The 57671-nt window shown below is 56.2% G+C and carries 46 protein-coding genes and 3 pseudogenes (2 of these 49 running past the window's edge); 29 read left to right on the top strand and 20 right to left on the bottom strand.

Annotated elements, in window-relative coordinates:
• From C1N56_RS20615 to C1N56_RS20600, 4 genes are all read left to right on the top strand, one after another.
• Positions 1-390 carry the 3' end of a carbohydrate porin gene (locus tag C1N56_RS20615; protein ID WP_390958169.1) on the top strand. 1167 nt of this gene lie to the left of the window's left edge, so 390 of the gene's 1557 nt are visible here — the last part of the coding sequence; its start codon lies beyond the left edge, outside the window; its stop codon occupies positions 388-390.
• A gap of 64 nt (positions 391-454) precedes the next feature.
• Entirely contained in the window at positions 455-1825 is a 1371-nt protein-coding gene (locus C1N56_RS20610) for a sucrose-specific PTS transporter subunit IIBC (protein ID WP_394517690.1), read from the top strand.
• Positions 1825-3234, top strand: a complete 1410-nt coding sequence (locus C1N56_RS20605) for a sucrose-6-phosphate hydrolase (protein ID WP_394517689.1) — start codon at positions 1825-1827, stop codon at positions 3232-3234. The genes C1N56_RS20610 and C1N56_RS20605 overlap by 1 nt, the downstream gene beginning before the upstream one ends.
• Positions 3235-3263: 29 nt before the next feature.
• Complete coding sequence (locus tag C1N56_RS20600; protein ID WP_394517688.1) at positions 3264-4274, top strand: substrate-binding domain-containing protein; 1011 nt, start codon at positions 3264-3266, stop codon at positions 4272-4274.
• A gap of 24 nt (positions 4275-4298) precedes the next feature.
• Here the strand turns inward: C1N56_RS20600 and C1N56_RS20595 are convergent, their stop codons facing one another.
• Complete coding sequence (locus C1N56_RS20595) at positions 4299-5003, bottom strand: MgtC/SapB family protein (protein ID WP_021509440.1); 705 nt, start codon at positions 5001-5003, stop codon at positions 4299-4301.
• Between the two features lie 386 nt (positions 5004-5389).
• Here C1N56_RS20595 and C1N56_RS20590 point away from each other — a divergent pair, with 386 nt between their 5' ends.
• Positions 5390-6082, top strand: a complete 693-nt coding sequence (locus C1N56_RS20590; RefSeq protein ID WP_394517687.1) for a hypothetical protein — start codon at positions 5390-5392, stop codon at positions 6080-6082.
• Between the two features lie 551 nt (positions 6083-6633).
• On the opposite strand, the gene C1N56_RS20585 is transcribed toward C1N56_RS20590, so the two are convergent.
• The 3 genes from C1N56_RS20585 to C1N56_RS20575 all read right to left on the bottom strand — a co-directional run bounded on the left by C1N56_RS20585 (position 6634) and on the right by C1N56_RS20575 (position 9078).
• Entirely contained in the window at positions 6634-7272 is a 639-nt protein-coding gene (locus C1N56_RS20585; protein WP_058770158.1) for an SMI1/KNR4 family protein, read from the bottom strand.
• 70 nt (positions 7273-7342) lie between these two features.
• Complete coding sequence (locus C1N56_RS20580) at positions 7343-7804, bottom strand: hypothetical protein (protein ID WP_058770159.1); 462 nt, start codon at positions 7802-7804, stop codon at positions 7343-7345.
• Between the two features lie 197 nt (positions 7805-8001).
• Positions 8002-9078 carry a LacI family DNA-binding transcriptional regulator gene (locus C1N56_RS20575; RefSeq protein WP_394517686.1) on the bottom strand — a complete coding sequence of 359 codons (1077 nt, stop codon included), beginning with the start codon at positions 9076-9078 and terminating at the stop codon, positions 8002-8004.
• Between the two features lie 195 nt (positions 9079-9273).
• On the opposite strand from C1N56_RS20575, the gene C1N56_RS20570 reads away from it, so the two are divergent.
• The 7 genes from C1N56_RS20570 to C1N56_RS20540 all read left to right on the top strand — a co-directional run bounded on the left by C1N56_RS20570 (position 9274) and on the right by C1N56_RS20540 (position 17040).
• Positions 9274-10095, top strand: coding sequence for an ABC transporter substrate-binding protein (locus C1N56_RS20570; RefSeq protein ID WP_394517685.1), 822 nt, complete (start codon positions 9274-9276; stop codon positions 10093-10095).
• Positions 10096-10168: 73 nt separating this feature from the next.
• Positions 10169-10975 (top strand): amino acid ABC transporter permease, encoded by an 807-nt coding sequence (locus tag C1N56_RS20565; protein WP_021509434.1) that lies wholly within the window; start codon positions 10169-10171, stop codon positions 10973-10975.
• A 1-nt stretch (position 10976) separates the two neighbouring features.
• Positions 10977-11723 (top strand): amino acid ABC transporter ATP-binding protein, encoded by a 747-nt coding sequence (locus C1N56_RS20560; protein ID WP_021509433.1) that lies wholly within the window; start codon positions 10977-10979, stop codon positions 11721-11723.
• The gene (locus C1N56_RS20555; RefSeq protein WP_394517684.1) at positions 11723-12838 is read left to right on the top strand and encodes a Gfo/Idh/MocA family protein; all 1116 of its coding nucleotides are present in this window, start codon (positions 11723-11725) and stop codon (positions 12836-12838) included. Before C1N56_RS20560 ends, C1N56_RS20555 begins: the two co-directional genes overlap by 1 nt.
• Positions 12831-13949, top strand: a complete 1119-nt coding sequence (locus tag C1N56_RS20550) for an NAD(P)/FAD-dependent oxidoreductase (protein WP_394517727.1) — start codon at positions 12831-12833, stop codon at positions 13947-13949. Before C1N56_RS20555 ends, C1N56_RS20550 begins: the two co-directional genes overlap by 8 nt.
• 271 nt (positions 13950-14220) lie before the next feature.
• Positions 14221-15231 carry a GlxA family transcriptional regulator gene (locus tag C1N56_RS20545; RefSeq protein ID WP_072208995.1) on the top strand — a complete coding sequence of 337 codons (1011 nt, stop codon included), beginning with the start codon at positions 14221-14223 and terminating at the stop codon, positions 15229-15231.
• Between the two features lie 159 nt (positions 15232-15390).
• Positions 15391-17040 carry a methyl-accepting chemotaxis protein gene (locus tag C1N56_RS20540; RefSeq protein WP_394517726.1) on the top strand — a complete coding sequence of 550 codons (1650 nt, stop codon included), beginning with the start codon at positions 15391-15393 and terminating at the stop codon, positions 17038-17040.
• Between the two features lie 91 nt (positions 17041-17131).
• Here C1N56_RS20540 and alsS read toward each other — a convergent pair whose 3' ends face one another.
• Together alsS and budA are read right to left on the bottom strand one after the other, a co-directional pair.
• Entirely contained in the window at positions 17132-18811 is a 1680-nt protein-coding gene (gene alsS / locus C1N56_RS20535) for an acetolactate synthase AlsS (RefSeq protein WP_021509428.1), read from the bottom strand.
• 14 nt (positions 18812-18825) lie between these two features.
• On the bottom strand, positions 18826-19608 hold the full coding sequence (gene budA, locus C1N56_RS20530; RefSeq protein ID WP_031280091.1) for an acetolactate decarboxylase: 783 nt from the start codon (positions 19606-19608) through the stop codon (positions 18826-18828).
• Positions 19609-19712: 104 nt separating this feature from the next.
• Between budA and C1N56_RS20525 the strand changes: the two genes are divergently transcribed.
• Positions 19713-20594, top strand: coding sequence for a LysR family transcriptional regulator (locus C1N56_RS20525; protein WP_282954383.1), 882 nt, complete (start codon positions 19713-19715; stop codon positions 20592-20594).
• Between the two features lie 498 nt (positions 20595-21092).
• Entirely contained in the window at positions 21093-22874 is a 1782-nt protein-coding gene (locus C1N56_RS20520; protein ID WP_394517683.1) for an EAL domain-containing protein, read from the top strand.
• Positions 22875-22992: 118 nt separating this feature from the next.
• Here C1N56_RS20520 and C1N56_RS20515 read toward each other — a convergent pair.
• From C1N56_RS20515 to malT, 3 genes and pseudogenes are all read right to left on the bottom strand, one after another.
• Positions 22993-23281 (bottom strand): annotated as a pseudogene (locus tag C1N56_RS20515) (type II toxin-antitoxin system RelE/ParE family toxin).
• Complete coding sequence (relB, locus tag C1N56_RS20510) at positions 23281-23520, bottom strand: type II toxin-antitoxin system antitoxin RelB (RefSeq protein ID WP_058759167.1); 240 nt, start codon at positions 23518-23520, stop codon at positions 23281-23283. The pseudogene C1N56_RS20515 and the gene relB overlap by 1 nt, the downstream one beginning before the upstream one ends.
• Positions 23521-23647: 127 nt before the next feature.
• Positions 23648-26350 (bottom strand): HTH-type transcriptional regulator MalT, encoded by a 2703-nt coding sequence (gene malT / locus C1N56_RS20505; RefSeq protein ID WP_394517682.1) that lies wholly within the window; start codon positions 26348-26350, stop codon positions 23648-23650.
• A 276-nt stretch (positions 26351-26626) separates the two neighbouring features.
• Between malT and malP the strand changes: the two genes are divergently transcribed.
• A complete protein-coding gene (gene malP, locus C1N56_RS20500; RefSeq protein ID WP_394517681.1) occupies positions 26627-29029 on the top strand; it encodes a maltodextrin phosphorylase in 2403 nt (800 codons plus the stop codon).
• Between the two features lie 8 nt (positions 29030-29037).
• Positions 29038-31107 (top strand): 4-alpha-glucanotransferase, encoded by a 2070-nt coding sequence (gene malQ, locus C1N56_RS20495; RefSeq protein ID WP_394517680.1) that lies wholly within the window; start codon positions 29038-29040, stop codon positions 31105-31107.
• Between the two features lie 95 nt (positions 31108-31202).
• Here the strand turns inward: malQ and malM are convergent, their stop codons facing one another.
• The 3 genes from malM to malK all read right to left on the bottom strand — a co-directional run bounded on the left by malM (position 31203) and on the right by malK (position 34681).
• Entirely contained in the window at positions 31203-32114 is a 912-nt protein-coding gene (gene malM, locus C1N56_RS20490; RefSeq protein WP_394517679.1) for a maltose operon protein MalM, read from the bottom strand.
• A gap of 114 nt (positions 32115-32228) precedes the next feature.
• Positions 32229-33530, bottom strand: a complete 1302-nt coding sequence (locus C1N56_RS20485; protein ID WP_058759162.1) for a maltoporin — start codon at positions 33528-33530, stop codon at positions 32229-32231.
• 41 nt (positions 33531-33571) lie between these two features.
• Complete coding sequence (malK, locus tag C1N56_RS20480) at positions 33572-34681, bottom strand: maltose/maltodextrin ABC transporter ATP-binding protein MalK (protein WP_394517678.1); 1110 nt, start codon at positions 34679-34681, stop codon at positions 33572-33574.
• 361 nt (positions 34682-35042) lie between these two features.
• On the opposite strand from malK, the gene malE reads away from it, so the two are divergent.
• From malE to malG, 3 genes are read left to right on the top strand one after another with little or no spacing between them, the layout of a single operon-like run.
• Entirely contained in the window at positions 35043-36233 is a 1191-nt protein-coding gene (gene malE / locus C1N56_RS20475) for a maltose/maltodextrin ABC transporter substrate-binding protein MalE (RefSeq protein WP_031280090.1), read from the top strand.
• A 58-nt stretch (positions 36234-36291) separates the two neighbouring features.
• On the top strand, positions 36292-37824 hold the full coding sequence (gene malF, locus C1N56_RS20470; RefSeq protein ID WP_394517677.1) for a maltose ABC transporter permease MalF: 1533 nt from the start codon (positions 36292-36294) through the stop codon (positions 37822-37824).
• A 9-nt stretch (positions 37825-37833) separates the two neighbouring features.
• On the top strand, positions 37834-38724 hold the full coding sequence (gene malG / locus C1N56_RS20465; RefSeq protein ID WP_058759158.1) for a maltose ABC transporter permease MalG: 891 nt from the start codon (positions 37834-37836) through the stop codon (positions 38722-38724).
• A 134-nt stretch (positions 38725-38858) separates the two neighbouring features.
• Here malG and C1N56_RS20460 read toward each other — a convergent pair whose 3' ends face one another.
• The 4 genes from C1N56_RS20460 to C1N56_RS20445 form a co-directional block, all read right to left on the bottom strand.
• Positions 38859-40916, bottom strand: coding sequence for a pyrroloquinoline quinone-dependent dehydrogenase (locus C1N56_RS20460; protein WP_394517725.1), 2058 nt, complete (start codon positions 40914-40916; stop codon positions 38859-38861).
• Between the two features lie 31 nt (positions 40917-40947).
• The gene (locus tag C1N56_RS20455) at positions 40948-41331 is read right to left on the bottom strand and encodes a hypothetical protein (RefSeq protein WP_104187319.1); all 384 of its coding nucleotides are present in this window, start codon (positions 41329-41331) and stop codon (positions 40948-40950) included.
• A gap of 349 nt (positions 41332-41680) precedes the next feature.
• The gene (locus tag C1N56_RS20450) at positions 41681-42709 is read right to left on the bottom strand and encodes a methionine synthase (protein ID WP_021509410.1); all 1029 of its coding nucleotides are present in this window, start codon (positions 42707-42709) and stop codon (positions 41681-41683) included.
• 27 nt (positions 42710-42736) lie between these two features.
• A complete protein-coding gene (locus C1N56_RS20445; RefSeq protein WP_021509409.1) occupies positions 42737-43720 on the bottom strand; it encodes a DUF1852 domain-containing protein in 984 nt (327 codons plus the stop codon).
• A 576-nt stretch (positions 43721-44296) separates the two neighbouring features.
• On the opposite strand from C1N56_RS20445, the gene C1N56_RS20440 reads away from it, so the two are divergent.
• Positions 44297-45337 carry a tyrosine-type recombinase/integrase gene (locus tag C1N56_RS20440; RefSeq protein WP_394517676.1) on the top strand — a complete coding sequence of 347 codons (1041 nt, stop codon included), beginning with the start codon at positions 44297-44299 and terminating at the stop codon, positions 45335-45337.
• Between the two features lie 154 nt (positions 45338-45491).
• Here C1N56_RS20440 and C1N56_RS20435 read toward each other — a convergent pair.
• Positions 45492-45791 (bottom strand): annotated as a pseudogene (locus C1N56_RS20435) (Tn3 family transposase); the annotation flags it as partial.
• Between C1N56_RS20435 and C1N56_RS20430 the strand changes: the two are divergent.
• The 6 genes and pseudogenes from C1N56_RS20430 to C1N56_RS20405 form a co-directional block, all read left to right on the top strand.
• Positions 45789-46121, top strand: a pseudogene (locus tag C1N56_RS20430) (recombinase family protein); the annotation flags it as partial. The pseudogenes C1N56_RS20435 and C1N56_RS20430 sit on opposite strands and share 3 nt — an antisense overlap.
• Positions 46122-46581: 460 nt before the next feature.
• Positions 46582-47331, top strand: coding sequence for a hypothetical protein (locus C1N56_RS20425; protein WP_394517675.1), 750 nt, complete (start codon positions 46582-46584; stop codon positions 47329-47331).
• Positions 47332-47342: 11 nt separating this feature from the next.
• Positions 47343-47597 (top strand): hypothetical protein, encoded by a 255-nt coding sequence (locus tag C1N56_RS20420; protein ID WP_141097320.1) that lies wholly within the window; start codon positions 47343-47345, stop codon positions 47595-47597.
• Positions 47598-47678: 81 nt separating this feature from the next.
• Positions 47679-48965 carry an HlyD family secretion protein gene (locus C1N56_RS20415; RefSeq protein ID WP_211727149.1) on the top strand — a complete coding sequence of 429 codons (1287 nt, stop codon included), beginning with the start codon at positions 47679-47681 and terminating at the stop codon, positions 48963-48965.
• Positions 48955-51069, top strand: coding sequence for a peptidase domain-containing ABC transporter (locus C1N56_RS20410; protein WP_394517674.1), 2115 nt, complete (start codon positions 48955-48957; stop codon positions 51067-51069). The genes C1N56_RS20415 and C1N56_RS20410 overlap by 11 nt, the downstream gene beginning before the upstream one ends.
• 12 nt (positions 51070-51081) lie before the next feature.
• A complete protein-coding gene (locus C1N56_RS20405) occupies positions 51082-51267 on the top strand; it encodes a hypothetical protein (RefSeq protein WP_088516916.1) in 186 nt (61 codons plus the stop codon).
• Between the two features lie 439 nt (positions 51268-51706).
• Here the strand turns inward: C1N56_RS20405 and C1N56_RS20400 are convergent, their stop codons facing one another.
• A complete protein-coding gene (locus tag C1N56_RS20400) occupies positions 51707-52378 on the bottom strand; it encodes an FAD-dependent monooxygenase (protein ID WP_394517673.1) in 672 nt (223 codons plus the stop codon).
• A 92-nt stretch (positions 52379-52470) separates the two neighbouring features.
• Between C1N56_RS20400 and C1N56_RS20395 the strand changes: the two genes are divergently transcribed.
• Positions 52471-53049: a TetR family transcriptional regulator gene (locus tag C1N56_RS20395; protein ID WP_394517672.1), complete on the top strand. Its 579-nt coding sequence runs from the start codon at positions 52471-52473 to the stop codon at positions 53047-53049.
• Between the two features lie 425 nt (positions 53050-53474).
• A complete protein-coding gene (locus C1N56_RS20390; protein WP_394517671.1) occupies positions 53475-55169 on the top strand; it encodes a thiamine pyrophosphate-binding protein in 1695 nt (564 codons plus the stop codon).
• On the opposite strand, the gene C1N56_RS20385 is transcribed toward C1N56_RS20390, so the two are convergent.
• Positions 55159-56079: a LysR family transcriptional regulator gene (locus C1N56_RS20385; protein WP_104093280.1), complete on the bottom strand. Its 921-nt coding sequence runs from the start codon at positions 56077-56079 to the stop codon at positions 55159-55161. The genes C1N56_RS20390 and C1N56_RS20385 overlap by 11 nt on opposite strands.
• A 123-nt stretch (positions 56080-56202) precedes the next feature.
• A complete protein-coding gene (locus C1N56_RS20380) occupies positions 56203-57105 on the bottom strand; it encodes a LysR family transcriptional regulator (RefSeq protein WP_394517670.1) in 903 nt (300 codons plus the stop codon).
• Positions 57106-57242: 137 nt separating this feature from the next.
• Here C1N56_RS20380 and C1N56_RS20375 point away from each other — a divergent pair, with 137 nt between their 5' ends.
• A protein-coding gene (locus tag C1N56_RS20375) for a UbiX family flavin prenyltransferase (protein ID WP_394517669.1) crosses the window boundary here: on the top strand, positions 57243-57671 show its 5' portion. The gene runs 165 nt beyond the window's last position; only the first 429 of its 594 coding nucleotides appear in the window; the start codon lies at positions 57243-57245; the stop codon falls past the right edge of the window.

Genomic DNA, 57671 nt, shown 5'->3' with positions numbered 1-57671 from the left:
CCGGCGCTGCTGGCGCAGAGCAGCAAAGACCGCTATGTCAAAGGCGACAGCTATGAGTGGGCCACCGTGAACCTGCGCCTGATTCAGGAATTTACCCAGAACTTTGAGATGCAGTATGAAGGCTCATATCAGTACATGGATCTGCGGCCTGAAGGCTATAACAATCGTCAGGCCGTCAGCGGCAACTTCTACAAGCTCACCGTCGCCCCCACGCTCAAAGCCAGCGACGTGGGCGAATTCCTCAAGCGTCCGGAAATCCGCCTGTTTGCCAGCTGGATGGACTGGGATCATCGTCTGGATAACTACGCCAGCGATGACGCCTTTGGCAGCACCGGCTTTAAGTCCGGCGGCGAGTGGAACTTTGGCGTGCAAATGGAAACCTGGTTCTGATGAAACGGCCCGCGTGCGGGCCGCTTAGCGCATGATGGCATAACAACCAAAAACAGAGGTTACTATGGATTTTGTTACTCTTTCCCGGTCGCTGCTGCCGCTGCTGGGAGGCCGGGAAAATATCGCCAGTGCGGCGCACTGTGCCACACGTTTGCGCCTGGTGCTGGTGGATGACGCCAAAGCCGACACCGCCGCGATTGGCAAACTGGAGGGCGTGAAGGGCTGTTTTCGCAATGCCGGACAGCTGCAGGTGATTTTTGGCACTGGCGTGGTGAATAAAGTGTATGCCGCGTTTATCCGCGAAGCTGGCATCAGTGAAACCAGCAAGTCGGAAGCGGCGGATATCGCCGCGCGCAAGCTCAATCCGTTCCAGCGTATTGCGCGTCTGCTGTCGAACATTTTTGTACCGATCATCCCGGCGATTGTGGCCTCTGGCCTGCTGATGGGACTGCTCGGCATGGTTAAAACCTACGGCTGGGTTAACCCCGACAACGCGCTGTATATCATGCTGGATATGTGCAGCTCGGCGGCCTTTATTATCCTGCCGATCCTGATTGGCTTCACCGCGGCGCGTGAGTTTGGCGGAAACCCGTTCCTCGGCGCCACACTCGGCGGCATCCTGACGCATCCGGCGCTCACCAACGCCTGGGGCGTGGCGGCCGGCTTCCATACCATGAACTTTTTCGGTATCGAAGTGGCGATGATCGGCTACCAGGGCACGGTGTTTCCGGTGCTGCTGGCGGTGTGGTTTATGAGCAAGCTGGAGAAACAGCTGCGCCGGGTGATTCCGGATGCGCTGGATCTGATCCTGACGCCGTTCCTGACGGTGATCATCGCCGGCTTCGTCGCGCTGCTGGTGATTGGTCCGGCGGGAAGGATGCTCGGCGACGGTATATCGTTTGTGCTCAGCACGCTGATTGCGCATGCCGGCTGGCTGGCCGGGCTGGTTTTTGGCGGGCTTTACTCGGTGATTGTCATTACCGGCGTGCACCACAGCTTCCATGCAATTGAAGCCGGGCTGCTGGGCAATCCGGCGATTGGCGTCAACTTCCTGCTGCCGATTTGGGCGATGGCTAACGTGGCGCAGGGCGGTGCCTGTCTGGCGGTGTGGTTTAAAACCAAAGATGTGAAAATCAAAGCCATTTCGCTGCCGTCCGGCTTTTCAGCGCTGCTGGGTATTACCGAGGCGGCGATTTTCGGTATCAACCTGCGCTTTATGAAACCCTTTATCGCCGGCCTGATTGGCGGCGCGCTGGGCGGTGCCTGGGTAGTGTCGGTGCATGTGTATATGACGGCTGTCGGTCTCACCGGGCTGCCGGGCATGGCGATTGTGCAGGCCAGCTCGTTGCTTAATTATGCCATTGGCATGGTGATTGCGTTCAGCAGCGCATTTATGATCTCTTATCTGCTCAAATACAAAACGGACGCGGAATAATGGCGGCTTCTACATTGTTACCCGATATTTTACAGGCGGTGATGCGCGGTCAGCCGCGCGCGCTGAGCGACCCGCATTATCCGGGCTGGCATCTGGCACCCGTCACCGGATTGCTTAACGATCCGAACGGCTTTATCCACTTCGCCGGGCGTTACCATCTGTTCTATCAGTGGAATGCGCTGGGCTGTCAGCATCAGCATAAATGCTGGGGCCACTGGAGTTCCGCCGATCTGCTGCAATGGCAGCATGAACCCATAGCGCTAATGCCGGATGAAGAGTATGACCGCAGCGGCTGCTATTCGGGCAGCGCCGTTGATGACAATGGCGCGCTGACGTTGATCTATACCGGCAACGTGAAGTTTGCCGATGGCGCGCGTACCGCCTGGCAGTGTCTGGCGGTGCAGAATGCGCAGGGCGGCTTTGACAAACTCGGGCCGGTGATCGCGCTGCCCGACGGCTATACCGGACACGTGCGCGACCCGAAAGTGTGGCGGCATGGCGAGCACTGGTTCATGGTGCTGGGCGCGCAGGATTTGCAAAAGCAGGGCAAAGTATTGCTGCTGCGCTCGGCGGACCTGCGGCAGTGGCACAATCTGGGCGAGATTGCCGGCAGCGGCCTGAACGGGCTGGCGGCAGCCAGTTATATGTGGGAATGCCCGGACATGTTTATCCTCGGCGATACCACCTTCCTAATTTGCTGCCCGCAGGGGCTTGCGCAGGAACAGCATCGTTTTCTCAATGCACATCCCAGCGCGTGGCTCTCCGGCGATCTTGATTATGCTAACGCCCGCTTTAGCCATGGCGAATTACATGAGCTTGACGCCGGTTTCGAATTTTACGCGCCGCAAACCACGCTAACCGCCGACGGACGCCGGCTGCTGGTGGGCTGGATGGGCGTGCCGGATGGCGAGGAGATGCTGCAGCCCACGGTGGCCAATGGCTGGATCCATCAGATGACCTGCGTGCGCGAACTGGGCACGCGTGATGGCCGGCTGTTCCAGCGGCCGGTCACTGAACTGCAGGCGCTGCGCAGCGCTGAACAGCACTATCAGGGCCCTGCAGGCGATGCGCCGGTCATTGATGCGCAGCGGCTGGAATTACTGCTGAGCGGGCAGGGCGACATCACCCTGAATTTCGCCGACCAGCTACGGCTGGAGTGGCGCGCCGACGGGCTGCGGCTCGCGCGGCGCAGTCTGGCAAACGGCGAGTGGCAGTTCCGTTACTGGCGCGGCGCGGTGAGTCAGCTCCAGTTACTGTGCGATCACTCCAGCGTCGAGATTTTCATTAATGAAGGGGAAGGGGTGATGAGCAGCCGCTACTTCCCGGCGCATCCGGCGCAATTAACCCTGACCGGACACGCAGAAGTGACGGCGCGCTACTGGTCGTTGCGGCCGTGCATGGTAGAATAAGTCATTGTTTCCCTAACCGATGCACTGACGTGAGAAAAACCAAACGCGTTACCATAGCGGATATCGCCGCGCTGGCGGGGGTGTCCAAAGCCACCGCCAGCCTGGTGCTGAATGGCCGTGGCAAAGAGTTGCGCGTGGCGAAAGAGACGCGTGAACGGGTATTGACGCTGGCGCGCGAACATCACTATCAGGCCAGTATTCACGCGCGCTCGCTGCGCGATAATCGCAGCCATACGCTGGGTTTAGTGGTGCCGGAGATCACCAACCATGGTTTTGCCGTGTTCTCGCACGCGCTGGAAAATCTGTGTCGCGAGGCGGGCTTACAGCTGCTGATCTCCTGCACTGAAGAGAACGCCGGGCAGGAGCGGGTGGTGGTGGATAATCTGGTGGCGCGTCAGGTGGATGGGCTGATCGTGGCGTCCAGCATGTTAAGCGACAGTGACTACGTCAAACTGAGCGATCAACTGCCGATTGTGCTGTTTGACCGCTACGTTAATGATACGCAGTTGCCGCTGGTGATGACCGATTCGGTCACGCCGACTGCCGAGCTGGTGGAACGGCTGGCGCGCGCCAATCCGGATGAAATTTATTTCCTCGGCGGTCAGCCGCGTCTGTCACCCACCAAAGATCGTCTGGCCGGTTTCATGCAGGGTCTCGAACGGGCAGGTGTGACGCCGCGGCCGGAGTGGATCATTCACGGCAACTATCACCCGAGCAGCGGTTATGAAATGTTTGCCGCACTGTGCGCCCGGCTGGGGCGTCCGCCCAAAGCGATTTTTACCGCCGCCTGCGGTCTGCTGGAAGGGGTGTTGCGCTACATGAGCCAGCATCACCTGCTGCACAGCGACATCCGCGTGGCCAGCTTTGACGACCACTATCTGTATGACTCACTGACACTGCCGATCGATACCGTCGAGCAGGATGTGCCGCGCCTGGCGCAGGAGTGTTTTACGCTGCTCACTACCATGATTAACGGCGATGACCCCATCAGCCAGCATACCGTGCTGCCGGCAACGCTGCGGCTGCGCTTTGGCAGGTAGCGCAGCCGCATTGCGTTTGATGAATTAATCGGTTTCTGGCTCACACACCTGCCATCTGACCGAGCTGACGCCTTTTTCCAGGCTGATGCGGCTGACCAGATTTTCCAGCTGATCGGTCAGGCTGGGTTTACCCAGCACTTCCGCATTTACCGCCATGCGGTGTGAGGGTTCCAGATCCTCACTGTGCAGGGATTGCAGCCGCAGACCGCTGCCGCCAAGGCTATGCAGCATCAGGCTGCGCACCTGTACCTCATCGGCCGCCAGACAGATGATCTGCACTTTGTAATACTGGCTGGCGTCCTCCGCAGTAATGATGCTCTGCCGATTGATGCCTTGCGCCAGTTCGCGCAGCAGGATGTTGGCGCACAGAATAACCACGCAACCGATGCCTGCCTCCAGCAACAAGCCCATGCTGCAAAGAACGCCAATCGCCGCGGTACACCACAGCGTGGCGGCGGTGTTAAGGCCGCGCACATTCAGGCCATCGCGCATGATGACGCCACCGCCAAGAAAGCCAATGCCGGAAACCACATAGGCAGCGACGCGTGAGGCATCTGCGGCAATTCCCGGTACGCTTTGCGTCATCAGCACAAACAAACAGGCACCGGTGCTGACCAGCGCATTGGTGCGCAGCCCGGTCAGGCGCTGGCGCAGCTGGCGCTCGCTGCCAATTAGCGCGCCCAGAATCAGCGCGACCGTGACGCGCAATAAAAAGATTTTCCAGTCCATGTCAGACCTCACTCCATCACCGCCGGGCAATGAATATGCAGAGTTATAAGAATGGATTACAGCGGGCCAGACAGAACGCAGGAAAAAGGGGGAGGGAAATCCACCGTCTTAACGCAGGGCTAAGACAGCGATGAGGCTATCTCAGCATCGGCACCGATTGTAATCGTGTGGGACAGGTGTCCAATTGTGTATCCTCATCAGTAAAAATTTCGCCGGCATTGTAGACGCTTTGATCCGCCAGAGCGAAGACAAATCGCGCATCGTTTAAGCGGTGTTGAACAGGCATGAGATAATCACGCGTTTTCATTACAATCAGGCTGGGGTATCTGCTAAAAAACGTTTCATAATTAATTATCTGCGCTCATCCAAATACCTTAAGGTCTGACATGCAACCAATCAGTCTGCAAACCCGGTACCGTTCTGCGAACGAAAACACCATTGCGCTGTGGGCGAAAAATGCAGGCATCGGGAACATCCGTGAAGAGAACTATTACGATCCGGTAAAACTGGCGCTTGCCGCAGGGATAAAGCCGTCAGTTTCCTTACCGGTGTTACGTCTGATTGATGAATTGCAACGACTCACACAGGCTGATCCGCTTGCCGATACCTTGCCAGCGCAAGGTCTTCATTTTACTTTTTTGCCTCTGACCTTGCCGCTTTACAACATCAATGAGCGTTTACCAGCGAAAGTGGCGCAACTGACCACAATCTGGCAGGAATTTGCTGCGAAAAAAATCGTTATCCGGGGTCTGCGTTTAGTGGCGTTGCCCGGCCAGTTATTGCTTGCGGGCATACCTGACAAGCCTGCGATTGCCATGCGCCAGTCATTCTGTGAAAAGGTTCTGGATTCAGACTGGAAAAATGAATTGCTGATGCGGCATGGCAACAGCCCGTTGCCGGCACCCTTCTGGCACAGCACATTACTGCGCTACAGCGCTGAGTTTTTACCTGCAGTTTTGCGTCAATTCTTTTATGAACGTCAGGATATCAATTTTGCTGAGGTGGAGGGAGAACTGATTCTAGCGAAGACTAACTACAACTGGACGAAGTGTTATCCATTATTGCCAGCGAGGATTTGAATATGGTGAATGCGCCATAACTGGCAGCCTCAGACTAATGGAGTTGTGTGTGGATACTACTGATTTACCTTTCGGGCTAAAATGCGCATAATCATGATTATGTTAAATAAGGTATCTGATCACGTATCTCAATCCTTCAGTTTCGCCCTTCACGCCTCTTAACAGGCCCACAACTCATTCCACCACGGCGATACTATGTGAAAACTTATCCCACCGGTCCGTTTGATGGACACCACGGCGATATCCTGGTGCGCATCAATGCGCACCCTACAACAGACTGTCCGCTGCCCCCTCGCGCTGTCGTTAGGTTTCGCCCTTCACGCCTCTTACAAGGACCACAACTCATTCCACCACGGCTACACTATGTGAAAACTTATCCCACCGGTCCGTTTGTCACCACGGTGTTATATTTATACTGACGATGTGCGTTGCTGTCATCTGCTCAACAATGCTTGCATCTATCGCTTACGGCATTGAATAAAAAATAGCATCGCTTAGGGAAATTCTTCTTTCCACTACACAGAATTCATTAAGAAGCATCTAAGCGTTTCTCAGTCATCAACATTCAGTTTTATAGTTCCACTATCTGGCATATCTCTAAACTGAACTGCAATACTTCCCCTTGCTCGCATTGCTGTTACAGATTGCTGAGCACGCAAATTCTTAACTGAAAACTCACCACCCAAAACAAAAGGAATAACAGGCACTAACCGCTGATTCTGCTTAATTTTTCCGTGCGCGATCTGCCATTGATGCATCAACGAATGACCTGTTAGAAAGTCATAATCATTTAGAATAGCATCGCACCACTGAGATAAATTTTCACACATTTTTTGGCTTTCACCGGTCTCGGGATCAAATGAGTATATTCCATCCTCCTTTAAAGAAAATTGCCCACCAAATGCATCTTCTGCAAAAAAGAAATGACCATCTGTCATACCACCATAGCTTTCGCGCCATAATTTTTCTTCATTCCAGGAAAAGACATTAAAATCATCGTGTTCGTGTGTTCCTGGAAAGACATGTAGCGCTGATTCAAAACCATAAAACCCATTGCGCATTCTCAACAGAGCAACATAATCAGGAAACTTTGATGAAAGTTCGAGCTTAAGAATGCCAGAAATATTATCGAAAGGCTTTGTTAACTCATTGCTGCAAATTGACAATAGCTTTGAGATTGGGTCTTTCATGTTACTCCTTTTATGGATCTTTGTTATTACTGTATAAGGTGGCAGTTGCGGTCATATTCTTAATCGTTATTTAATGGCTAATGAATATTATTAACCATGTCATATACGCAAGTCTTGATAGCCAAAGAAAAATTGCACCAAAAGACAGGTCTGATTTTGTCAGGAAAACCCTGATAAAGAAAAATGGCTTTTTATCTTCAATTAACCCCTGGTAAAAATACTTCCCATAGAGTGCGAAAAGAAGAAATGACATTCCTCCAGATAAGTTAGATATTAAAGATAAATCATCAAACCCTCTTCGATATTCAGCTATCGCCGCCGCCACATACCCAAGAACAAGAAAAATCAATGCACTGTTTGATAAAACACCACGTTTAAAAAACATATAATTGAAAAAAAGAAAAGAATCCTTACCTACCTTAGCGCCACCAAGATTTTTATAAACAAAGATAAAAAAACAGACTCCCAACAGTAACAAAAACAATAGCAACATGAAGGATGATGCATTAAGAACATTATCATTTGAAATCATAATGGTATTTTTTCCTTAGTAGAGTCACCTTCAGATCTATTTTTTCATCATGAGAAGCAGTGGTGTAACCAGTAAAACCAATGCTTCACTGGTGCGTATGAAGGGACAAAACCGCGCGGTTTTCCGTAGGGGCGCCATTTATGGCGACCAAAAAAACAGCAGGCAGTAATTAGCACAAACCCGCCACGCACATTGTATCACCGGGCCGACGGGTTTTCCCCCACCGAGCCGCGCACCACCATCCAGCTGTCAAACGCGGGTAAAGCGCCGGCGGATTGCTGGCGGATATGGCAAATCAACCGGCGCGCGGCTTCGCGCCCCATTTCATACACCGGCTGGGCGACCACGGTTAGCGGCGGTGACATCAGCTCGGTCCAGGGAAAATCGTCGTACATCACAAAAGAGATATCTTCGGGTACGCGCAGGCCGCGTTTGGCCAGGCCGCGCAGGATGCCCATTGCAATCAGGTTATCTGAGGCAATCAGCGCGCTGGGTGGTTCGGCGAGCGCCAGCAGTTCAGTCAGGATCTGCTCAATGATGGCTTCGCTGAGCGCATTAAGCCGAATCAGCGCTGGATCCAGTTCCTTACCTGCGGCCCGGTAGGCATCAATCATTCCGCTAACACGTTGCGCCACCGGCGTGGGGCCCAACGTGATTGCCGGCGAATACGGTGCAGCGCTGCGCATGCTGGAGAGATAAGCAATTCGCTGATGCCCGGCCGCCAGTAACAGCTCCGTCGCCTGTTTGGCCACTGCGACAAAGTTCGCCTGGATAGTCTCCACCTCCATCCCCTGCACTGCCCGGTCGAACATCATTAATGAACGCCCTTCTGCCAGCACCTGGCGAAGATGCTCGTTATCCTCAAACAATGAGCTGCACGGCGCGACGATGATGCCATCGACGCGCTTATCCAGCATTACGCGCACGGCTTCCCGTTCCTGGTCCAGCGTTTCATCGCTGTTACTCAGCAGCAGGTGAAAGCCCGCCTGGCGCGCAACATCCGCCATACCGCGCAGCGCCAGGCCAAAGTGCGGGTTTTCAATGTCGCCGACAATCACCCCGATAGTATTGGAGCGGCCAGTGTTCATGCTGCGCGCCAGCTCGTTCGGTCGGTATCCCAGCGCTTCAGCAGCCTGATTCACCCGCGTCTGCACGTCTTCACTGACGGAACCATACCCGCCCAGCGCGCGTGCCGCCTGAGCTTTGGAAACATTGGCGGCGCGGGCGACGTCGGCAACGGTCGGACCGCGTGAACGAGCATTTTCATTGGTCATAATTATTTCGAATCACAAGTTGATAACAACATAATTGACGCTGCTGATAGCGTGTGCTTAATATCAGTATATCCGAATGAGACCGGTCTCACAACCAGAGCCGGTTTCATTTTGCCCCGTGTTGAGACCGGTCTCAATAACAATAAACCGGCTCGGCGAACTCTGAAGTTTCACCTGCACAGACGGAAGAGCCTTATGACATCGCACAAACGTTTCAATCACCTGACCGCCGCCCTGTTCGGCACGGCAATGCTGGTTTCCGCCAGCTGGAGCGCCCATGCCGCCAGCGACAGTAATCCCTGGGGTTTGATCGAACCCGGTCATCTCCGCGTTGCCAGCCTTGGCGACGCGAAGCCCTACACCTTCACCGATAAAAACGGCAACTTCACCGGCTTTGACGTCGAATTCTTCAAAAATGTGGCGCATCGCATGGGCATCGATCAGGTGGATTTTATCGGTCAGGACTTCTCCGCCATTCTGCCGGCGGTGGCAAATGGCCAGTATGATGCCGGCGTCGCCGCGATTGGCATCACGCCGCTGCGCGAAAAAACCGTCGATTTCTCCACCGGCTATCTTGTAGGCTATCTGACAGTGCTGACCCGCAGTGATTCCGGGGTGAAAAACGTAGAAACCCTGGCGCATAAACGGCTCGGAGTGATTCAGGGCACGCTGCAGGAGAACTATGCGCTGCAGCACTTCAAACAGACCGATCTGGTGCGTTTCCCCGATAACAACGCAGCGGTGTCCGCGCTGAATAACGGCACGCTGGATGCCATGTTCCTCGACTACGAAGCCGCCAAAGATTATGCCACACGCTTTAAGCTGGTCACGGCGGCGAACATCCCTTCATTTGACGCGCCTGCGGGTGTCGCCATCGCCAAAGGCAAGCCCGAGTTCAAAGCAGCGCTGGATAAAGCCATCAAAGCGGCGATGCAGGATGGGACCTGGAAACAGCTCTACCAGAAGTGGTTCCCGGGTTCGCCAATGCCGCAACAGTATCTGCCCGGCGGCCAATAACCCTGCGCATCGTTATGCGTGAGACTGCATCCGGTGACGGCGCATGTCCGTCACCCGCAACCGAGAATCGGCTATGGATCTGATCACTATTCTTTCCCGTACGTTTTTTGATATTCCATCAATGATGGACGTCCTGCCACAGCTGCTGGCAACCGGACTGGTCAACACCATCATTATCTCCGTGGCGGCCACCGTGCTGGGCACGTTATTCGGCCTGATACTGGCGCTGATGGGCATCTCGCCCTCGCGCTGGCTGCGCGTGCCCGCGCGGCTGTATACCGATCTGTTTCGCGGCTTGCCTTCCATCCTCACCATTCTGTTGATTGGTCAGGGTCTGGCGCGTTTCAGCTATCAGCTGTTTGGCCCGACGCCGTATCCGCTCGGCATTTTTGCCCTGAGCCTGATTGCCAGCGCTTACATGGGCGAGATTTTCCGCTCCGGTATCCAGAGCGTGGAACAGGGGCAGATGGAAGCCTGCCGGGCGCTGGGAATGAGCTATGGCCGGGCGATGCGCCTGGTAATCATTCCGCAGGGCATCCGCCGCGTGTTGCCTGCGATAGTCAATCAGTTCATCGCCATCATCAAAGACTCGTCGCTGGTTTATCTGCTGGGTCTGATGACCGGTCAGCGTGAGCTGTTCCGCGTCGGTCAGGATGCCGCCGTGCTGAGCGGCAACCTGTCACCCCTGATGCTGGCCGGGCTGTTCTATCTGGTGATCACCGTGCCGCTCACCCACGCCGTGAACTATATCGACGTCCGCTACCGTACCGGACGTCGCCGCGCCACCGCGCCACAAAGCGGCCTGAAGGAGCTCGATGAAGTGCAGCAAAAGCGCAACGTGGTTCCGGCGGTCTCCCTTACCAGCGAGCGAGGACACTAATATGGCCATGCCATCTGCATTTCACGGCGCCAGTCTCGAGCTGCGCAATCTGACTCTGGCGTACGGCCCAATTGAGGTGCTGCGTAATGTGTCGCTGAGCATCGAACCGGGCACCACCACCTGCATCATCGGTCCCTCGGGATCGGGAAAATCCACCTTACTGCGCGGCATCAATCGCCTGCATGAGCCGAAGAATGGCGATGTCTTACTGGCCGGGCGTTCTGTCCTGAAGGACAAGCCCGATGCGCTGCGGCTGAGAATTGGCATGGTTTTTCAGCATTTCAACCTGTTTCCCGATCACAGCGCGCTGGAAAACGTGGCGCTGGCACCGTGGAAAGTGAAAGGCCGCCCGAAAGCCGAAGCGCTGGAGATTGCCCGTCAGCGGCTGGCTGAAGTGGGACTTGCTCAGCGAGCCGATCACCGGCCGCGCGATCTCTCCGGTGGCCAGCAGCAGCGGGTGGCAATAGCGCGCGCGCTGGCAATGGAGCCGGAAGTGATGCTGTTCGATGAAGCCACCTCGGCACTCGATCCTGAGCTGGTGAAAGGCGTTCTGACGCTAATGGCCGATTTGTGCCAGCGCGGCATGACCATGGTGGTCGTGACCCATGAGATGGGCTTCGCCCGGCGCGTGGCCGACCAGGTGGTGTTTATGGATGAAGGCGAAATCGTGGAAGCCGGCACGCCGGAACAAATCTTTGACCGTCCGCAGTCCGCGCGCCTACAGCGTTTTCTGTCGGAGGTGCTGTAATGACACATCTTCAGGTTAGCGGCCCAGTCCGCACGGCGCTGGTGGGATTTGGCGTCGCTGGCAGCGTGTTTCATGCACCGTTGCTTGCCCATAACGCTGACTATCGTCTCGACGTTATCGTCACTGGCGATGCCCAACGCGTAGCGACCGCGCAGCAACGTTACCCCCAGGCGCGCGTGCTGCCGGACTGGCCTGCGCTGCTTAAGGCCATTGATGGCGGCGAGATCGGCATCGATCTCATCGTGCTGGCCACGCCGCCGGCGCAACACGCGGAGCAGGCTGTGCAGGCCAGCCAGCGCGCGATCCATCTGGTGGTGGATAAACCGTTCGCACCAGACGTGCAGGCGGCAGAAATGATGATCGCTGCCGCGCAGCAGGCCAATACCTTGCTCACCGTGTTTCATAACCGACGCTGGGACGGTGACTTTCTGACATTACAGCGCCTGGTGCACAAGGAAGCCTTCGGCACCGTAAGGAGTTTTGAGTCGCGTTTCGAATGGTGGCGACCGCAGGGATTCGGCAATTGGCGTGACAGCGTCACGCTGGCGCAGGGCGGTGGTTTGCTGCTGGATCTCGGCAGCCATCTGATTGACCAGGCCATCCAGCTCTTTGGCCCGGTCGCCCATGCCACGGCAGAGCTGGCGCGCCATTCCGGCCCGCAATCGGACAGCGACGAGGACTGTTTTGTCTCATTGCTGCACCACAACGGCGTGCGCTCGCGGTTGTGGATGAATGGCCAGGCGGCACTGAATGCGCCGCGCTTTCACCTGCTGGGCAGTAAAGGCGCCTTCACCCACTGGGGGCTGGACAATCAGGAGCCGCAGCTGGCGGCTGGCATGTCGCCCGGCGACAGCCAGTACGGCGTGACGCCAGCAGAAAACGTTGCCCGGGCCGGCACGGTCGGGGCAACCACAACGGTGCCGATTGAACGTGGTCATTACCCCGCTTTCTATCAGCTGTTAGCCAACGCCCTGATACATGGCGGGCCGCCGCCGGTTGATGCGCGTGAAGCGCTCGGCGTTTTACAGCTTATTGAGCAGCTCCATCGGCAGCATCGCGTACGTATTGCCTCAAGGGCGAACATTTTTTTAACAGAAGGAATGAATGATGTCTGACAAAACCGTGGCAAAAACCGTCATCGTGCTGGGTGGCGGCATCCTCGGCGTCTCAACCGCCTGGCAGCTGGCGCAGGCGGGCGCGCAGGTCACGCTGGTGACGGAAGCGGCACTCTGCTCCGGCGCCACCGGCCGCTCCCTCTCCTGGCTCAACTCCGCGGGCGAGCGTTCGCAGCCTTACCATGCGCTGCGCATGGCGGGCATTGACCGCTATCGCACGCTGTTTGCCCGTCATCCGCAGCTCGACTGGCTGCGCTTCGACGGCGCGATTTACTGGGCCGCAGACGATGACGCGGGTACTAAAGCGCGCCATCACTATGAAAAAGCGCAGGGCTACGACTCAAAGCTGATCAATCGCGCCACGGTCGGTGATGTCGATGCACAGGTGAATCCGGCCAGCCTGAGTCAGGTGGCGATTGCCAACCCCGGTGAAGGCTGGGTCAGCCTGCCGCATCTGGTTGAGCATCTGGTTCAGGCATTGCGCGCGCTGGGCGGAGAGATCGTTGAGCACGCCGGTAAAGCCAGCGTGATCACCAAAGACGGCCGGGCCAGCGGCATTCGCAGCGAAAAACGCGGTGATCTGCTGGCCGATCGGGTACTGGTGGCGTGTGGCCCGTGGACGCCGGAAGTGGTGGCACCGCTCGGCGTGCACATCCCCAACGGTTCTCCGGTCTCGATGCTGGTAACCAGCCAGCCCGGCGATCACCGGCTGCAGGTGGTAATGAATACGCCGCGCGCGGCGGTCCGGCCTAATCCCGGCAACACCATCGCCATCGATCATGACTGGTATGAAGAGCACATCGTCGCGCAGGCCGACGGGCAGTACAGCATTGATACCGCAGTCATTAACCAGCTGATGGCGGAAGCGGGTAACCTGATCGCTGACGGCGCGCCGCTGAAAGCCAGCAGCTGGAAAATCGGTCTCAAGCCGATTCCCGGCGATGGCGAACCGGTGGTCGGTGAGTTGCAGCAGGTTCCCGGCTGTTTTGTTGTCTTCACCCATTCCGGCGCCACGCTGGCGTTGATCCTCGGTGAGATACTGACGCAGGAGATGCTCACCGGCGTCAAACACCCGATGCTGGCGACCTTCCGCCCGGAAAGATTCAGCTAACGTCAGGACCAGCGCCACGATGGTGGTGGCGCTGGCTATGCGCCCTGTTGCCTGTCACACACCGCGACTTTGCCCAATCCCATCGCCTCATCCCTGCGCCCTTTTCGCCTCCCTGCTGGTCTGATATCCGCACATTGCCGGTTTCTTTTCCGATGACAACCGCCAGGGCCAGATAAACTAAGAGTCCGCTATTGAGGCCACAAAGCTTCAGCGGCGGAAAATGTCACATTTTTCACGCAAATCACGACAATCTGAACACAGGAAAAACCTTATGCGTATCGCCATACTCGCCCTGGAAGGCAGCGTACTGTCCGCCGTTGCCGGAATGACCGACCTTTTCTGGATAACCAATAAAGCGATTGCCTCTTCCCCCGTGCACGCCGCACGCTTTCCCGATAAAGCTTTTGAAACGCTGATTGTCAGCGCCAACGGGGATCCGGTGTGGGATACGGAAGGCCGCCTGATTCACATCGACAGCTCATTTCAGGGGGCCGGTGCGGTTGATGTGGTGATTGCGCCCGGCATGTTGCTGGGGCCCGACCTGCAACCGATCAACCTCGACAGTATCCGTCAGGCTGCTGGCTGGTTTAACAAACTCTATCAGCAGGGTGTCTGGGTGGCTGCTGCGGGCACCGGTGGCGTGATCCTCGGCGAGGCGGGTTTGCTGAATGACCGTTCCTTTACCACCACCTGGTGGGTCAGCCATATGCTGCAGGCGCGCTATCCACAGGCGCGACTGGCGAAAGGCAAGACGCTGGAGGAAGACGATCGCGTCATTACCAGCGGTGGCTGTTTTTCGTGGATATCGCTGGCCCTGTATATCATTGAAAAAAGCGCCGGCAAGGCGGTGGCGGACCTTACCCGGGAGATGTCGCTGGCCGATAACCCTGTGCTGCACACCCACCTTCCCGGCTCGCCGGGTACGGGGAAAAGCAGCACGCCGTTTCTGGTGCGGGCGCAGGAGATCATCCGCCTGGAAAATCCCGCCATCAATGCCGCGCAGCTGGCAGTCGCACTGAACGTTACCGGGCGCACCCTGCAGCGCAGAATGAAAGCCCTGTCGCAGGAAACGCCAAAAGAGTTTATTACCCGCATCCGCATTGAACTGGCCTGTACCATCCTGGCCAGCACCGACGTCAGCGTGCGTCAGACCGCCTTGCAGTGCGGTTACAGCGAAGACACCGCCTTTCGTAAAGCCTTCCATCAGGTGATGGCGATGACGCCGGCCCAGTATCGTGAGTGGATAGCCCACCGTAAGAAGCAGGTAATTAGCGCAAAATAATACGCAACGCATTTTGAAAGTTATTTAATTACTTCAAAATTAATGATCCTGAGAAGTTAATTTATTCATAATTTTTGAAATAACCTTTTGTGATGTGATGCCGATTAACGCTGAGTTGTTGTGTTCTTCCTTTTAAACTTTTTTCCAGGTAAACAGATGATGAATATTACTCAAAGACTTACCCTGGCTTTCATTTTGCTCTCAGCTTCACTGGTGGTGACGGGTATTATTTCTGTGCGACTGCTGGGCGGTTTTCAGGACCGTTTTGAATACGTACAGGCTAACGCAATTCCTTCTATTCGCGATTTATCCGAGCTGATCGATCGCAGCAATAAACTCTCTCTGTCGCTGTATAAGCATCAAAGCCAGACTGACAATGCGCGCATGCCGCCGGTCGAGAAAGAGATCGCCCAGCGCCTGGCCGATATTAAAACGCTGGCAGAATATTATTTAGCCAATGATATCTCCAGCGACGAAGACAAGCAGATCACCATTAAAGGCCTGGCGACGCTGCGGCTGGTGGAGTCGCGGTTGCCGGCGTTTCTTGCTGCTTCACATGCTCATCAGGATGACGTCACGCTCGGCATGCTGGAAGCCGAAAGCGGTATTGGCGGCGCCATCAGTCAGTTAAAAAATGATTATCGCCAGCAGATGGCGCTTAATTTGTCGCTGGGTGACGGCTTGCGCGTGGTGAACCAGGAGATCTATCACCGCACATTCTGGGGATTGAGTGCCGGGGTCACGCTGACACTGCTGTTACTGGGTACGCTCACCGCGTTAACCCTGATGCGCATTCGTCACAGCCTGAAAGCAATTGGGCAGGTGATGGATCACGTTGGCAGCAGCCTTGACCTGAGCGTCACCGCCGATGACAGCAAAAAAGACGAAGTCGGCAACATGGCCCGCGCCTTTAACCAGCTGCTTGACCGGGTTGGCAGCGCGCTGGCGCAGGTCAGTACCGCTTCTCACGCCGTCAGTTCGGCGTCGGCACAAATCGCCGCGGGTAATGAAGATCTCTCTTCCCGAACCGAGCAGCAGGCCGCCTCGCTGGAACAGACGGCGGCCAGTATGGCGGAACTGAGCGAAACCGTGCGTCAGACGGCGGATAATACCCGGCAGGCCAACCGTCTGGCCGGTAACGCGACAGAACTTTCAGACGCCAGCGCGGTGTCGCTGGGCAATATGCTCAACACCATGGCGGAGATCCGCTCCAGCTCGAAAAAAATCACCGAAATTGTCACGCTGATCGAAGGCATTGCCTTCCAGACCAATATTCTGGCACTGAATGCTGCCGTCGAAGCGGCGCGCGCCGGCGAACACGGAAAGGGCTTTGCGGTGGTCGCGGGTGAAGTGCGCAATCTCTCGCAGCGTTCGACCCAGGCGGCCAGGGAGATCAAACAGCTGATTGATACCTCCTACAGCCTGGTGGAATCGGGTGCGGTACAGGCCGAAGCGGTGGAAGAGAACATGACAGGACTGAAAACCGCGTTCCGTCAGGTGAATGACCTTGTAAGCGAAATTGCTGCCGCAGCCGAAGAGCAAAACACCGGCATCTCGCAGGTGCACCTGGCGATTAATCAGATGGATGATGTCACGCAGCAGAATGCGGCGCTGGTAGAGGAGGCCTCTGCCGCATCCGCGTCATTGCAGGATCAGGCGCAAACCCTGTCCGGCCTGGTGAATCAGTTTTCACTGGCCGGGTCCGCGCGACCTGCTGAGCGCCCGAAAACGGTCTCCGCGCAGAAACGTCCGGCTGCCGTGCCGGTGGCCGCCGGGCATGGCATGGATGCGGACTGGCAGAGCTTTTAACCCAATACGGCCAGCCAGGCGCTAAATAGCGCATTACTCCGGACCGCCGTGACGTTGACGGCCGGTCCGGACTGACTCAGGTGACAGCCGATCAAAGCAGCTGGCTGAGGTGCAGCTGCCCCATCAGCAGCGGGTTATCGCTGTAATCTACCGGGATGGCCACCACGGCCGGTCCTTCCACCTCCATCGCCCGCCGCAACGTGGGTTCCAGCTCAGCTGCGCTGTTCACCGAAAATCCAGCGGCACCAAACGCCTGCGCGTAAGCTTTGAAATCCACCGGCCCGAAGTTCACACCGGAGACGCGCTGGTATTTCTTCTCTTCCTGAATCGCCACCATGTTATAGCCATTGTCGACCCAGATGATGTGCAGAATATTGGCCTTTAACCTGACGGCGGTTTCCAGCTCCATGCTGGATTGCAGAAAGCCGCCGTCGCCCGACACTGAAACCACTTTACGGGACGGATCGACCAGCCAGGCGCCAATCGCCCACGGCAACGCCACGCCCATGGTTTGCTGCCCGTTGGAAATCATGATTTGCCGTGCCCGGAAGCTGTAAAGATAACGGGCAATCCAAATATGAAAACTGCCCATGTCGACCGTCAGGCTGACGTCACTGTTAATGATGTCCTGCATCGCCCGGACGATACGCAGTGGATGCAGGGCGAACTGATCGAGGCTGGCACCCTGCATCGCCAGCAGCTGACGCTGTTGCTGACGATCCTGCAGAATGGTGGCGGCAGCGTCGCTGAGCTGCAGCGGTGACGTGATTTGCGCGGCGATTTTGCGCACTGTCCCGGCGATATCACCTACCAGCTCAGCGTCGGGTTGATAGTGGTTATCGGTTTCGGCGGGCAGCACGTCGATGTGCACCAGCAAGGCGTTGCTGCTGTTCCACATGGCCGGTTCATACTCCACCGGGCTGTAACCAATGGTGATAATCAAATCCGCCTGCTGGAGCAAGCGGTCACCGGCCTGATTGTTAAACAGGCCTACCCGCCCGGCAAAGCGTGAGAAGTGCTCCTGCCGCACCGCGCCCGCCGCCTGATAGGTGCTGGTCACCGGAATACGGCTTTTGCTCAGCAGTTCATGAATCGCCGCGCTATTCTCCGGCTGGCTGGCCATCAGGCCCAGCAGAATCACCGGATTTTTCGCCCGCGCAATCTCGCGGCTGACGGCATTCACCAGCGCGTCGGGCGCAGCGCCCAGCGTGATGTGTCCTGAACGCTGTAACAGGCTGCCTGACACCGGCTGGTCAACAATGTCCTGCGGCAGACTGAGGAACGATGCGCCGCCGCGCCCGTTTTCGGCATGGCGAAACGCGTTCGATACGCACTCCGCGAGCGCCGAAGCATCAGTGACTTCTACGGCAAATTTGGTCACCGGGCGAAACATCGCCACCGTGTCCATGCTTTGATGCACCTGTTTGGCACTGTCGGAGCGCTTAACCGCCCCGCCGATCGCCACCACCGGATCGCCTTCGCTGGTGGCGGTGGCCATGCCGGTCACCAGGTTTGAGCAGCCGGGCCCGGAAGTCACCAGCGCTACGCCGGCGTGGCCGGTCAGGCGGCCCATTGCCGCGGCCATAAACGCCGCGTTAGCCTCATGACGCACCGGAATCAGCTGAATGGAAGAATCCACCAGCGAATCAAACACCTTGTCGATTTTGGCACCGGGAATGCCAAAAATATGGTTTACGCCCTGCGCTTCCAGCTGAGCGACAACCAGGTCTGCACCACTGTTCCACAGCGTCTGGGTTTTAAGCTGTTTCATGATCACCTCTGCGATTAACTTTCGACGGAACGGATCGCGGCATCCAGATCCTGCGGATTGAGATCGGCCTGTAAAAACTCTCGATCCTGCGGCAGGTCGACCACCAGCTTGCTGATGGCACCAAACGTCAGCGTGCCCTGCTCCAGCACATAGTCGAGGATATGCCCGCCGCCCTGACGATCGTCGGTGATGAAGTGCTCGTGATAGCCGGCGACGTTAATACCCTGCATATATTGCGGCGTGCGGAATCCAATCAGCTCACCGTCGCGCTGGCGAAAATCAAAGGTGGGCTGATTGCCGAGCACTTCCGGCATAGAGCGATACGGACGGCACTGGCAGGGCACGGTGCGCGTCTGTACCGAGGCAAAGCGGCCGCTCAGGCGCAGCGCGCAGAAATGGTTATCGGAGGTGATGATGCGATCAATCACCTGATGGACGTCATCGCGCGTAGCGGTATGCGCAAAGCGGTGCTGATGTTCCGGTTTGAAGAAGGTCATCACGGCGAACGGGGTTTGTTGTTCAGGCCGGGCCGGGCTGGCGCTGCCATCGGCGCGCAGCTGATAAACCTGCCGGTCAAATGCCACCAGTTCACCATCCAGCTGATTAAACGTGCCGAGGCCAAAATCGCCCTTCTGCAACAGCTGCGCGACGGTGGTTGAACCGTCATAGACGCCATTGAGCAGCGCACTCATCAGGGAGGTCTGATAGATAACCTTTTCTGGTGATTGCTGTCCCAGTTGAGTGACGGATGCCTTTAGCTGATCTTCGCATGAACAATCAGATACAAAGTTACACATTTGCTGCCTCACAATCAGATAGTTAAGCCGTGTTAATATCATGGTGGGCTACATAGCTCACAGAATCCAATAGTGAAAACTGCCAACTTCGAGACGTTTTTGATATGGAACTTCGCCACCTGCGTTATTTCGTTGCCGTTGCTGAAACGCAGCACTTTACCCGCGCCGCCGAGTTGCTGGGCATGTCGCAGCCACCGCTCAGCCAGCAAATCCAGCGGCTGGAGCACGAGATCGGCACGCCGCTGCTGAAGCGCCTGACGCGCGGCGTGGAACTGACCGATGCGGGCCGCGCGTTTCTGCCCGATGCGATAGCGATTGTGCAGCTGGCCGATATGGCGCTGGAAAAGGCGCGCGGCGTGGCGCGCGGCATGAGCGGCCAGATGTCACTGGGTTTTGCCAGCTCGGTGGCGTTTGGCGCGCCGGTGTTTGATCTGATTCGCGCCTTCAAAACGCGCTACCCGGCGATGGAGCTCATCACCCGGGAAGAGAACATGGCGCTGCTGATGCAGGACTTAGGGGAAGGTTTGCTGGATGCGGCGTTCATTCGTCTGCCGTGTGAGAGCAGTAAGGCGTTTAACCTGAAAGTGATCGCTACCGAGGAGATGAAAGTGGCGCTGCCGGCCAGCCATGCGCTGAGCCAGCAGCAAAGTGTTGCGCTAACGCAGCTGGCCGAAGAATCACTGATTATTTTCCCGCGCGAGGTGGCGCCCAGCCTGTACGAATTAATCGTCAGTGCCTGTCTGCGCGCCGGCTTTGATGCAACACGCTTTCAGCAGGCTCCGCAGATTACCTCCTCGCTCGGCATGGTGGGCGCAGGCTGCGGGATTGCGCTGGTGCCGGCTTCGCTGTGCTGCGTCAACAATCCACAGCTGGTATTTCGTGACATTGAAAACAATACGCTGTTCACCGACATTGCCTTTGCCTGGCGGCGTAATCATCCGGCCAAAACGGTGTTACACCTGCTGAGTTTGATTAACGGGGAATAATTTGAGGGGGAAATCTGATGTCTGTGGTGACAGAGCGGAATGAACAATACGCTTATATAACATTAGCCGGGATAATAAATATACCGGCAGGTGCGTTTTTTATCAGGATAATAATACGCAGCGATACTATTATTTTGCTCATCAATCACTAAAAACCAGCATTATTACCCGACTCATCCCTGCCAGAAATTAATAACGTCTTCATTGGCAATGTCTAATACCTGCACCTTCTACTTAATTAGAGTTAGCAGTAAGGACGCGTAACCTGTTATCAATCAGACTGATGAAAATATTACGATAAATTATCAGAATCGTCGCTGCTTAAAAATTTCGTTAAAGAAAATAAAAATGACAGATGCCGGTGTTAAGCCTACCATGAGAAAGACCATTATAATATTTACACTTATTAACCACGCCAGCGGCAGGGTGTTGCAGGCCGCATACTGTACTTTTTGCTGTTAAATTTCGCACCGGAACCAGGCCGGCGCGGAGGAAATTATGCTGATGAATTTCAACGGTGACGACGATCGCCGCGCACGGGCATTGAAGGCGCTGCGCAGTCGCGACGAAAGCCGTGACGACGTATTACAAAACTTTGTCCGGCTGACCAGTCAGGCACTGGGTATTCCAGGTAGCTTTGTCTCCGTTCTGGATGATGAACATCAGTATATCTGCGCCGCCCATAATTTTGCGCTGAAGCACTCGTCCCGTGACGACTCGCTGTGCCGCCACGCCGTGGACAGTGACGGCGCGGTAGTTATCTCCGACACCCTGCTGGATGCGCGTTTTGCCCGCCATCCGCTGATCATCGGTGCCCCTTTTATCCGCTTTTACGCCGGTGTGCCGCTCAGGCATCGTGATGGCTATGTGCTGGGCACGCTGTGCGTCACGGACGTGGCGCCACACGCGTTCAGCGCTGATCAGGTGAAGATATTACAGCTGCTGGCCGATCTGGTGATGTCCTTCCTCGAAGCGTGGCACTGCGCCGGCTTCACCGATCCGGTCACGGCACTGCCTAACCGCCAGCGCCTGATTCGCGACCTGCAGCGGCTGGCCTCCATCGGGGACCGGACGCCGCAGCGGCTGATCCTGATCGACTGCATTGATATGCCGCGCGCCTACGAGCTGGCGCGCTCCATGGGCATGGGGCCGGTGGAAAGCCTGCTGAAGCACGTCACCACGTTACTGCCTTTGCGCCTGCAGCCCGGTGCGGACGACATCATTTATACCGTCGCCACCGGGCGTTTTGCGATTCTCACCATGGATAACAGCCCGCTGACCGCCGCATCGGTGGCGGAAAACCTGGCAGGGATCAGCGCGGATTTGGACGCGGGCATCTCTGTCGCCCTCACCTGCTTTACCGGCGAGGTCATTTTCATTCCAGCAGAACTCCGCGCACAGGAAGTGCTGCGCCGTGCGGTAAGTGCCCTGCATGAGGCGATTGGCAACCGGGTGCCTGCCATGAGCTTCAGCCTGGTAGCCGATCAGCGCCGCACTCAGGACTTTCTGCTGATGAACGATCTGGCTGCGGCACTGCAACAGGATCAGGGCCTGTGGCTGGCGTTCCAGCCGAAGATCTGCCTGAACAGTGGCCGGCCCGTTGGCCTGGAGGCACTGGTGCGCTGGCGGCATCCGCAGCGCGGCGAACTCGCTCCCGATCTGTTTATCCCGCTGGCGGAACAGACCGAGCTGCTCAGTGCCTTAACCAGCTGGGTGACCGACAAGGCGATCGCCAGGCTAAAACGCCTGCAGCACAGCCCTCTCCAGCTGCCGGTGACTATCAATATCAGCAGCCGCGACTTCTCTGATCCCGGCTTTGCCGATGCGCTGGAAACGAAGATGCTGCAGGCCCGCCTGCCGACCTCGCTGCTGGGCATTGAATGTCTGGAGACCGAGCAGATTATTAACAGTCCCGCCGCGCTACAGGGGCTGGAGATGCTCAAGCTGCGTGGGTTTGGCATCTCGCTGGATGACTTTGGCACCGGCTACAGCAATATCGGCTACCTGCGACGGATGCCGCTGGATGTGATCAAGCTTGATCGCGCGCTGATCAGCGAAATCGCCTCAGATACCGCGTCGCGGATTATCGCGCGCAGCATCATTACCATGCTGAAACAGCTGGATTACACCGTACTGGCTGAAGGCGTAGAGAATGTCGACACCGTTGCTGCGCTGGCGGAGTACGGCTGCGATCAGGCGCAGGGTTACTTTTATGCGCGCCCGCTGCCGGAAAGCGAGCTGGATGCGTGGCTGACGCGCCAGCTCGCGGCACAAAGCTGAGGTATGGTTCAGTGTACGCCGGGGAGCGTCTGGAGCAGAGTCCGTGGCAATACGATGACTCTGTTAGCTTAAAGCAGAATGATACTTTAAAGGTGAAACAGAAATACCCGGCTTAGTTTTAGAGAATGCGCTTCACGGCCTCGTTATAAACCTCCGCGCGTTCTCTTTTACCAACCGAAATCACGAAAACCACCACCTTCTCGTCTATCACCTGATAGACAAGGCGATAACCTGAAGACCTGAGTTTTATTTTGTAGCAGTCAGGCATACCGCGAAGCTTGTTCGCTTCAATACGGGGTGCCTCAAGTACTTCAGCCAGCTTTTTTTTTTAATTGTTCACGTACCGTCGAGCCCAGCTTTCGCCATTCCTTTAGTGCCCGCTCGTCAAAATCCAGAAAATAGGCCATCAAAGGTCATCCAGCGTCACACGAACTGGCTTAGGATTGCGAAGCCGCTCTTTCACTATTTCGACCAGCTCAGCATCTTCGTCGCTCAGCAGTGTCTGTTTGAACGGTAAACGTTCATTTTCGGCGATATACTCAAGCATGAGACGAAGCGCTTCAGAGGGAGTCACCCCCATTTTTTCAAGCGCAGCGTAAGAACGTGCTTTGAGTTCATCATCAATACGCAGGTTGATGCTGCCCATGTCCTACACCTCTTGTACATACAAATGTCATTACAAGTATTTCACTCCCTCATGCATATATCAAGTCATGCCCAGCGTTATACGCGCTCTGCGAGGTAATGAGATCCACCGCCACACGACTTCTGCCTTAAACGTAGCCCATCAGTTTCAGCATTGACTGCGCCTGGTGCATCGCTTCGGCGCGATGGGTGACGCCCAGCTTCTGGTACAGATTACGGATATGGGTTTTGATGGTGGTCGCCGCGACGTCCAGCTCGCCGGCGATCTGATCGTTGCTGTAGCCGGAATAGATCAGCCCCAGCACCTGCCATTCTCGTTGCGTCAGCGGGCTGGTGCGAATCAGCTCCGGCACATCCGGGTGGTTCAACAGCCGGCTGACGAAGCCCTCATCGAAATGGGCAAACTTATGCCGGTGATACTTGTTGATCTCACTGAGAATGCGCCGGGCCCGATGCTGATCGAGTTCGCTCAGCGTATTGAGCTGAATTAACTGGCGCAGCTGCTGCGCCATCATTTCGCCCTCAATCACGAAGTGGCTGACGAAGCCGGTGCTTCGTGCCAGCTTCAGCGCTTCGATCAGCGCCTGCTGCGCCTCCGCTTTGCGCGCGGTTTGCCAGTAGATTTGATTTAGCAGCAGCAGGTTACGGTTTAAATCACTCATCAGCCGCAGCGCGTGCGCATTCTCATTCAGCTCATCGAGGATCACTTCGGCCTGGCTGAGGTTGCCCAGCAGGATCTGCGCCCGCGCCACGTTGCGCCACTGGCCCTGCAAAAAATGATTGTTGGCAAAGGCGGGTTTAGCGGTATGGCGCATCCAGTGGCTGGCACTCTGCGCATCGCCCGTCATCTGCCAGTAGATCAGCCGCACTTTGTCGGCGTTGGCAATCCAGTCGCTGTGCAGCACGCCGTTATTCATCAGGTTTTCCAGCCGGCTGAGATAGCTGCGCGCATTATCCAGATTGCCGCGTGCCAGCGAGCACTGAATCAATAGCCCAAGGCACTGGATTTGCTGCTGGGGCGGATAGCCTTTCAGGACTTTGATGCCCGCGCGCGCGGCGTGTTCGGCCTCATCCAGCCGGCCCCACGCCCACATCAGCTGCGCACGAATGCGCAGTAAAAACTCGTGCAGCGGGATGTTCGCCAGATGCTGTTCACTCACCAGCACAAACGCTTTTTCCTGAATCTCCCACGCTGACTGTAAAAAACCCTGTGCGAACAGGATTTCGCTCTGCTGAATCAAACTCCACAGCGCGTAGTGCCAGGCTTCATCGCGGCGCGCCATCTGTTCGGTTTGCCGCATCAGCGCCAGCGAGTTGGTCAGGTCACCTTTGCAATGCATCACTTCGCCGTGCACTGAGGTGGCCACAATGCGGCTGTAGCGACGCGTTTCCGGCAGCGTTTCCAGCGCCAGCCGTGCCAGTCGCTCTGCTTCGTCGGCGTTGCCGTGATTGATGGCCACCTGTGCGCGCACCGCATTGAATTCGCCCTGCAGCGCGGCGTCGATTTCGCAGTCGCAGCCTTCCTCAAAGCGCGCCAGCAGCCGGTTAACTTCAGAAAAGCGATGCTGGCTCTGCATCAGCCAGGCCTGCAGCAGTACCAGTTTCGGACTGGCCAGCAGCGTGCGCCACGGCAGCGCATTCAGCGACTGCTCCAGCAGTGCCAGTTCGCTGCGGTTGAACAGCGTCCACGCATGCTGCAGCAGCACGTCGCGCAGCATATCGGTATCGCCGGACGCCAGCGCATGATGAATCGCTTCGCCGGGAAAACCCTGCGCCATCCAGCTTTGCGCAGCCGCGCGGTGAATGGCCGGTAGCTCGCTGGCCAGCTCCCATTCGCAGCGCTGACGCAAAAAGCTGCCGAACAGCGGGTGATAGCTGAACCACTGCCCTGAATCATCCATGCGCTGAATAAACAGCCCCTGACGTTCAATTTCTTCCAGCCGCATGCGCCCGTTGTCTTCACCGGTCACGCAGGCGACCAGCGCATCATTCATCGACTGCAATAACGCGCTCTTCAGCAAAAAATGGCGCGTGGCGGCATCGACGTTATCCAGCACTTCCTCGACCAGATAATCAGAAAGGTGGCTGGCATTAATACCGGAGAGCCGGCGAGCGGAGTCCTGCGCCGACGCCGCGCCCTGACGGGTGGAGAGTGCGATCAGCTGTAACGCGGTCGCCCAGCCTGCTACATCATCACACAGACGGTTGCTCTCATCCGGCGCGAGCGGCGCACTCAGGCGGCAGTCGAAGAACTGTTTCGCCTCCTGATGGGTGAAGGCCAGCTGCTGGCTGCCCAGCTCCAGCAGTTGTTCACGCACGCGCAGATTAGCAATACCCAACTGCGGCAGATTGCGGGACAGCACCACCAGCGTCAGGTTATCCGGCTGATGGCGCAGGAAAAAGCGCATCGCTTCATGCACGGCAGGATTGGTGATGTGATGATAATCATCGATGATCAGCCACAGCGGCTGCTGCCACGCGGCCAGCTCATTGAACAGCTGGGCGAACAGCGCATTGAGGTTCACGTACTGACGCTTTTGCGCCAGCGTCTCGCTGCGGCTGCATGCGCCGCGGGTAGCCTGCTGCAGCGCGGCGATCAGGTAATCGGCGAAGCGCTCCGGCTGATTGTCGCCCTCGTCTAATGAATACCAGCCCAGCTCGGTTTTATCAGCCGCCCACTGCGATACCAGCGTGGTTTTGCCGTAGCCCGCCGGGCTGGCAATCAGCACCAGCCGGTAATTCGCCGCTGCGCTGAGCTTTTGCAGCAGACGATCGCGGGTAACCGTGCTTTCAGGACGAACGGGACGACTCAGTTTTGAGGGTATCAACATGGGCGCACGCTTCTCCGTTAACGTTCAGCGCATCATTTTTTTACGCTTCGTAATTAATAGTCATACACGTTCGGAGATTCGGTTACTGAATGCAAGCGAACTGATTAGTTACGCTTTACAAAAGCGAGTGTTATCACACTCCTGCCGCGCTTTCAGATTTACCTCAGCCTCTCCACCCTCCCTGTCCTCCCCGTGGAATTTTTTACAGGAGGAGGTAGCCGCCTGGCGGCAGCGTCACACTGCCTGTAACCCTATTTATTCGACTGGAGTTTCCCTATGGCACTGCCCACATTTGACCCTGACCGTTTTTCTGCCGCGCTGGTGCGCCAGAGGCAACGTTTTGGCCTGCCGGATGCGCAGGAAATGAGCCCCGACCAGTGGTGGCACGCGCTGAGCGGCGCGCTGGCCGAACTGCTGGCGGATATACCGGCGCAGCCGGCCGCTGGCGGACAGCGCCACGTTAATTATCTGTCGATGGAGTTTCTGCTGGGCAGGCTGACCGGCAACAATCTGCTGAATCTCGGCTGGTACGACGGCGTCAAAGCGACGCTTGCCGCAGCTGGAGTGACGCTGAGTGACGTGCTGGAGCGTGAAACCGATCCGGCACTGGGCAACGGCGGTCTGGGACGGCTGGCCGCCTGTTTTCTCGATGCGATGGCGACCACCGGCCAGCCTGCGATCGGCTATGGCCTGAACTACCAGTACGGCCTGTTTCGCCAGCATTTTGTCGGGGGCGCGCAGCACGAACAGCCGGATGACTGGCAGCGCGATCGTTATCCCTGGTTTCGCCACAACGCGGCGCTTGACGTGCAGGTCGGACTGGGCGGCAGTGTGACCACCATTGACGGCGTGACGCACTGGCAGCCTGCTTTTGTTGTGCAGGGTGAAGCCTGGGATCTGCCGGTGGTCGGTTTCCGCAACGGCATCACGCAGCCCTTGCGTCTGTGGCAGGCAAAGCATGCCCGTCCGTTTGATCTCCAGCGTTTCAACAACGGCGATTTTCTGCGTGCGGAACAACAAGGCATTGAGGCGGAAAAACTGACCAAAGTGCTTTATCCGAATGACAACCATCAGGCCGGCAAAAAGCTGCGTCTGATGCAGCAGTATTTCCAGTGTGCCTGTACGCTGGCGGATATTCTGCGCCGTCATCAGGCTGCGGGACGATCCATCGAAACGTTAGCGGATTATGAAGTGATCCAGCTGAACGATACGCATCCGACGCTGGCCATCCCGGAGCTGTTGCGGCTGCTGCTGGATGAGCACCAGCTTAGCTGGCAGGACGCATGGCGCATCACCCAGCGCACCTTCGCCTACACCAACCACACGCTGATGCCGGAAGCGCTGGAGTGCTGGAACCTGCGCCTGGTGCGTAGCCTGCTGCCGCGCCATGTGATGATCATCAATACGCTCAATGCGCAGCTGAAACAGCAGGTTGAGGCGCGCTGGCCGGGCAATCAGGCGATCTGGTCAAAACTGGCGCTGGTGCACGATCAGCAATTGCGTATGGCGAACCTGTGCGTGGTCGGCAGCTTTGCGGTCAACGGCGTGGCGGCGCTGCACTCGCGGCTGGTAGTACAGGACCTGTTCCCCGAGTATCACGCGCTGTGGCCGGAGAAGTTCCACAATGTCACCAACGGCATCACGCCGCGTCGCTGGATCAACCAGTGCAATCCGGCGCTGGCGGCGCTGATCAACAAAACGCTGCAGCGTCCGTGGCTTAACGATCTTGATGCACTGCAGGATCTGACGCCGTTCGCCGATGATGCCGCCTTCCGCGCCGAATATCGCGCCATTAAGCAGCACAACAAGCAGGCGCTGACGCAGTGGATCGCCGACCGAACCGGCATTGCGGTTCAACCTGATGCGCTGTTTGACGTCCAGATTAAGCGGCTGCACGAATACAAACGGCAGCACCTGATGCTGCTACACATGATAGCGCTGTGGCAAACGCTGGTCAGCGATCCGCAGGCCAATCTGGCTCCGCGCGTGATGCTGTTTGGTGCCAAAGCGGCGCCGGGCTATGCGCTGGCGAAAAACATCATCTACGCCATCAATAAAGTGGCGGAAACTATCAACCACGATGCGCGCGTCGGCGACCGGCTGAAAATTGTCTTTATCCCTGATTACAACGTGTCGGTTGCCGAGCGCCTGATCCCGGCCGCCGATCTCTCGGAACAGATTTCTACTGCGGGCAAAGAAGCATCCGGTACCGGCAATATGAAGCTGGCGCTGAACGGCGCACTCACCATCGGTACGCTGGATGGGGCCAACGTTGAAATCGCGCAGCAGGTCGGTGAAGAGAATATCTTTATCTTTGGCCATACCGTAGAGCAGGTCAGCGCGCTGAAACAGGCCGGTTACTCGCCATTGAACTGGCGCAATAAGGACGCGCAGCTGGATCGCGCGCTGACCGCGCTGGAAGATGGCACCTTCAGTAACGGCGACCGCACGGCGTTTAGCGATCTGGTCAACAGCCTGGGCGCGCAAGGCGGCGATCCTTATCTGGTGCTGGCTGATTTTCGCCACTATCTCAACGCGCAGCAGCAGGTTGAAGCGCTGTGGGCCGATCCTGAGGCCTGGACGCGCGCCGCAATCCTCAATACCGCGCGTTGCGGCATGTTCAGTGCCGATCGCGCCATTCGTGACTATCAGCAACGTATCTGGCAGGCCAGCCGCTAAGGAACGCCATGAAACCCAAAGATGCTCTTGATCGCCGTGCTGACGCGCTTATTGCTGCGGAATATATTGATGCGCACGGAAAACCGCGGCAGATTTCTGCTCTTACTCATCAGCGTCTCGCTGCGCTGATGCAGGCGCCTGTGAACGGCTCCGCACCGCTGCCGCCAGTGGTAATTTTTTATGTCGGACAGTCACTGAGTCTGGCACCGGTGCTCAGCGCCGATGCGGAATGGCAGCTGACGAGCGAAAGCGGTGAAAGCTGGTCCGGGCGCTGCCAGCCGGGTGAAGCGTTGGTGTTGCCCACGTTGCCCGCCGGTTATCACCAGCTGACATTGACCCACGAGTTACAGTGTCACCGTTGCCCGGTTATTGTGGCACCCCGCCGCTGCTACGAACCTGCGGAACTGCTGGCGGGCGAATCGCTGTGGGGCAGCTGTATTCAGCTGTATACGCTGCGCTCTGCGGCTAACTGGGGCATCGGGGATTTCGGCGATCTGCGGCAGATGATCGCTGAAACCGCGCGGCGCGGCGGCGCGTTTGTCGGGCTCAATCCGCTGCACGCGCTGTTTCCTGCCGCACCGGAAAGCGCCAGCCCTTACAGTCCCTCGTCCCGGCGCTGGCTCAACATCCTCTATATCGACGTGAGCGCCGTGGCCGATTTTGGCCTCAGCGACGCGGCGCAGGCCTGGTGGCAAGCTGAGGAGACGCAGCAGGCGATTAGGGCAGCGCGTGACGCCGCGTGGGTGGATTACACTGCCGTCACCCGGCTTAAGTTGCAGGGACTACGGCTTGCCTGGCAGCAGTTTCGCCGGCGCACGGCAGATGATGGACAGGCGCAGGCGTTTGCGGAGTTTGTGCGTGCCGGGGGCGACAGCCTGCTGCATCAGGGACTGTTTGATGCGCTGCACGCGGCGCGCGGCGCCCAGGATGGCACGGGCTATGGCTGGCAACACTGGCCGGCCGAATGGCAGCAGGCGAACAGTGCGACAGTGCTGGCGTTTCGCATTGAGCACAGCGACGAGGTGCGTTTCTACATGTGGCTGCAGTGGCTGGCGGCAGAGCAATTTGCCTCCTGCTGGCAGCTGTGTCAGCAGCAGCAGATGGCGATCGGGCTGTATCGCGACCTGGCGGTGGGCGTGGCGGCGGATGGCGCGGAAACCTGGCGCGATCGGCAGCTTTACTGCCTGGACGCCAGCGTTGGCGCGCCGCCGGATATCCTCGGTCCGCTCGGTCAGAACTGGGGATTGCCGCCGATGGACCCGCAGGTGATGGCCGCGCGTGGCTACGAACCGTGGATCGCCCTGCTGCGCGCCAGCATGCGCGACTGCGGCGCGCTGCGCATTGACCATGTGATGGCGCTGCTGCGTTTATGGTGGATACCGAAGGACGAAAGCGCGGCGCACGGTGCCTATGTGCACTATCCGGTGGATGATTTGCTGGCGATTCTGGCACTGGAGAGCCAGCGCCATCGTTGCATGGTGATTGGCGAGGATCTGGGCACCGTGCCGGAAGCCATCGTCGATAAACTGCGCGACGCCGGTGTGTACTCCTACAAAGTGCTCTACTTTGAGCAGGAATCGCAGCGCCACTTCCGCGCGCCCGCGGCGTGGCCGCGTCAGGCGATGGCAGTTACCACCACCCATGATATGCCGACGCTGCGCGGCTGGTGGCAAAGTGACGATTTGCGGCTGGGCAGTGCGCTGGGGCTTTACCCCGATCGGGCGATTCTCGCTGGCCTGTATCGCGATCGGCGCCTGGCCAAACAGGCGTTGCTGCGCACGCTGCTGCGCAGCGGTGATCTGCCGCCGCGCCGCCGCTTCCAGCGGGCCAGCGTCCGCATGAGTCATCAGCTTAGTCAGGCGATCCATCGCTATCTGGCCCGCAGCCAGTGTGCGCTGCTCGGTTTGCAGCCGGAAGAGTGGCTGGATATGGCACTGCCGGTCAACGTGCCGGGCACCGTCGATCAGTATCCCAACTGGCGACGTAAACTCAGCGTAACGCTGGAAGCGATGGCGGAAGATGACAGAATCGATGCGTTGCTCACGGCGGTACAATCACGTCAGCGTCAGCGTAAGTAGCACGAAACCGACCTGCTGCGTGCAGGTCGGAGTGCCATAAAAAAAGGTGCGCCGAAGCGCACCAGGTGGGGCAACTCAGCACTGTCGGGGCAGTTTCACCCCTTGCCTTTAACACTGCTGATAAAGGTTTGCCGCGCCGATGTCGATCCCAGACGCTCTGCTTCATCCAGCAGCTTCAGCGCTTTATCGATATTGCCCTGTTGCACCGCCTGACGAATGCTCTGATTGAAATAGCTTTCCGTCTCATTCACCAGCGGTGCCGGTTCAGGCGCTGGCGCGTGCGCCGTCGTGGCGGCCATGGCCGGCCGGGTGCTGCCAACGGTGACAGCGGCAGGCGCGGCTGAGCCAAACAGCGGGCCGACCAGAATCGAGGAGCCGGAACTGGTTGCCACTTTCAGTTTGATTTTGCCGTCGCGACTGTGACGCGCCACCGGATCGGAAATATCCGGTACCGCATGGCCAGTGCCTTTGGCATAAGCTTTGGCCGGATCCAGCAGCGTGGTGGTCTGGGTTAAATCCTGGTCGGTGGTGAACACCAGCAAATAGATCTTCTGCTGGCCCGGCACCGGCGTCAGCTTCATCACCCCTTCCAGCCGATCGGCGCTCATCACGCCGGGCTGCTGATAGCTAAAGAAGCGGCTCGGAAACCACGCGGCCGGCTGCAGGTTTTCATCCAGTACCAGCACATTTGGCGCAAAGACCTGATTGTGTACCACCTCGCTGCTTAGCGTAACCGTCAGCTCGCCCTGATTGGCAGGAAGGCTGTAAGCCGCAATGGCCCCCGTGACGCCACGTACATCCAGCGGCGTTGCGCTTTGTGTCAGCGTGGTGGTTTGTGCACGCGTTGCATCTACCGGCTGCCAGCTGAGCTGCTGCAGCCGCGCGGTGGGAATGGACGGCGCCGCGGAAAGATCCTGTGGCACCAGATTGATGTCGGCCTGAACTGGCATAATGACGCCGGTCAGCAGCGCGCTGCTCAGGCAGAAGGCGATAAGATGTTTTTTCATTGTGATATCCCAACAAGCTGTCAGGCAGCGGCGTGGGCCAGGCAATGGCTGCCGCTGTCCGAAAACGCCGTGCGTCTGATGCACGGCGGATGTTTGCTTAACCTGCGCAGCGACTTACCACCAGATTTCCATCTGTGCGCCGAAGGTCCACTCATCGTTGTCGCCACGGCTGTTGGTGAACAGACCGTTGCCGCTGCTGTCCGCCGCGGCCAGCGACGTGATATCGCCGGAGGCGTCTTTGCTGTAGCCCCACTTCTCATCCCATTTGGCATAGGTAGCGAACAGGCGCAGCGCCGGACGTGACCAGATGCTGTCGCCAGCCTGCCACTGCTGCGCCAGGGTAATTTTGTACTGGCCGTTGCGTTCGCTGACCTGCTGTGACTTAACGTTGTCATAGCCTACTTCCAGCAGGGTGCTCATGATCGGCGTCCATTTGTACATAGGACGTACGCCGACGGTGTACCACTCAGTTCCGCGGTTGTTATCCAGATCGACGTTCTGGTACATCGCCACGTACATCAGATCCCAGCGATCGGCCAGCGAGATCGCACCGTGATCGAGGATGCGGTACATATTGCCATTGTTATTGATGTTGCTGCCCTGCGGCAGGCCTTTGCCCTGCGAGGTCAGCGCATCGGTGGCGTACTGCAGCACAAACTTGTTGTAGCCTTTCAGCATGCTCTGCGTGTGTTCCGCGGTGAACATCCAGCCATCTTTCGACGCGCCGTCGTCTAAGCGATAGCCGTCACGCGCGTTGGCGCGGCCATAGTCGACACCCAGTTCCAGCACGCCGTTAGGGTTAGTTTCCAGCCCGGCGAGACGCACATCAAAAACGTCATTGGCGGTACTGGTGGCGTAATCACGAATCTGGTCACTGGAGAAAGTGTAAGAGCCGCCCGCTTCGGAAGAGCGCGTCGCAGCGAACGAGAGCTTACCAAACCCGAGATCGACATCTTCAAGACCGGCGCCCGGACCGGAGATATCCCAGTAGTAGAAGTCGATCATGTGAACATCGTGACGCTGATAAAAGCGTTTACCGGCCCAGATGGTGGAACCCGGCAGCGCATCGATCAGGTTTTTTCCTTTCACGTTGGCTTCACGGAAGGCCGGTGAAGTCGCTTCCCAGTCATTCTGCTGGGAAACGGAATAGGCGACGTTGGTATCGAAATAGAAACTTTTATCGCCCTCTTTCCACACTTCCTGGCCCAGTTTCAGTTCAGCATAGGTTTCACATTCGTTGCCCAGACGGTATTTGCTTTGCGCGCCGGTAGCCTGAAAGCACTGTTGCTCGCCGCCGCTGCCGGTCCAGCCGATACCCGAACGGGCGTAACCCGTAAAATCGACCGCCATGGCTTGAGCGGAGAGCGTACCCGCTGCGATGGCAATCGCGACGGGAAGTTTGCGCAGAGTTAACATTTTCTATCTCCTGAGGTCATTGCTTTTATTGTTTTGCAGGGCTAAACACCGGGTTCCTGATGCAGCCTGCGGCAGGCGCTCCCGTCCTCGCGGAACAGGTGACAACGCTCCGGCGGCAGGCCAATACCCATCAGGGCGCCCTCTTCTACCAGCACCACGTCCTCCTGGCGATACACCAGGTTCTGACGAATGGCGGGGATCTGGATATGGATTTGCGTCTCGTGGCCGAGCTGCTCAACCACCTGCACTTCGCCCTCCAGCGTGACATCGGCGATGTCGCTGGAGAGCAGATGTTCCGGACGAATACCCAGCGACATGTTGCTGCCGACCTGGACGCCGGCGCTCTCCACCGGCAGCCATACAAGCTGATCGTTGGGCAAACGCACCTGCACCTGATCGATGGCGGTGGCGGTCACTTTGACGGGCAGAAAATTCATGCGCGGCGAGCCGATAAAGCCGGCAACGAAGCGGTTAGCGGGATAGTGATAGAGTTCGAGCGGCTTACCGACTTGGGCGATGCGACCGGCGTCCAGAACCACGATCTTGTCGGCCAGCGTCATCGCTTCGATTTGATCGTGCGTAACGTAAATCATGGTGCGCTTCAGGCGCTTATGCAGGCGTGAGATTTCAATGCGCATCTGTACGCGCAGCGCGGCATCAAGATTGGACAATGGCTCGTCGAGCAGAAACACACGCGGTTCGGCCACCAGCGTGCGCCCGATGGCCACGCGCTGCCGCTGTCCGCCCGATAGCGCTTTGGGTCGCCGTTCCAGCAGGTGCGCCAGCTGTAACACCTCCGCCACCTGATTGACGCGCTGCTGGATCTCAGCACGCTTTACGCCGGCCAGCTTCAGGCCAAACGACATGTTTTCGGCCACTGAAAGGTGGGGATAAAGGGCGTAAGACTGAAACACCATGCCGATACCGCGCTCAGCGGGCGGAACATCGTTCATACGCAGACCGCCAATCAACAGATCGCCGCGGGTGATGGTTTCCAGACCGGCGATCATGCGCAGCAGCGTTGATTTGCCGCAGCCGGAGGGACCGACGAACACCACAAATTCCCCTTCGCCGATCTCCAGATTGATGTCTTTTGATACCTCGGTATCGCCCCAGGCCTTGGTGACATGGTGTAACGCAACGCTCGCCATGATGCTTTCCTCTTCGCAGGCTCATGCTTGCCTGCAGCACCGCAGGCAGACTCCGGCGACCACTATGGGCAGGGGCAGACGGCGCAACATCCTCCACCGTGCAGGTTTTTACTGGGGGATGAGGCGGGAGGAGGAGAACGCGCACGCCAGTCGCGCCGCCGCGACGTTCACGGCAATTTTGTGAGCTGTCACGCAGAGCTGACGCGTCAATAGTGTGCGCCAGCGCGTATTAAGGCGCGGTTTTGCAAGCGCGATCACGGCTTAGTGCCGTTGGGCGTAGAGCGCAGGAGGATGAGGAAACGCCATAACGCCGCACAATGATGCCACTGATGATTTCCGCTTCCGCTAACAGGATGGAGTTATGACAATGAAAACCGGCGCACGCGTTCTGGCCCTTTCCGCCCTTACGGCCGTACTGTTTTCGGCTTCGGCCGTGGCCAAAATTGAAGAAGGTAAACTGGTCATCTGGATCAACGGTGATAAGGGCTATAACGGCCTCGCCGAGGTAGGCAAAAAATTCGAGCAGGACACCGGTATCAGCGTGACGGTCGAACACCCGGACAAAATGGAAGAGAAATACCCGCAGGTCGCCGCGACCGGGGACGGTCCGGACATCATCTTCTGGGCGCACGATCGCTTTGGCGGCTATGCCCAGTCAGGGCTGCTGGCCGAAGTCACGCCGGATCAAAACTTCCAGCAAAAACTGTTTCCGTTTACCTGGGATGCAGTGCGCTTCAACGGCAAGTTGATTGGCTATCCGGTTTCTGTGGAGTCGCTGTCGCTGATTTATAACAAAGATCTGCTGCCCACCCCGCCAAAAAGCTGGGAAGAGATGGCGGCGCTGGATAAGCAGCTGCGCGCCAAAGGCAAGAGCGCCATCATGTTTAACCTGCAGGAACCCTATTTCACCTGGCCGCTGCTGGCCGCCGGTGGCGCCTATGCTTTCAAAAAGACCGATAGCGGCTATGACGTGAAAGATACCGGCGTCGACAACGCCGGCGCGAAAGCAGGCATGCAGTTCCTCGTCGATCAGGTGAAAGCCAAAATCCTTAATGCCGATACTGACTATTCGATTGCCGAAGCGGCCTTCAATAAAGGCCAAACCGCGATGACCATTAACGGTCCGTGGGCGTGGAGCAATATCGACAAAAGCGGCATCAACTACGGCGTCACGCTGTTGCCGACGCTGAACGGCAAGCCGACCAAAACTTTTGTCGGCGTACTGAGCGCGGGCATCAACGCGGCCAGTCCCAATAAGGAACTGGCCAAAGAGTTTCTGGAAAATTACCTGCTGACCGACGCCGGTCTCAACGCGGTTAACAAGGATAAGCCGCTGGGCGCGGTCACCCTGAAGTCATTCCAGCAAACGCTGGAGAAAGACGCGCGCATCGCCGCCACCATGAGCAATGCGCGTAATGGCGACATCATGCCTAACATCCCGCAGATGGCTGCCTTCTGGTATGCGATGCGCACCGCGACGCTGAATGCGCTGAGTGGTCGTCAAAACGTCGATGCGGCGCTGAAGGATGCGCAGGCGCGTCTCAATAAGTAATGCTGTTACGGAGCCGACGGCTGTCGGCTCGCCACTGGCTGTTAAGGAACACCGTATCATGTCAGGAATACCGCAAAAGAGACGGCACAGCCTGGTGCTGCGCAGCCTGCTGGTCGGGATCGGCTGTCTGCTGGTCGGCTACCTTCTGGTGCTGATGTATGCTCAGGGTGAATACCTGTTTGCGCTGGTCACGCTGGTAGTCAGCGCCGCAGGCCTGTGGATTTACACCAACCGGCGCGCCTATGCCTGGCGCTATGTGTATCCGGGACTGGCCGGCATGGCGCTATTCGTCCTGTTTCCACTGGCCTGTACCGTCGCCATTGCCTTCACCAACTACAGCAGCACCAATCAGCTCAGTGAGGCGCGCGCGCAGCAGGTGCTGCTGAGTCGCCAGTATCAGGCCGGGGACGCGATGAACTTCGCGCTCTATTCGCAGGGCGATCGCTGGCAGCTGGCGCTCAGCACAGGCGAAAACAGCTTTCTGTCTGCGCCGTTTACGCTGGGTGGTGAACAGCAGCTCAGCCTCACGCCAGCCGCGCTGCCCGCCACCGCGCGCGCCAGCTTAAAAACCATCACCCAAAACCGTCAGGCGCTGAGTCAGTTAACTGCCCGGCTGCCGGACGGTCGCGAGCTGGTGATGAGTTCGCTGCGCCAGTTTTCCGGCACGCGGCCGCTGTATGTGCTGGACGCAGCGGGACAGCTGAGAAATCAGCAAAACGGCGTCCGCTATCAGGCCAACCGAGACACGGGGTTCTATCAGCAGATCAATGCCGATGGCAGCTGGGCCAGCGAACAGCTCAGCCCCGGCTTTACCGTTGGCGCGGGCTGGAAAAACTTTGCCCGCGTGTTCACCGACGAAGGCATTCAGAAACCGTTCCTGGCGATATTTGGCTGGACGCTGCTGTTTTCGCTGTTGACCGTGCTGTTGACGGTCGCGGTGGGCATGGTGCTGGCGTGTCTGGTGCAGTGGGAAGCGCTGCGGGGCAAGGCCATCTATCGCGTGATGCTGATTCTTCCCTACGCGGTACCGGCATTCATTTCGATACTGATTTTCAAGGGGCTGTTTAACCAGAGTTTTGGCGAAATCAACGTCATGCTCAATGCGCTGTTTGGCTTCAAGCCAGCGTGGTTCAGCGATCCGACGCTGGCGCGCGCCATGCTGGTGATCGTCAATACCTGGCTGGGTTATCCCTACATGATGATCCTGTGCATGGGCTTGCTCAAGGCGATCCCGGACGATCTCTATGAGGCGTCCGCGATGGATGGTGCCGGGCCGCTGCAGAATTTCTTTTTGATTACGCTGCCGCTGATGCTCAAACCGCTATTGCCGCTGATGATCGCCAGCTTTGCTTTTAACTTCAATAACTTCGTGCTGGTGCAGCTGCTGACCAATGGTGGCCCCGATCGACTCGGCACCACTACGCCGGCGGGCTACACCGATCTGCTGGTCAACTACACCTGGCGTATCGCCTTTGAGGGCGGCGGCGGTCAGGACTTCGGCCTGGCGGCAGCCATCGCCACGCTGATCTTCCTGCTGGTGGGTGCGCTGGCAGTGATTAACCTGAAAGCGCTACGCATGAAGTTTGATTAAGGAGGCGTTATGGCCATGGTACAACCTAAATCGCAGAAGCTGCGTCTGCTGCTGACGCATCTGCTGCTGCTGCTGTTTATCGCGGCAATTCTGTTCCCGCTGCTGATGGTGATTGCCATCTCGTTGCGCAGCGGCAATTTCGCCACCGGCAGTCTGATCCCGGAACAGATTTCCTGGGAACACTGGCGGCTGGCGCTCGGGTTCAGCGTTACCCATGCCGATGGTCGCGTGACGCCGCCGCCCTTCCCGGTGCTGCTGTGGCTGTGGAATTCAGTGAAGATCGCCGCCATCAGCGCGCTGGGGATTGTGGCGCTCTCGACCACCTGCGCCTACGCGTTTGCCCGCATGCGCTTCGCCGGTCGCGCCAGTTTGCTAAAGGGCATGCTGATTTTTCAGATGTTCCCGGCGGTGCTGTCGCTGGTGGCGCTTTATGCGCTGTTTGACCGGCTGGGGCAATATCTGCCGTTTCTCGGCCTCAATACCCACGGCGGCGTAATTTTCGCCTATCTGGGCGGTATCGCACTGCACGTCTGGACCATTAAGGGCTATTTCGAAACCATCGATGGTTCGCTGGAGGAAGCGGCGGCGCTGGATGGTGCCACGCCTTGGCAGGCGTTTCGTCTGGTATTGCTGCCGCTTTCGGTGCCAATCCTCGCGGTGGTGTTTATCCTGGCGTTTATCGCTGCGGTCACCGAAGTACCGGTCGCCTCGCTGCTGCTGCGCGACGTCAACAGCTATACCCTCGCGGTCGGGATGCAGCAGTATCTTAATCCGCAGAACTATCTGTGGGGCGATTTCGCCGCGGCGGCCGTGCTGTCCGCCATTCCCATCACGCTGGTGTTTTTACTGGCGCAGCGCTGGCTGGTGAGCGGGCTGACGGCGGGCGGTGTAAAAGGTTAAAGATTCATCAGTACCACTGCTTCCTCAACGGCAACCACCTGTTGAGGTTTTGGCGGCCAATGGCCGCCGTTTTTATTGCAGGCATAAAAAAAGTGGAGCACCGTGGCCCCACTTTGTTGGTTTACTGCGCTGGGTTATTCCGGCAGTGCGTAAACCACCACCTGATCGCCCACCTGATCCTTCAGGATGGTGTTACCACCGGCGACAAAGGCAACATACTGCCGGCCTTTGTATTCATACACCGAGGGGTTGGCAACCGCGGGCGCTTCGACCTGATCGGACCACAGCTCTTCGCCGCTATCCAGTGAATAGGCGCGTACTTTGGCATCCATTGAGGCACCGATAAAGATCACGCCGCCGGCGGTGACTGCCGGACCGCCAATGGTTGGCGAGCCCCAGCTTTCCGGCATGAAGAAGCCGTACTGCTGCGACGCGCCGACCGGACGACGCCATTTCACATCACCGGTGTGCATATCCAGCGCCACGATCTCGCCAAACGGCGGCTGCCAGCACGGCATGCCGAGCCAGTTATTCGCCACCATCAGGCGCAGGCCGTAAGGCGCACCTTCCTGCGGGGCGAAACCACTCTCGTTACCCGAGCCGTTATCGGCCTTGTCGTAATCGGCGCGGCTGTACAGCTTCACGTATTGCACGATGTGTGAGGTGTTCACAATGGCGATCTGTTTTTGCGGATCGAACGCCACGCCGCCCCATTGCACGCCGCCCGCGCTGTCCGGATAGGTCAGTGCGCCTTCGCCTTGGGTGGTTGGTGGTGTGTACATGCCGTCATAGCTCAGCTTGTCCCACAGGCGTGAGCACTGACCAGCGCCAACAATATCGGCCAGCTTCCAGATCGCCGGTTTTTTGGATTGGTCCAGCAGCGGTGCCGGTTTGGTCGGGAATGGCTGGGTTGGCGACAGTTTCTCGCCCTGCACTGAACCATCGCCCTGCGGCACCGGACGCTCCTCAATCGGCCAGACATCTTCACCGGTCAGGCGATTGACCACAAACAGGAAGCCCTGCTTGGTGGCCTGAATCAGCGCCGGAATCTGCTTGCCGTTCACGGTAATGTCCATCAGCGTCGGTGCTGAGTTAATGTCGTAATCCCACACATCATGATGCACCCACTGTCGCGACCACACTACTTTGCCGGTATTCACATCCAGCGCGGTCGTGGAGGTGCCGAGCGGAATTGGATCGACGCGGTTGCCGCCCCAGTAGTTTGGCGAAGGTGATGACACCGGCAGATAAACCAGGCCATGCGCTTCATCGGCCGACATGTGGGTCCAGACGTTAGCCGTGCCGGTGCGCGGGCGAATGCTGGCCGGGATGGCGTCAAAGGTCCATTCGCGTGCCCCGGTCTGCGCGTTGATTGAAAACACCGTGCCCGGCGGCGCTTCTGCGTAAGCCCAGTCTTTGCCCGCCCAGCCAACGATCAGGTGTTCACCCACCACCGTCGGCGGCTGGAGCAGAGACAGCGGGAATTTAGCGTTAACCGTATTCCACTGGTTGACGTTGAGCACACCTTTATCTGCAAAGTTTTCGCACAGCTTGCCGGAATCGGCATCCAGTGCGTACAGCTTGCCGTCAACGGTGCCCATATAAACGATTTTCTGGCAGGCCTGACCCGCCTGCGGATTTTTGGCCTGCCAGTAAGAGACGCCACGATTTTTCAGTACCGGCTGGGTCAGCGCCTGACGTGGCGATTTAGTATCGTAGTGCCACTTCTCCTTGCCGGTGCCCGGATCCAGCGCAATCAGCCGATCAAATGGCGTACCGATGTACAGCGTATCGTTGGCAAAAATTGGCGTGGCGGACCAGACGGTCGCTGGCGTGTCGCCCTTGCCATCCGAAACGTCACCGGTGTGAAACTCCCAGATTTTTTTCAGCTTGCTGACGTTGTCAGCGGTGATTTGTTTCAGCGGGCTGTATTTCTGCGCGTTGAGCTGGCCGTGAAAACTGTCCCACGTCGCCGTGGAGGGCACCAGCGGCGTGGCCGGCTGGCTGGCGGAGGCCACTTTCTCGCCGTCGCGCTTGCCGCTGGAGACATCATCGGTGGCGTGCGTGGTGCCGGGCGCCTGCTGATCGGCCGCATCCACGTTGAGTTTCTCCTGCGTACCCATCGACGCCTCAGCGGCTTTATCTTCGGCGCGTAGCGTGGCAGGTGCCATCAGCAGCGCCAGGGCGGTCATGCCGACTTTGAGCAGCGGAATGTATTTTTCATTATGCACGGTTAGCTCCTTGTGCAGTGGCGTGGCGAACGCGATGCGCCGGGTTGCGCGCCAGCATAATCAGACCCATCAGCCCGATGACCATTGCCAGTGTAATGATCCCCTGATGCAGCAGCGCGGCAGCAAAACCGATCGCGCATAACAGCAGCAGCGTAATGACTATCAGGAAAATACGACCGGTACGGCCGGTTGCCGCGCGCAGCAGGAAGGTCAGCAGCGCCAGCACGACGCTGGCAATAGCGACGCCCAGCGCGCCAATGGTGCCGGTGACACCGGTGAGTGGCGTGAGCCAGGCATACAGCGCGACGGCAAAGCCGATGAGTGCCGCCAGCAGCAGCAGTAAACTGCCCAAACGGGAGGATTGAGATTGCAACATACCAGGAAGTCCCTTGAGGATGAAAGCACGGAAAACAGCGTGTACTGATGAGTCAATGCGGCTGTTGTTCACACAGGCTGGTTGAATTAACGTCAGCGCAGCGTGAAAAGCAGCGGCATATATCACTTCGCGTTGCTGAGTATAGACGATGATATTCAGGCTGCCCGCCGGATTAGAGGCAGAGAATGAATCCGGTATAAATGGGGGATTTATGACCGTCGCCGCCGGGTGTTTTACAGGATTATTTAGCGAGGCCAGCGAGTCAGGCAGGGAAGTTAATTACAAACGCTCAGTCCACAGGGTATTTAAACCCTGCGGACTGAGTCAGAGACAAATAAGGCGTTACGCGTTAGCCCTGCAGTTCTTTCCGCACAATTTCTGCGCCGGCACTTAATGCCTGCAGCTTGCCGTAAGCCACATGACGCGACAGTGGCGTCATGCCACAGTTGGTGCTTGGATAAAGCTTATCGGCATCCACAAACTGCAGCGCTTTACGCAGCGTGGCAGCCACTTCTTCCGGTGTTTCGATGGTGTTGGTGGCGACATCAATCGCGCCAACCATGACTTTTTTACCACGAATCAGTTCAATCAAATCCATCGGAACGCGTGAGTTCTGACACTCCAGCGAAACGATATCGATACCGGAACTCTGCAGTTTAGGGAAGATCTCCTCATACTGGCGCCACTCGGTACCCAGCGTTTTCTTCCAGTCGGTGTTGGCTTTGATGCCGTAGCCGTAGCAAATATGCACCGCGGTCTCACATTTAAGCCCTTCGATGGCGCGTTCTAAGGCGGCAATGCCCCAGTCATTCACCTCGTCGAAAAAGACGTTAAAGGCGGGTTCGTCAAACTGAATAATATCAACGCCAGCGGCTTCTAATTCGCGCGCTTCCTGGTTGAGAATTTTAGCGAATTCCCAGGCCAGCTTCTCACGGCTTTTATAGTGATCGTCATACAGCGTGTCGATCATGGTCATCGGGCCAGGCAACGCCCATTTAATTGGACGCTGCGTCAGCTGACGCAGGTATTTGGCATCATCAACAAAGACCGGTTTCTGCCGGCTCACTTCGCCCACCACGCCGGGTACGCTGGCATCATAGCGATTACGGATGCGCACCGTTTTACGGTTTTCAAAGTCAACGCCGTTAAGGTGTTCGATAAAGGTGGTGACGAAGTGCTGGCGCGTTTGCTCGCCGTCGCTGACGATATCAATACCGGCCTGCTGCTGGTCGTCCAGACATAAACGCAGCGCATCCTGTTTGCCCTGAATCAGCTCATCGCCCTGCAATTTCCACGGCGACCATAATGTTTCCGGCTGCGCCAGCCAGGAGGGTTTCGGTAAGCTGCCAGCCGTTGACGTCGGTAATAATGTTTTCATTAATCAATAACCTTATTTATTCGTTAATCAAAGAGCGAAATGATCAGACCACTGTTTCAGAATGCTGTGGTAAGGCTTAATAAACTGCTCTTCGGTAAATTTACCCTGCTCAATCGCCAGGCGGGTACGCTCTTCGCGATCGTAAACAATTTTGGTCAGCGAGTGATCCTGATGATACAGGTCTGGCTGATATTCAATGCCCGCCGGTGAGTTCGCATTGTAAATCTCCGGGCGGTAAATCTTCTGGAAGGTTTCCATGGTACTGATGGTGCTGATCAACTCCAGGTTACTGTAATCACTGAGCAAATCACCGGCGAAGTAGAAGGCGAACGGCGCCACGCTGTTGGCCGGCATGAAATAGCGCGCTCTGAGTCCCATTTTGGCAAAATAGAGATCGGTCAATGAAGATTCATTTTGCTGATACTCAATGCCCAGCACCGGATGCTGATTACCGGTACGACGGTAAATATTTTTGCTGGAGACGCTGAGGCAAATGACCGGCGCTTTGCGGAAGTTGGCTTTATACGTCTCTGAGTTGACAAAATGGCGGAAAATATTGCCGTGCAGCACGCCGAAGTCATCCGGAATACTGAAACCGGAACGGCCTTTATTATGCTCGGACAGCAAAACGCTGAAATCATAATCACGCACGTATGAAGAGAAGTTGTTGCCGGTGATCCCTTCAATGCGCTCACTGGTTTTTTTATCAACGATGTTGGTCTTCAGGATCTCAATCGCCGGAAAGCTTTTGCCCTCGCCGCCTGCACCCAGATTCATTTCCACGGAAATGATATCCAGCTCAACCGCATAACGATCGCCTTTCGGGTTATCCCAGTTCGCCAGCGAATTGAAACGGTTGTTCATCATGATCAACGCGTTGCGCAGATTCTCTTCGCGATTGCTGCCGCGCGCCAGGTTGGCAAAATTGGTGGTAATGCGCGTATCTTTGGAGGGATTGTAATTCTCATCGAAGCGCGTGCTTTTTATACTAAAGGTAAAATCATTTTTCATCGCGAGCGGGCATCCTGATTTCTGCTTGCAACCTGACGCTGTTCTCTCCTTTACCGGAGTTCTCAAAACGTTTACAGGTTTGCAAATTCAGCAGTGGTCATATTGTCGAAAATATTTAACATGACCTTAGTTATGCCAGAGTCCCTGCGTGAGGAAAAGTGATTAAATTTCAAAGCAAGATGAGCTAACTTCATGTTGCCTGCACCAGGCTCGCGCTGAAGTAAAGTAGGCCGCGCTTGCGCAAAAAACCTGCAAAATCAGGCGCTAATCTGCGCTATCACACTGTCGATCCTTAGCCTGACAGCTGGCGGGGCGTTTGTCAGGTGAAAAAACTTCACCATCAGCCTTTTCCATCCCCCTTTAGCGCTGTCCATCCAGATTTTCAGCGGTTAGAATGGCTGACTTCATATAATTGGCATTATATGAAGTCAGAATCCGCAGGATCATCACCTTTGGTTAACATGATGCAGTGTGTCTGCGCCACGCCGTGCATAAAAAACCGGCACCGCTACGTTAAATCTGGCGGGTGATGACCCTGCAACATGCACAGAATTCACGTAGCGACGTCATAAATTAATGAGTAAAACGGATACCCTGCCCGGGATTACCGTCAGCCCGGCCCTGATGCACAGTGCTGATGAGGATATTGCTGAACGCCTGAGAGAATTTGTCAGTGATAAAGAGGCATTTTCTGATAACACGTGGCGACAGTTGCTGAGCGTTATGCGGATCGGCAGCCGCTGGGCGACGGAACATGGCCGGCAATTTTTTCCGATGGATCCTGCCGATCTGCGTGATTACCTGCTGTGGCTTCAGGCATCGGGACGCGCCTCTTCGACCATCGCGACTCATGCTGCATTAATCTCCATGTTACACCGTAACGCCGGTCTGGTGCCGCCCAATGTTTCGCCTCTGGTGTTCCGCGCGGTGAAAAAAATCAATCGTAGCGCGGTGATAGCCGGTGAACGTGCAGGCCAGGCCATCCCCTTTCGCATTCGGGATTTACTCACGCTGGATCAACGCTGGGCGGGTTCCGATCGCCTGCAGCAGCAGCGCGATCTGGCGTTTTTGCATGTGGCCTACGCCACGCTGTTACGCATTAGTGAGCTGAGCCGCCTGCGGGTGCGTGACATTTCGCGCGCAGCTGATGGCCGTATCATTCTCGATGTCGCCTGGACCAAAACCATTGTGATGACCGGGGGACTGATTAAGGCACTCGGCGATCTCTCATCACAACGGCTGACCGAATGGCTGGTGGTATCCGGGCTCATCGCTGAACCCGACGCGTTCATTTTTGGCCCGGTGCACCGCGCCAACCAGGCGCAGATTGTCTGCGATAAACCGCTCTCGACCCGCGCGCTGGAGGATATTTTCGTCCGTGCGTGGCGTGAAGCGGGACCGGGCACCGGCGAGCAACCCAATAAGAATCGCTATCGCGGCTGGTCGGGACATAGCACCCGGGTCGGTGCCGCCATCGACATGGCCAGCAATAAGTACAGCACCGCGCAGATCATGCAGGAAGGCACCTGGAAGAAGCCGGAAACGGTGATGCGCTACATTCGCCACGTTGATGCGCATGCCGGGGCGATGATCGACCTGATGCAACAACATCTGTGAATTAATATCAGTAAGCCCTGGCGCTGGGAAATGCTGGCAGTGTGCTAAGTGGTGCTATCAGGTGCGCTCCTGACACCGGGACTGTAAGCCTGGACTGAAAGTGGTTATGAACGCAGTTATTGGGGGCTGACGCTCGGTGGAACGAAAACTCACGTTAAGCAATGTTTTCTTCCTCTGACGCCTCTTTTAATGGCCGCAGATGTCCTTTTGTCACCAGTTCTGCCTGTATGAAGGAATAATGGCCGAGCATATTGATATGCCCGTTGCAAAGCGGTGAGATGCGTGCGATATCTTCATCATTCAGCATTTCCCCCTGTGCCCGGAGATGATCCAGGGCTGCCTGCATATAAATAGTATTCCCTAACACGACGGCGTTAGTGACCAGTCCCAGTGCGCCCAGTTGATCTTCCTGGCCGTCGGTATATCGATTTCTTATCTCACCTTTCTGACCGTGATCCAGTTGATAAGAGAGTTCGACGCCCGGGGTGTATCCATTCGGTTTATTGACGATGGTATCAGTACCGATGGGGAAATGGGTAAAATGGTTATCACTATTCTTTCAGCTGTAACCCTGGCCGAGCGCAAGAGAATCCTTGAGCGTACAATTGAAGGGAGGCAATAGGCGAAGCTAAAAGGTATTAAATTCGGCCGCAAGCGCACTGTAGACAGGCATGCCGTTATGGAACTTCATCAGAGAGGTATGGGTGCAACTAATATCTCTCATCAGCTCAGTATTGCACGCTCTATAGTCTATAAAATTCTCGAAGATCAAAAGCGCTTATGATGCTTTCTGTTTATCATTAAAATGATTGGTTTAAAAACATCAAACTCGTCTTTAAGGCATTGAGTCATCGAAAAATGAAAATTTAAACAAGGTAATTAGTCTATAGATTTGAAAAACTTAATAATTTATAAGAAGAAACTTATCCCCGGTGACGAACGGGCTAAAACAGCACAATCCTCAGGCACTCCTTAACCGTTACATGTCCGACCAGATATGACCATCACCATTTTCGATGATTGAATTTAAAATTTTAATCTCAAAAAATCGCCAAAACTCCCCTTTCTCCTTCAAAAAAATTGTACAAGAGAAATATTTAGTTACATATATTTACTAAAAACAAGTTTAGGTTGGCATTACATTACATAAGACAAGAGCGTTCCTCTTATCGCTTTTGATGTATGTTCAGGGGTTACGAAACTGGGCTCTGAATTATTCAGGGGTGTAAACGGAGTTAAAAGTAATGAAACATGGACAGTTGAGAGCTTTTTTTAGAAGTGGTTCTTTCGTAATTACTTCATTAGCTATGTTTTTTTTAATATTTAATTCTTCGTCATGTGTGGCGTATGAGGAGATAGACCTCCCCGATGCCAGCGTTCTTTCTGATCCCCCCGATATCTATATTAAGGGGAGCGTTATTTATTATAATGGAAAAATCACAGGCACATCTTATTCTGAATTCCTAAGGCTTGCTAGAAATTCCCCAATCAATACGATATCTATAAATAGCATTGGCGGTGATACCAGGAACGCTTTAGCGATAGGTGATTATATATATAAAAATGGAATCAGTGTCGATGTGCGCAGCGTTTGCGCCTCTGCCTGTGCTAACTATATTTTTCCAGCCGGAAAGAAAAAACATCTGGGTAACGATTCGTACCTTCTATGGCATGGTGGTATCAACGGCCCTGAGAGAGAAATTGCAATATCTGGAAACATAACAAAGAGTGATTTTTTCTCGCTTAGGGAAATTAAAGAGTTACAAAAAGATGATATTGAGTTTTACAGAAAAATTGGTGTGAACAATAAGCTATCTTTTTGTCCTCAGTTAAAATCTGATTATAGATATAAGTTCCCGGAGAAATGGTTTTCATACACTCCGGCAGACATGAAAAAGTTTGGCATAACAAACATACACTATGCCAATTCATCTTCTCAATGGGTTGTTTCAATGAGAAAAAAGCACGTTATATTCGCAAACTACTGTAATTAGGAGAAATAATAATGCGTGAACTTTCTTTAAATGAAATGAATGTAGTCGCAGGTGGGTTTTCAATTGGCAGCTGTTCTATTGGTGGTTCTTTTTCCACGTCTAAAGATGGACATGGCGGCTCAACTACCTCGGCTAGCTTTCACGCGGGCTGTGGTTTAAACGCACCGGATACCGGGTCCTCTGCATCCGGGAATAATAAAGGGAACAGTGGTAAATCCAGCAACAAGGGGAAAAGTGGTCAGATGGGTGGTGGTAAAAACCGCTGATTACAGAGAATCTGCTCTCCAGGCGGCCATTATGGCCGCCTTATTATGACAACTACTGGCTTTTATTTCTTCAGGATACTCATGGACTCCCTCTATCGTGCTGCGGCGCTCAGTCACCGGTCACGACTCTGGAATGGTCGGGCATTGCTGGCCCGCGGCCTTCCCCCTTGGGTGCATCTTGCCCTCACCGCGCTCTTTTTTATCGTGCTTGCACTGTTTCTCTGCATCGGCAGCTATACCCGTCGGGTGACCGTTAGCGGGGAACTGGCCTCCCTGCCCGGCCCAGTCCGGGTCACCGCCCCCGGGCAGGGGTTTATTATCAGCCGTCTGGTCAGTGCAGGTGACAAGGTAAAAAAAGGGCAGCCTCTTTATGAAATTGACGTCAGCCATACGACGCGATCCGGCGTGGTCAGCCTTAAGCAGCGGCAGAATACGCAGGCTCAGATAAAAAGCGTTGAGAGCATCATTAATCACCTGCGTGAAAACAAACGCGTCACGCTGGAAACCCTGGAGCAACAGAAAGCCAGTTATGCGGCGGCGCTGTCGCACTCGGCTGACGTACTGAACCAGGCCGAAGAGGGGCTGAAGGAAATGAAGCAGAATATGGACAGCTATCGCCGCTATCAGCGCGCGGGCCTCATCAACCGGGACCAGCTCTCCCAGCAGGCCGCTCTTTACTATCAGCAGCAGAACGACCTGCTGACGCTGAGCGGTCAGCGTGAACAGAATGCTCTGCAGGTGCTGGCTCTGACGGGCGACATCCGCACGCGCGCCGCTGATTTTGATAACGATATTTTCCGCATGGAGATGCAGCGCAGCGACCTGGTTCGCCAGGAGACCCTGGACGACGCGGCGGGAACGCTGGTCGTGACTTCGCCGGTGGACGGGCGGGTAGATATCGCCGGCCTGACATCTGGACAGTCGGTCAGCGTCGGCGACGCCCTGGCACAGGTTATTCCTTTCGCAACTCCCCGCTGGGAACTGGTCATGTGGGTGCCGGACAGCGCCGTGCCATTCATTAAGGCAGGCTCACCGGTCAACATACGGTATAACGCTTTTCCGGCAGAAAAGTTTGGTCAGTTTCCCGGACGGATCACGCAGATATCTTCAGCCCCGGCGACCCTACATGAAAGGGCATCCTGGTCCGGCGCGCCTGCCGTAAACGCCAGCACATCCGAGACCTGGTACCGACTGACCGTCACGCCTGATGTGACGCACTTTGTCTGGCAGGGACACCGCCTCCGGCCCGGAAACGGGCTGCGCGCGGAATGCACGCTGTTTCTAGAGAAACGAAAACTGTGGCAGTGGGTACTTGCGCCACTCTATGACATGCGGGACAGCACGCAGGAGGCGGTGAGTGAACAGTAACGGACCTGAAGGGCTATTACGCCGTCTCAATTTCTCACTGTACCGGCGTGTCCCCCTGATTCTACAGACTGAAGCTGCCGAATGCGGGCTGGCCTGTATCGCGATGGTGGCAGGCTGGCACGGCCATCACGCAGATTTGTTTGCCCTGCGCAGCCGGGGTGGCATCTCGTCTCGCGGCGCCACGCTGAGCACTCTGTACACCATTGCCGGGGAGGTGGGACTGGCGGGCCGGGCTTTATCACTTGAGCTTGATGAGCTTTCGGACCTGAGGCTGCCCTGTATTCTGCACTGGAGCTTCAGCCATTTTGTGGTGCTGGTCAGCCTCAGTGGCGACCGGGCCGTGATCCACGATCCGGCCCGTGGACGGCTAAGCGTCAGCAGGAAAACGCTGTCGGAAAACTTTACCGGCGCGGCGCTGGAGCTCTGGCCCGGCCGCGGCTTCTGCCGGAAAAAAAAACTGCCCCGCGTCAGGCCTGCCGAACTGATGAGCGGTATACGCGGCTTCGGCACTGCCCTGGTCAAAATCTTCTGTTTGTCCGCGATGATCGAAAGCATCAGTCTGCTGTTGCCCGTGGGTACGCAGATTGCCCTGGATCACGTGGTTCCCGCCTCCGACCGGGGGCTGCTTGAGCTGGTCTGCCTGTCTCTGGGAGCACTTATCCTGCTTCAGACCGGACTTAACCTTATCCGTGCGTGGACGGTGATGGTGACGGACACGCTCACCGACGTCCAGTGGAAGGAAGGCCTGCTCCGGCATCTTCTGGGACTTCCTCTTCCGTGGTTTGCCCAGCGTCGCACAGGCGACATCCAGTCACGTTTCGGCTCGCTGGATGTGCTGCGCGACACTTTTGTCCACGATGTCACCGGCTGCGTCATTGACGGCATCATGCTCCTCGGGTCTTGCGTGCTGCTGGCAGGCTACGGAGGCCCGCTTCTGTGGGGTGTGGTTACGTGCTTTGTGTTGATCGCCATAACAATGCGGGTGGTTGCCTTTCCTCGCTACCGCCAGCTGACGGAGGAGCAACTGATAAAAAACGCGGCGGCCGGATCTCACTTTACCGAATCGCTGTGGGGTATCGCCACGCTACGCGCGCAGGATCTGACATCGCAGCGCCGCCGGAACTGGCTGACACTTGAGGTAGACGCCGCAAACGCTGCCGTCAGCCGTCGGCGCTTTGACATTCTTTTCAGTACGGTCAGCGGTCTGATGAACGCGCTGGACAACGTGGTTATCCTCTGGCTTGGCATTGGGGCCGTAATGACTCATCAGCTCTCACTCGGGACGTTTGTGGCCTTCGGGGTATTTCGTGAAATTTTCACCTCCCGGGCACTGTCGCTGACTGACATGTTCCTGCGTCTCGGCATGCTCTCCCTGCACGGAGAACGTATTGCAGACATCGCCCACACTGAGTCCGAGCCGGCCGCCCCCGCTGCAGACCTGTACCCTGCGGGTGTCGCCATCGCGCTGGAGGCAAAAGGACTCATGTTTCGTCATGATGCACAGTCACCGGCCATTTTCAGGGGGCTCAATATCACGGTGGCTGCCGGAGAAAGCGTGGCCATCACCGGCCCATCAGGGTGCGGAAAAACCACACTCATGAAAGTGCTGAGCGGCCTTATCCCGCCGGGTGAAGGCTGCGTGCTGGCCGGAGGACGGGATATCCACTCCGCAGGCGTGAACAACTACCGCCGCGCCGTGGCCTGCATACTGCAGGAGGACCGTCTGTTTGCCGGGTCATTACGCGAAAACATGACCGGTTTCAGCGAATCACCTGACGAGGCGTGGCTTCATACCTGCGCCCGCCTTGGCCATATCCATGACGATATCATGGCCCTGCCGATGGGCTATGACACCCTGACAGGCGAGCTGGGCGAGGGGCTCTCGGGCGGCCAGCGTCAGCGCATTTTCATCGTTCGCGCACTCTATCGCCGTCCCGCCATTCTTTTCATGGACGAGGCAACCAGCCATCTGGACGAACATAACGAGGCGCTGATAAACGAGGCCATACGCGGCCTGAGCATCACGCGGGTTATTATCGCTCACCGTTCATCCACAATTGCCTCGGCCGACCGGACAATTCACCTCGGCAGCATGCCGGAATAAAGGAGTATGCCCATGCGCGACACGCAAATTATCACGCTTATGCTGATTGTGATCCTGACCTTTATCCCCGTCAGTTGTTTCACTGGTGCCACCCTGCTGGCCCTGCGTCAGCGTAAAGGGTGGGGCTGGCTGATTGTGGCGGGCGTCCTGACGACTGTCGCCGTGGTGGACGCCGCCATCAGCAGCCTTGTGTTATAGAAATAACCGACGGAAAGGCAACGGGAAGTCGTGGTCAAACGCATTAGGCCATAAGCTTCGCCAGCTTGCCTTCGACGCTGCCTCATAGTTCATATTTAGGCCCCTTAATTGCTTTTCTGATGGGGCTGATGACCAACTCCGTAGTGCTGTGGAACACAGTTTATATACTGGCTGCACTGGATCAGCGTCGGGCATAAGGCGAAACGCTTAATAACAACGAGAATGGCAAAAATCGGTCAGTGGCCCTGGCGTTGACATGATGAATCTATCGCACGGTTTCCCCGCTTTATTGTGGATAATTAATATGCTGGGTCATCATTCCTTTATGCAGGCAATATGAGTAAAAAAGGCCATTTAATGCTACTAAAAGGGGCAATCGAGGAAGACAATATTGCTTAACGTGAGTTTTCGTTCGACTGAGCGTCAGCCCCCTCATTACTCACTTCACAATGGCTGAAGGTTTTTTCTTTAACATCACTGTAAGCTCCGCTTCAAAAAAAATATTCAGGTAATATCGGTTGGCCTCAATCCCTCTCCGTTCTATACCCAATGCTCTTCTGACACTGCTTCTGGCTCCATCTGCAGCGAAAAGCCAGCTGGCAGAGATGACATGCAATACACCATGGGAATCTTTGGCTATGGCAGTAACATTATTCTGATTTTCTGTTATTTCTATCAATTCCCAGCCGAAACGGAGATTTTGCTGCCGGGCCAATAAAGCCTCATATAATATCGGTTCAATCAGCGTTTGTGGGCATGCCGTCAATTTACAGGGTGACGGATCTGCTTCCGAATGTAATCGCTTAACATCCGCTTCGACAAGCGGGGTTGATTCAAGCATTGAAACTCCGCGCCTTGCTCCGCCAAATTTGCCCCGCTTCCACGCAGATACTGACACTTTTACTATTGCATCCTGAAGGCCCACACTACGAAACAACTCCATCGTCCTTGCAGAAAAGCCTCTTGCTCGCGGTAACGCTGACAGTGATGAGCCTTTTTCTATCAGGATAAATGGGACATTGTTTTGGTGCAGAAACAAGGCTGCAGAGAGGCCCACGATACCACCTCCCACGATCAAAACTACTGTATCATTACCACCTTCAACTGACATAAAATCCCCTTGGTTTCAATTTTTGCCTAACCACTTAATGAAGAACTTATCAGTGATAAATTGCAACTTATCACTGATAAGTTGAGAGGTCTATGAAAAAAAATCTAAGCGCTGCTGTTATCGTGACTGAAGGCTTGAAGTTACTGGATGAGGCTGGGATAGAAGGCGTCAGTACGAGAAAAATTGCCAGGAGACTGGGTGTAGAGCAACCCGCTTTGTACTGGCATTTCAAAAATAAGGAGATGTTGCTACAGGCTATGGCCGTTGAAGCTATGCAGTCACACAGGGATTTTCCGTTGCCTGATGAAGATGAAAATCTAAAAAAATGGTTTATAAACAACATGAAATCATTTCGTCAGGCCCTGCTTTGTTATCGTGACGGTGCACGTCTGCATGCTTATCATGTACCTGGTGACGACACGGGTAGACTCGAGCAAAAATTGGGCGTTCTGATGCGCCAGGGCATTGCTGAGCAGGATGCGACGCTCGCCTTGATGACTGCGTCAAAATTTACCGTCGGTTTTGTCCTTGAAGAACAGCAGGAGAGCTCGCTACCTCAGTTAAATAAAAACAGTCCTTTCTTCATAACAGATAAAGATTATATGTACGAATGTGGGCTGGAAATGATAACAAGAAATTTATTCATGCACGGCCAGAATAACTCTGTGTAGGCTGGGATTTTTGTGCGTTAATTCGTTCCTGTTTCACAGGAAGGGTAATGCACAAATGGGCTTAATCTCGTCATCATTTGTAGTCTGCCTGGTTTTATGATTTCAGCATCATTTGGTTTAACAATTCGTTCACGAACCCAAAGACATGCCGTTGCGCAACAGAACGCTAAAGAATAACGATTTGCCTGGTTTACCCGTGGGCGGCCTGCTCAACTGCCCTGCCACCTAAAGGTGCTGTTTAATGACGCGGTACCTTTGCCAGTTCCCTGACATAGTACCGCGCCGCCTGCTTCATCTCACTGCCATACCTTTTAGGGTATCAAACAGGCTAATCTTAGTATTGGAATCAACGCTCACCCTGCTTCTAAGATAAATTCAGCCCGGAAACTGGCGGATTATTAATCGATAGTCAGAGGTGAACAACGATGAATAAACCCATTGCAAAATTAAACGACACCCCGGTACGCCGCGGTGGTGATGTCCTGCTGGAAGTGTTAGAGAGCGAAGGCGTTGAGTATGTGTTCGGTAACCCAGGTACGACTGAATTACCGTTCATGGACGCCCTTCTCCGAAATCCCAACATCAACTATGTGCTTGCCTTGCAGGAAGCCAGTGCGGTTGCGATGGCCGATGGTTACGCGCAGGCCGCCGGTAAGCCCGGTTTTCTCAATCTGCACACGGCCGGCGGTCTGGGACACGGCATGGGCAATCTGCATAATGCGGTTTGCTCGCAAACGCCATTAGTGGTGACGGCTGGCCAGCAGGATTTACGCCACAGCATCACCGATCCCCTGCTGTTGGGGGATTTAGTGAGTATGGGTAAGATTTTTTCCAAATGGTCGAAGGAAGTCACCAGCGTTGACCAGCTGCCAATCCTGGTTCGCCGTGCTTTTCATGATGCGGACGCTGCGCCTAAAGGCCCGGTTTTTCTCTCTTTACCGATGGATGTGATGGAAGCCATGAGCGCCGTCGACATCGGCGCGCCGTCTAACGTTGATCGTAAAGCGGTCGCAGGTTCACTGCCGCTGTTAGCCAAAAAATTAGCCGCCTTTACCCCCGGCAAGGTCGCGATTATTGCCGGCGATGAGATTCATCAAAGCGGCGCGGCTGCGGAAGTTGTCGCACTGGCTGAGTTGCTGGCCGCTGACGTTTATGGCTCAACCTGGCCGAATCGGATTCCGTATCCCACCGCGCATCCTCTGTGGCGAGGCAATCTCTCTACTCAGGCGACGGATATTGCCAAAGCGCTTGATCAATACGATGCAATCTTTGCGCTCGGCGGTAAATCGCTCATCACCATCCTCTACACCGAGGGGCGTGCCGTGCCGGAGCATTGTAAAGTGTTCCAGCTCTCAGCCGATGCAGGCGATTTGGGACGAACTTATCGTAGCGAGCTCTCAACTCTCGGCGATATTAAATTATCGCTGGCGGTGCTGCTACCTGTGCTGAAAGAGGCTACCGCGCATAATCGCCCGGATTATCAGCGTCGTTTCGCGGCTGCTGCAGCACAGTTCGAACAAACTAAAGAGAACTTATTACAGTCGGTACAAGAGCAGCAGTCCGCCACGAAGATCACGCCATTGATCGCCGCATTTGAGGCCGCGCGCGCTATTGGTCCGGATATAACAATTGTTGACGAGGCCATTGCGACCTCACAATCGCTGCGTAGATCGCTGTCGAGTAACAGAGCAGATCAATATGCTTTTATGCGCGGTGGCGGTCTGGGCTGGGGAATGCCCGCTGCAGTGGGATATTCCCTCGGACTGGGCAAAGCCCCTGTTGTCTGTTTTGTGGGGGATGGTGCGGCAATGTATTCGCCTCAGTCGCTGTGGACCGCCGCCCATGAGCAATTGCCGGTAACCTTTATTGTGATGAACAATACTGAATATAATGTTCTTAAGAACTTTATGCGGTCTAAAGAAGATTATACCTCGGCGCAAACCAATCGCTTTATCGCCATGGATTTGGTAGATCCTGTGATTGATTATCAGGCACTTGGCACCGCGCTGGGGCTGAAAACGCGTAAGATTGAGGTGGCTTCACAGATCGCTGCGGCTGTCGAGGAGGCTATCGCCAGCGGTAAACCCAGCCTGATCGAAATCGTGATTGCTAAGAACTGATGCGGGTATCCGATGCCGTGCTTAACTCCTCTGCGAGAGCACGGCATTGGTTAATAAAGTGTTCCAGCGCTGGATTTTTATTATTAGAAGACCACATCAGGATATTTTCGATGGTATTTGCGTCCGCAATTCTCCGATAATTAATGCCTCTTATCTGCGCCGTCGCCATACTTGCCGGGATGATGGCCACCCCTAATCCATGAGCGACGAAATTAACGATGGTTTGCTGGACCGAAACCTCAACGCCAATATGTGGACTAAAACCGGCTTTCAGGCACTGATTAAAAATCCTGTCATAAAGCAGCGGCGACATAGGGCGAGGCACGATGATAAACGGGTCATTGGCCAACGTTTCCAGGGCGAAATTTTCGACATTAGCCTGGGGATGATCCGCAGGAAGCGCGACAATTAACGGTTCACGCAATAACACCAGCGAGTTAATCGCGGAGCTGGTGACTTCCGAAAAGCTGATCGCAACGTCCAGCCGCCCATCCTCCAGCGCAGCGTTTAACCCGGTCGGGATCATTTCCTGAAATTGCAGATCAATACTGGGATAATTCATTCTGTGTTTCATGACCAGTTGCGGCACCACACTGTACGATGCGTACATGGTTGCGCCCAGCTTAATCAATCCCATTTGCCCTTCTGAAACAGCCTGCACATTACTACACGCCTGCTGCATCATTCTTAATACGGCGTAAGCATCTTTCAGGAATTGCTCGCCGGCAAAGGTAAGTTTCATGCCTTTGGCATTACGGGTAAACAGTTTCGCACCCACATCACGTTCGAGCTGGGCTATTTGTCTGCTTAGCGGTGGCTGCGAAATATTCAGCTTGTCTGCTGCCCGGCCTATATTTCCCACTTCTGCCACGGTACAAAAACTCATTAGCTGATTCAGTGTTGGCTTCATGACTGCGCTTCTCACGCATAATCTGACAATAGATACGTCAGTGAATCACAATTTAGCCGATATGGCATAGCAATTCGCCGTATTGATCCCCATAACGCCGCTGAGGCTGGAATGCCCGGCTGATTACGCAGCGGGTTCCTCACCATAGTGTGACTGCGCGTACCCGGCAAAGCGCCGGATCTCCGGGTTGGCCGCGCCGGTTTTCCAGCACAGGTAGAGTGCCGTCGTGACATCCTGCTGCGCCAGCGGCAGCAGTGCCACATCCTGCCGCAAAAATCTCTCCGGGGCGTGGGGGATGAAGGTCACGCCCAGCCCCAGCGCGGCGAGGTCGACGGCGGTGGCCACATCGCGCGCGCGGAGCACGCTGGCGGGAATCTGCCTGGCGGCGGCATAGAGATTAAGTACCGCGCCACCCAGCCCGATACCTTCCGGATCTTCCTGCAAAATCAGCGGTTCCGCCGCTAAATCAGCCAGCGTGACGCAGGTCTGCTGCGCCAGCGCATGGTCGTCGGCCAGCACCGCACACAGCGAGGTTTGATGCAGAATTTGCCGGCTAATCTGGCGACGTTCGGGCAGCGGCCCGCGCAGGATGCCGATATCCAAATCGCCGCTCTCCAGCAGGCTTAGCTGTTGGTTGACGCTGTACTCCACGGGTTGCAGCGCGATCTGCGGAAAATCACGTCTGAAGGCACGGATAATTTTGACCAGCGCCGGCTCCAGCATGGACGTGCCCACATAGCCTATGCGTAACATGCCGCGTCGTCCGGCGGCCACCTGCTTAATCGTGTCCTGCAGATGCTCCACACGCTGCACCGTCTGCTGGACTTCCCCGAGCAGCAATGCGCCTTCGCGCGTCAGATTCACCTTACGCTTGTCGCGCGCAAATAACTTCACGCCCCACTGCTGCTCCAGTGCCTGAATATGCTGAGACAACGCCGGTTGCGTGATGTTGACCGCCGCCGCCGCCCGCGCGAAATGCAGCGTATCGGCGAGTGCCAGAAAAGAACGCAGCTTACGGTAATCCATGCCACACCTGATAAGGATTCGTTATTAATAAAAGCATAATACCAATTAGACCCTAATTAGCGAGCGCATTATCTTTGCCTGCAGGACGGCGACGGCAGGAACGCGCCGGAAAATTTTTGCCTTTCACAGGAGGCCTTATGCGCATCATTGTCGGCGTAACCGGTGCCACCGGTGCCCCACTCGCGCTGCGATTACTGCGGCAGCTGGCGGACATTCCGCATATCGAAACGCACCTCATTTTGTCACGCTGGGGAAAAGTGACGCTGGAACATGAAACCAACTGTTCTCTCAACGACATCAAACAGCTGGCCGATGTGTTTCATCCGGCCGGTGACCAGGCCGCCACTATCTCTTCGGGCTCATTTGTCACCGACGGGATGGTGATTATTCCCTGCAGCATGAAAACGCTGGCCGGTATCCGCAGCGGGTATGCGGAAGGGCTGATTGGCCGCGCCGCCGATGTCATCCTGAAAGAGCAGCGCAAACTGATTCTGGTACCGCGCGAAACCCCGCTTAACACCATTCATCTGGAAAACATGCTGGCGCTGTCACGCATGGGCGTCAGC

It is taken from the genome of Pantoea sp. SGAir0175, from assembly GCF_043547855.1.
The sequence above is the reverse complement of the archived record's forward strand: the minus strand, read 5'-3'. Positions and strand labels throughout refer to the sequence as shown.

Coding starts and splice junctions, on each gene's coding strand:
- C1N56_RS20610 (WP_394517690.1), top strand. CDS start 455: ATGGATTTTGTTACTCTTTCCCGGTCGCTGCTGCCGCTGCTGGGAGGC.
- C1N56_RS20605 (WP_394517689.1), top strand. CDS start 1,825: ATGGCGGCTTCTACATTGTTACCCGATATTTTACAGGCGGTGATGCGC.
- C1N56_RS20595 (WP_021509440.1), bottom strand. CDS start 5,003: ATGGACTGGAAAATCTTTTTATTGCGCGTCACGGTCGCGCTGATTCTG.
- C1N56_RS20590 (WP_394517687.1), top strand. CDS start 5,390: ATGCAACCAATCAGTCTGCAAACCCGGTACCGTTCTGCGAACGAAAAC.
- C1N56_RS20585 (WP_058770158.1), bottom strand. CDS start 7,272: ATGAAAGACCCAATCTCAAAGCTATTGTCAATTTGCAGCAATGAGTTA.
- C1N56_RS20580 (WP_058770159.1), bottom strand. CDS start 7,804: ATGATTTCAAATGATAATGTTCTTAATGCATCATCCTTCATGTTGCTA.
- C1N56_RS20575 (WP_394517686.1), bottom strand. CDS start 9,078: ATGACCAATGAAAATGCTCGTTCACGCGGTCCGACCGTTGCCGACGTC.
- C1N56_RS20570 (WP_394517685.1), top strand. CDS start 9,274: ATGACATCGCACAAACGTTTCAATCACCTGACCGCCGCCCTGTTCGGC.
- C1N56_RS20565 (WP_021509434.1), top strand. CDS start 10,169: ATGGATCTGATCACTATTCTTTCCCGTACGTTTTTTGATATTCCATCA.
- C1N56_RS20560 (WP_021509433.1), top strand. CDS start 10,977: ATGGCCATGCCATCTGCATTTCACGGCGCCAGTCTCGAGCTGCGCAAT.
- C1N56_RS20555 (WP_394517684.1), top strand. CDS start 11,723: ATGACACATCTTCAGGTTAGCGGCCCAGTCCGCACGGCGCTGGTGGGA.
- C1N56_RS20550 (WP_394517727.1), top strand. CDS start 12,831: ATGTCTGACAAAACCGTGGCAAAAACCGTCATCGTGCTGGGTGGCGGC.
- C1N56_RS20545 (WP_072208995.1), top strand. CDS start 14,221: ATGCGTATCGCCATACTCGCCCTGGAAGGCAGCGTACTGTCCGCCGTT.
- C1N56_RS20540 (WP_394517726.1), top strand. CDS start 15,391: ATGAATATTACTCAAAGACTTACCCTGGCTTTCATTTTGCTCTCAGCT.
- alsS (WP_021509428.1), bottom strand. CDS start 18,811: ATGAAACAGCTTAAAACCCAGACGCTGTGGAACAGTGGTGCAGACCTG.
- budA (WP_031280091.1), bottom strand. CDS start 19,608: ATGTGTAACTTTGTATCTGATTGTTCATGCGAAGATCAGCTAAAGGCA.
- C1N56_RS20525 (WP_282954383.1), top strand. CDS start 19,713: ATGGAACTTCGCCACCTGCGTTATTTCGTTGCCGTTGCTGAAACGCAG.
- C1N56_RS20520 (WP_394517683.1), top strand. CDS start 21,093: ATGCTGATGAATTTCAACGGTGACGACGATCGCCGCGCACGGGCATTG.
- relB (WP_058759167.1), bottom strand. CDS start 23,520: ATGGGCAGCATCAACCTGCGTATTGATGATGAACTCAAAGCACGTTCT.
- malT (WP_394517682.1), bottom strand. CDS start 26,350: ATGTTGATACCCTCAAAACTGAGTCGTCCCGTTCGTCCTGAAAGCACG.
- malP (WP_394517681.1), top strand. CDS start 26,627: ATGGCACTGCCCACATTTGACCCTGACCGTTTTTCTGCCGCGCTGGTG.
- malQ (WP_394517680.1), top strand. CDS start 29,038: ATGAAACCCAAAGATGCTCTTGATCGCCGTGCTGACGCGCTTATTGCT.
- malM (WP_394517679.1), bottom strand. CDS start 32,114: ATGAAAAAACATCTTATCGCCTTCTGCCTGAGCAGCGCGCTGCTGACC.
- C1N56_RS20485 (WP_058759162.1), bottom strand. CDS start 33,530: ATGTTAACTCTGCGCAAACTTCCCGTCGCGATTGCCATCGCAGCGGGT.
- malK (WP_394517678.1), bottom strand. CDS start 34,681: ATGGCGAGCGTTGCGTTACACCATGTCACCAAGGCCTGGGGCGATACC.
- malE (WP_031280090.1), top strand. CDS start 35,043: ATGACAATGAAAACCGGCGCACGCGTTCTGGCCCTTTCCGCCCTTACG.
- malF (WP_394517677.1), top strand. CDS start 36,292: ATGTCAGGAATACCGCAAAAGAGACGGCACAGCCTGGTGCTGCGCAGC.
- malG (WP_058759158.1), top strand. CDS start 37,834: ATGGCCATGGTACAACCTAAATCGCAGAAGCTGCGTCTGCTGCTGACG.
- C1N56_RS20460 (WP_394517725.1), bottom strand. CDS start 40,916: ATGACCGCCCTGGCGCTGCTGATGGCACCTGCCACGCTACGCGCCGAA.
- C1N56_RS20455 (WP_104187319.1), bottom strand. CDS start 41,331: ATGTTGCAATCTCAATCCTCCCGTTTGGGCAGTTTACTGCTGCTGCTG.
- C1N56_RS20450 (WP_021509410.1), bottom strand. CDS start 42,709: ATGAAAACATTATTACCGACGTCAACGGCTGGCAGCTTACCGAAACCC.
- C1N56_RS20445 (WP_021509409.1), bottom strand. CDS start 43,720: ATGAAAAATGATTTTACCTTTAGTATAAAAAGCACGCGCTTCGATGAG.
- C1N56_RS20440 (WP_394517676.1), top strand. CDS start 44,297: ATGAGTAAAACGGATACCCTGCCCGGGATTACCGTCAGCCCGGCCCTG.
- C1N56_RS20425 (WP_394517675.1), top strand. CDS start 46,582: ATGAAACATGGACAGTTGAGAGCTTTTTTTAGAAGTGGTTCTTTCGTA.
- C1N56_RS20420 (WP_141097320.1), top strand. CDS start 47,343: ATGCGTGAACTTTCTTTAAATGAAATGAATGTAGTCGCAGGTGGGTTT.
- C1N56_RS20415 (WP_211727149.1), top strand. CDS start 47,679: ATGGACTCCCTCTATCGTGCTGCGGCGCTCAGTCACCGGTCACGACTC.
- C1N56_RS20405 (WP_088516916.1), top strand. CDS start 51,082: ATGCGCGACACGCAAATTATCACGCTTATGCTGATTGTGATCCTGACC.
- C1N56_RS20400 (WP_394517673.1), bottom strand. CDS start 52,378: ATGTCAGTTGAAGGTGGTAATGATACAGTAGTTTTGATCGTGGGAGGT.
- C1N56_RS20395 (WP_394517672.1), top strand. CDS start 52,471: ATGAAAAAAAATCTAAGCGCTGCTGTTATCGTGACTGAAGGCTTGAAG.
- C1N56_RS20390 (WP_394517671.1), top strand. CDS start 53,475: ATGAATAAACCCATTGCAAAATTAAACGACACCCCGGTACGCCGCGGT.
- C1N56_RS20385 (WP_104093280.1), bottom strand. CDS start 56,079: ATGAAGCCAACACTGAATCAGCTAATGAGTTTTTGTACCGTGGCAGAA.
- C1N56_RS20380 (WP_394517670.1), bottom strand. CDS start 57,105: ATGGATTACCGTAAGCTGCGTTCTTTTCTGGCACTCGCCGATACGCTG.